Raw genomic sequence first — 57,671 nt, 5'->3', positions numbered from 1 at the left:
TCTCGCTCTTCGTCGGCATCTTCATCATCGCCAACACCTTCACCATGCTGATCGCCCAGCGCACCAAGGAGCTGGCCCTGCTGCGCGCCATCGGCGCGGCCCGCGGCCAGATCACCCGCTCGGTGCTGGCCGAGGCGCTGCTGATCGGTCTGACCGCCTCGGTGGCCGGTCTGGTCACCGGCATCGGGATCGGCGCCGCGATGCAGGCCGGGATGGCGAAGCTGGCCGAGGGCATGCCCACCGGCCCGCTGGTGATCGCCCCGGCCACCGTGATCACCGCGCTGGTGACCGGCGTCGTGGTCACCGTGGTCTCCGCCCTGCTGCCGGCCGTCCGGGCCTCCCGGATCGCCCCGGTCGCCGCGATGGCCAGCGGCGACGCCCCGGCCACCCAGAAGAGCCTGATCGTCCGCAACGTGATCGGCTCGCTGCTCGCCGCGGCCGGCTTCGCGATGATCCTCGGCGGTGCCGCCAAGGGCGGCGAGACCGGTCGCTACGTCATCATGGGCGGCGCCCCGGTCGCGATGATCGGCATCTTCGTCCTGCTGCCGCTGCTCTCCCGCCCGGTGATCGCGCTGACCGGCCCGCTGCTGGCCGCCGTGGCCGGCACCCCCGGCAAGCTGGCCCGCCGCAACGCGGTGCGCAACCCGCGCCGCACCGCCACCACCGCCGCCGCGCTCACCATCGGCCTGACCCTGGTGACCGCCATGACGGTGATGGGCGCCTCGGTCGGCGGAGCGGTCGACCGGATCGTCTCCAAGGGCGTGGTGGCCGACTACAAGGTCTCCAGCGCCAACCGGATGAGCCTCTCCCCCGAGCTGGCCGAGAAGGTCGCCAAGGCGCCCGGCGTGACCGCCTCCAGCGCCCTGACCAACGCGTACTGGGACCTGGAGGGCAAGGACTCCGCGGTCTCCGGCGTGAACCCGGCGACGCTGCCCAAGCTGCTCGACCTCACCATGGACGCCGGCTCGGCGGACGCCCTGGCGAAGGGTCAGGTGCTGGTCGAGGCCGAGACCGCCAAGAAGCGCGGCCTGACGGTCGGTTCGACCGTCAAGGCGGACTTCATGGACGGCAAGACCGGGACCCTGACGGTCGGCGGCGTCTACCAGTCGCTCGACATGCTCTCCCCCTTCGTGGTCGCCGACTCGGTGATGGCCCCGCACGCCAAGGACGCCGACATCCGGGACATCCTGGTGAAGGGCACCGACGGCGCCACCACCGCGCTCGCCACGTCGGTCAAGGAGGCCACCGGCAACAACCCGGTGATCGAGGTCAAGACCCTGGAGCAGATGAAGGAGGAGTTCAACCAGATCATCTCCTTCGCGCTCAACATGATGTACGGCCTGCTGGCCATGTCGGTGCTGGTCGCCGTCCTCGGCGTGGTGAACACGCTGGCGATGTCGGTGTTCGAGCGGAAGCGGGAGATCGGAATGCTGCGGGCGATCGGCCTGGACCGGCGGGGCATCAAGCGGATGGTGAAGCTGGAGTCGGTGGTGATCTCGCTGTTCGGCGCCGTCACCGGTGTGCTGCTCGGCTCCTTCCTGGCCTGGGCGGTCAACTCCACCCTGGACTCCAGCATCCCGGGCCTGGTCACCGAGCTGCCCTACGGCCAGCTGCTGCTCTTCCTGCTGATGGCCGGTCTGGTCGGCCTGGTGGCCGCCCTGTGGCCCGCCCGCCGGGCGTCCAAGCTGGACATCCTGACCAGCATCAAGACCGACTGACGACCCCTCAGCGGCACGAGGAAGGCCCCCACCGGATCTCCCGGTGGGGGCCTTCGTCGGTCTCAACTGCTGTACTCCGCCCGGTCGTGGAACCGGCTGAGCACCACGGAGGTCGTGGTCCGGCGACACTGCCGGGCGGAGAGCCTCCGACTCATACCCCGGGTGCGGTCAACGCCCGGGGCCAGTCGCTCACTTGCTGGCCAGCTCCTTGGCGGGCTCGGCGGGGGCCGGGACGGCCGCCTTCGGCGCGGGGCCGGTGGCCTCCTGGAACGCCTCGAACGGCTTCTCCATCTGCGCCAGGCCGACGGTCTCGCGCTTGAGGAACATCGCCAGCGTCCAGTCGGTGAAGACCCGGATCTTGCGGTTCATGGTCGGGACCATCGCGCCGTGGTAGCCGCGGTGGAACCACCAGGCCAGCCGGCCCTTGAGCTTGACCTTGCCGAAGAGGATGGCCACGCCCTTGTGCAGGCCGAGACCGGCCACCGCACCGAGGTTCTTGTGCTTGTACTCGGCCTGCGGGAAGCCGCGCATGCCCGAGATGACGTTGTCGCCGAGGACGGCGGCCTGACGGACGGCGTGCTGCGCGTTCGGCGGGCACCAGGCGCCCTCGCCGGCGGCGAGGTCCGGCACCTGGGCGTTGTCGCCGGCGGCCCAGACGTAGTCGAAGCCGGTGACCTGGAGGGTCGGCGCGGCGTCCACGTGGCCGCGCGGGCCGAGCGGGAGGCCGAACTGCGACAGCACCGGGTTCGGCTTGACGCCCGCGGTCCACACGATGGTCGAGGCGTCCATCTCCATGCCGTTCTTCAGCACCACGTGCTGGTCGACGCAGGAGTCCATCGAGGTCTCGATGTAGACCTCGATGTTGCGCTCCTCGAGCTTCTCCTTGGTCCACAGACCGAGGTCCGGGCCCATCTCGGGGAGGATGCGGTTGGCCGCCTCGACGACGATGAAGCGCATGTCGTCGCGGCTGACGGTGCGGTAGATCTTGGCGGCGTCGCGCGCCATGTCCTCGATCTCCGCGATGGTCTCGATGCCGGCGAAGCCGCCGCCGATGACCACGAAGGTGAGGGCCTTGCGGCGGATCGCCTCGTCCGTGGTGGACTCGGCGCGGTCCAGCTGCGCCATCACGTGGTTGCGGAGGCTGATGGCCTCCTCCACGGTCTTCATGCCGATGCCGTGCTCGGCCAGACCGGGGATCGGGAAGGTGCGGGAGACCGAGCCGGTGGCGACGACCAGGTAGTCGAAGGACAGCTCGTAGGAGTCGCCCGCTGCGGGCTGGATGGTGGCGACCTTGCGGGCGTGGTCCACACCGGTGACCGCACCGGTGAGCACCTCCGCCTTCTTGAGGGCGCTGCGCAGCGGCGCGACGAGGTTGCGAGGCGCGACGTTGCCGCCGGCCGCCTCGGGAAGGAAGGGCAGGTACGTCATGTACGACCGCGGGTCGACGACCGTGACGGTCGCTTCGCCGTAGCGCATCTTCTTGAGAATGCGCATCGCGGCATACAGGCCGACGTAACCACCGCCGACGATCAGGATGCGAGGACGCTCCGTGGTGCTCATATCCGAAAGTATCCACCCCCGTTCGGGGGCACCTTCGTGAGGCCCGTCACAAGCCTCTGGACACCGTCTGCTACACTGCGCGGCCACACTCCGGGCCCCACCGTGTCACCTCACCCCGGCCCGACGGCGTTCCCGGTCCGCTCGAACGGTACCCGTGCGAAACCCCGTCGCTGAGCAGCAACGATCCCGATCCGGTCCCGGTTCCCGGCCCGCTGTTTCGATTCCACTACCCAGCCCGATGCCCACCTTCGAACCATCGAGCGCGGCCCACCAGAGGCCTTCGGTCCCGCATATCGGACAGACCGGACCGCCGAGTGCGACGAAAGGCTGGTTCGCCATGTGAAGAAATTCACGAAGGTTCTTGCGACACCCGGTGCAGCGGGCGGCCCCGGGTGCCATCCAGGCACTCCGGGGCCGCTCGCAGGGGCGCCGGAAGGGCTCCCGACGGGGCGTCAGGAGACCAGGCTCCAGGCGACGCCGTCCAGGATGTCGTGCTCGCTGACCACCAGCTCGGCGGCCCCGGTGCGCTCCATGATCTCCAGCAGCACCAGCGCCCCGGCGCCGATCACGTCCACCCGGCCCGGGTGCATGACCGGGATCGCGGCCCGCTCGGCGTGGTCCATGGCCAGCAGCCGGTGGGCGGTCTCGCGGACCTGCCCGACCGTCAGCCGGGCGTGGTGGATCCGGGCCGAGTCGTACTCCGGCAGCTCCAGCGCGATGCCCGCCACGGTGGTGACGGTGCCCGCCAGGCCGACCAGGGTGGCCGCGCTGGTCAGCGGGACCACCTCGGCGGCCCGGTCCAGCGCGGCCTCCACGTCGGCCCTGGCCCGGGCGGTCTGCTCCTCGGTCGGCACGCCGGCGCCGCCCTCGAAGTGCCGCTCGGTCAGCCGGACGCAGCCGATGTCCACCGACCGGGCCGCCTCCACGGACTCCCCGCCGAGCACGAACTCGGTGGAGCCGCCGCCGAGGTCGAAGACCAGGTAGGGGGAGGGGAACTGACCACCGGTCAGCTCCTTGGTGGCGCCGGTGAAGGAGAGCCGGGCCTCCTCCTCGCCGCTCACCACGGTCGGCTCCACGCCCAGGATCTCCTTGACCCCGGCCACGTACTCGGCGCTGTTCTCGGCGTCCCGGGAGGCGCTGGTGGCCACGAACCGCAGCCGGTCCGGGCCGACCCCGTGCTCGGCCAGCACCGCGGCGTACTCGCGGCAGGCGGCGAAGGTGCGCTCCAGCGCCTCGGGGGCCAGGCGGCCGGTGCGGTCCACGCCCTGGCCCAGCCGGTTGATCACCATCCGGCGGTCCAGGTCGGTGATCTCCCCGGTCTCCGGGTCCAGGTCGGCCACCAGCAGCCGGATCGAGTTGGTGCCGCAGTCGATGGCCCCCACCCTGGTCACGCTCACTCGGACTCCCCCTGCTCGGCCTCGGCGGCGGCCTTCTTGGCGGCGCGCTCGGCGGTCAGCTGCTCCTTGGCGGCGATCACGGCCGCGTGGTCCTGGTCCTTGGCGCGGTTCCTCAGCACCCGGGCACCGGCCTCCTCGACCTCGGCCGGGGAGACGCAGGGGCCCTTGGCCCACCAGTCCTCCAGCATCGCGATCGCCTCGTCGCCGAGCGGGTTGACGCCCTCCCCGGCGGCCAGCGAGTGGCCGACCAGCACGTGCAGGCACTTCACCCGGTCCGGCATGCCGCCTGCGCTCGGGAAGCCCTCCAGCACCTCGATGGCGTCCCGGCGCGCGATGTAGTCCTCGTGCGCCTTCTGGTAGGCCGCCGCCAGCTCCGGGTCCTCGGCCAGCCGGGCGGTCTGCTCCTTCATCACGCCGTCCGCCTCCAGGGTGCCGATCAGCGAGGCGGCCTTGGGGCAGGTCAGGTAGTAGAGGGTCGGGAACGGCGTGCCGTCGGGCAGCCGGGGCGCGGTCTCCACCACGTCCGGGTTGCCGCACGGGCAGCGGTGGGCCACGCCGCGCAGGCCGCGCGGCACCCGGCCGAGCTGGGCCGCGATGGCGGCGACGTCCTGGTCGTCGACCAGGGGGGTGTCGGTCGAGGGGGTGTCAGTCATGGGATTGCTACTGCCTCTGGGGGTGTGCTGCTGCGCCTAGCGCGGGACGGGGGTGGTGTCGGCCTGGTCGACCGAGTCCCAGACGCTGGCGTACCAGGGCTGGGCGGCCTTGGCCTGTGGAGCTGACGCACCGTCGGCCGAGGAGGACTTGGTGGCCGGCGGCGCCGGGTCCACCGAGATGAACGGGGTCTCGCCGGGCATCGCGTAGTGCAGCCGTTGGCGGGCCTGGGCCTTCACGAACTCCGGGTCCTGCCAGCGCGCCTTCTCCCGGCTGAGCTTCTCCACCTGGGCCCTGGCGTGCTCGGCCTTGGCCCGCTGGGCGTTGATCTCCGAGCGCTGCGCGATGTACTGCCGGGTGGGGTAGGCGAGGATCGCCACCAGCGAGCAGAGGACCAGCACCAGCACGGTGGCGCGGCTGGTGAAGCGCGGTCGCGCCGCCAAGCCCGGAATCTTCCACATCGCCGGTACCCCTCCATCCACACGCCGGTGCCCCGGCCCACCACCCTACGGGGTGGGAGCCGGGGCACCGGGCACAGCTGGCTGAGTGTCAGCCCCGGGTCGCTCAGGCCTCGGCCTTGAACCGGGGGAAGGCCCCGCGGCCCGCGTACTCGGCGGCGTCGTCGAGGATCTCCTCGATGCGCAGCAGCTGGTTGTACTTGGCGACGCGCTCGGAGCGGGCCGGGGCACCGGTCTTGATCTGGCCGCAGTTGGTGGCGACGGCCAGGTCGGCGATGGTGACGTCCTCGGTCTCGCCGGAGCGGTGCGACATCATGCAGCGGTAGCCGTTGCGCTGGGCCAGCTCGACGGCGTCCAGGGTCTCGGTCAGCGAACCGATCTGGTTGACCTTCACCAGCAGCGCGTTGGCGGTGCCGGTCTCGATGCCGCGGGCCAGGCGGGCCGGGTTGGTGACGAACAGGTCGTCACCGACCAGCTGGACCTTGTCGCCCAGCTTGTCGGTCATGGCCTTCCAGCCGTCCCAGTCGGACTCGTCCAGCGGGTCCTCGATGGAGACCAGCGGGTACGCGGCGACCAGCTCGGCGTAGTAGTCGATGAGCTCGGCGGAGGAGATCGCCTTGCCCTCGAACTGGTAGGCGCCGTCCTTGTAGAACTCGGAGGCGGCCACGTCGAGCGCCAGCGCGACGTCCTTGCCCGGGGTGTAGCCGGCCTTCTTGATGGCCTCGGTGATGAGGTCCAGGGCCTCGCGGTTGGAGTCCAGGTTCGGCGCGAAGCCGCCCTCGTCGCCCAGGCCGGTGGAGAGGCCGCGCTCCTTCAGGACGCCCTTGAGCGTGTGGTAGACCTCGACGCCCCAGCGGACGGCCTCGGAGAAGGACTCCGCGCCGATCGGGGCGATCATGAACTCCTGGATGTCGACGTTGGAGTCGGCGTGCGACCCACCGTTCAGGATGTTCATCATCGGGACGGGCAGGACGTGCGCGTTCGGGCCGCCCAGGTAGCGGAACAGCGGCAGGTCGCTGGCCTCGGAGGCGGCGTGCGCCACGGCGAGCGAGACGCCCAGGATGGCGTTGGCGCCGAGCGAGGACTTGTCCGGGGTGGCGTCCAGGTCGAGCATGGCCTGGTCGATCAGGCGCTGCTCGGTGGCGTCGTAGCCGACGAGCTCCGGGCCGATCTGCTCGATGACGGCCAGGACGGCCTTCTCGACGCCCTTGCCGAAGTAGCGGTTCTTGTCACCGTCGCGGAGCTCAAGCGCCTCGAAGGCGCCGGTGGAGGCACCCGACGGGACGGCGGCACGGCCGGTGCTGCCGTCGTCCAGACCGACCTCGACCTCGACCGTGGGGTTGCCACGGGAGTCGAGGATCTCGCGGGCTACGACGACATCGATGGACGGCACGAGGCATCTCCTTGCGGAAGCGGGATGTGTAGTCGTTACGACCAGAGCCTAACCGCACCGGGCCCCGGGACCACGCTGACCTTGGTCCCGTCTCACCTCGTGGCCTTCCTACCCACCGGTAGTTCACCTGGGACGGGCACGGAGGGGCCGCACCGTCGAACGGTGCGGCCCCTCCGTGATGACGGTGCGTCGGATCAGCCCAGCTGGAGGACCTGGCCGGGGTAGATCAGGTCGGGGTTGCCACCCACGACCGACTTGTTGGCCTGGTAGACCTGGTGCCAGTCCTGGCCCTTGGCGGCGGCGATGCCGGACAGGGTGTCACCGGACTTGACGGTGTAGTTGCCGGTGGCCGGGGCCTTCGGCGCGGCGTGCTTCGGGGCGTTCACCGTCGGCGCGGCGGCCTTCGGGGTCTCGACCTTGGGCGCCGGCTTGGTGGTCTCGGCGGCCTTGGGCGCGGCCTTCTTGGTCTCCGTCCTGGGCGCGGCGGCCTTCGGGGTCTCCGCCTTCGGCGCGGCCGTGCGGGTCTCCGAACGGGAGGCCTTGGCCTCGGAGTTGGTGTCGACCTGGGCGGCGGCGCCGCCCTTGGTCAGACCCGCCTTCACGGAGCAGACCGGCCAGGCGCCGGGGCCCTGGGAGGCGAGCACCTTCTCGGCGACCGCGATCTGCTGGCCCTTGGTGGCCTGGTTGGCCTGCGGCGCGTAGGCCTTGCCGCCGAAGCCGGCCCAGGTGCTGGAGGTGAACTGCAGGCCGCCGTAGAAGCCGTTGCCGGTGTTGATCGACCAGTTGCCGCCGCTCTCGCACTGGGCGACCTTGTCCCAGGTCGAGACGGGCGCGGCCTGGGCGCCGGTGGCGGCCATCAGCGGAAGGGCGAGGCCGACGCCCGCGACGCCCGCGACGGCGATCGCCTTCTCGGCCTGGGTACGACGACGGTGACGGCCCGAACCAGAAAACAGCATGAAGAAGTCCCTCTCCGCACGCCTGCGAGGTGAGCTGTCGGGTTCGGACCGGGAGGTGGCCCGGCCGCCGTGAGGCGGCTTCACCCCAAGCCGTGGGGGGACGGCGACGTACGTGTGGGTCCCCCGCCCCTGCCCAAGGGTCTGGTCGGTGTCCCGGTAGCGCGGCGGGCAGGATTCGGCGTTCCGCGCGCGGGGTCCGCAGCTGCGGACTCCAGGGAGGGTAAGCAGATCAGCTGATCGATCACAAGCTCATGTCGAACACATCACACCGAAATCACGCTGCGCGGTGGGTCGTCCACAAACCGTACTCCTGTGGCCGGATTGATGTGTATTCAGATCACGGTCGATCAGATATGACCGACACGCCGTCAGATAACGGGTGTTCAGCCTTCCGGGGTGAAGCGGACCGGCAACTCCCGCAGCCCGCGCATGATCAGGCCGCCGCGCCAGCGCAGGTCAGCGGGCTCGGCGGCGAGTTGCAGGTCGGGCAGCCGGGTCAGCAGGGCGGCGAGCGCGAGCTGACCCTCCATCCGGGCCAGCGGGGCGCCGATGCAGTAGTGGATGCCGTGGCCGAAACCCAGGTGCGGATTGTCCTTGCGCGCGAGGTCGAGGGTGTTCTCCGCCGCGAACCGGGCCGGGTCGCGGTCGGCCGCCGCCAGTACCACCAGCACCGGGTCGCCGACCGGGATGTCCACCCCGCCGATGGTCAGCGGGCTGGTGGCGAACCGCCAGGTGGCCAGCTCCACCGGGCCGTCGTAGCGCAGCAGTTCCTCCACCGCCGTCTCCAGCAGCGCGCTCTCGCCCCGGCGCAGCGACGCCTGCAGCAGCTCCCGCTGCTCCGGGTCGCGCAGCAGGGCGTAGGTGCCGTTGCCGATCAGGTTGATGGTGGTCTCGAAGCCGGCGAACAGCAGGATGAAGGCCATCGCGGCGGCCTCGTTCTCCGTCAGGTGCTCACCGTGGTCACTGGCGCGGATCAGGCCGGAGATCAGGTCGTCGCCGAGGTCGGCCCGCTTGCGGTGGATCAGCTCCAGCAGGTAGGCGCGGATCCTCTTCACCGCCCGCCCCACTCCGCCGCGTTGGCCGCCGTGGTGACGGATCATCGCCCCGGCCCAGTCCCGCAGGTCGTCCTGGTCCTCCGGCGGCACGCCGAGCAGGTCGCAGATCGCGTAGATGGGCAGCGGGAAGGCGAACTCGTGGATCAGGTCGGCCTCGCCGCGGGCCGCGAAGCCGTCCACCAGGCGGTCGGTCAGCTCCTGCACCCGGGGCTGGAACTCGGCCACCCGGCGCGGGGTGAAGGCCTTGGAGACCAGCCGGCGCAGCCGGGTGTGGTCCGGCGGGTCGATGTTCAGCAGATGGGTCATCAGGTCGGCCTGGCGCTCCCCCGGGATGCCGACCCGGCCGGTGCGGTGGGCCTGCTCGCTGTGGTGCGCCGGGTTCTTGGAGAGCCGGGCGTCGGCCAGCGCCTGCCGGGCGTCCGCGTACCGGGTGACCAGCCAGGCGTCCACCCCGCTGGGCAGGGTGGTGCGGTGCACCGGGGCGTGCTCGCGCAGCCAGGCGTACGCGGGGTACGGATCGGCGGCGAACTCCCAGGTGAAGAGGGCGGGCTGGGTCGGGGCGGGGCTGTCCGGCATGGAGTGAACGGTAACCCGCCGAAGTATGAGTGAGCCTGGTCACCTGGGGGGTAATTGCTCTTGCGGAGGATCGGAGCGTGCTTACGATCCTCCGATACGGACTTGGAGGGACGCCGGTGCGGCGCGTCCCGCCGGGCGCGGCTCAAGGAGGAGCAGTCCCATGCGAGTAACCGGGGCAGTGGTGGTCATCGCGGTACTGGACGGCGGTTCGGGTGCCGGGCTGGCCCGGCGGTTCGCCGCCGCCGGCGCGGCCGGGATGCTGATCGCCGATCAGCGGGCCGGCGTGGCGGAGGACCTGGCCACCGAACTGGACCGTCCGGGCTGCCCGGTGGTCGGGGTGGGCGCCGACGTCCGGCAGCCCTCCGACGTGGCCGCCCTGGTCTCCACCGCGGTCAAGCACCTGGGCCCGATCGACCTGTTCTGCGTCTGCGGACCCGACGCCGAGCGCATCCTCCCGATCGCCGAACTCCCCGCCACCCTCGGCCCGCTGGCCGAGCTGATGGCCCAGGTCGGCGAGGCGATCGGCGAGGTCCTCGCCCCCGCCGTCGCCGCCTGAGCCCTTCCGCTCACTCCGCCGCCCGGACCTCGTCCCGGTAGGCGCGGGTGGTGGCGCGCAGTGCCTGGTCGATGTCCAGGTCCTCGTCGTAGGCCCGCTGGGCGAGGGCCAGCAGCACCCTGCCCAGGCTCTCCTGGTCGAGCGCGGCGGGGAGTTCGTACGGGGCGTCCGGAACGGCGGTGAAGCCGGCCCGGCGGACCCGGGAGACCAGCTTGGCGGCGTACGCCAGCGCGGGCAGCCCGGCCGGGACGCCGTCCAGGATCGAGTCGCGCTGCTTCTCGGCGGCCTTGAGCTGCTCCCAGTTGGCCTCCACCTCGGCGGCGCCGGCGGCCTCCACGTCGCCGAAGACGTGCGGGTGACGGTACATCAGCTTCTCGACGATGTCCCCGGCCACGTCGTCGACGGTGAACGGGTCCTCCGGGTGCTCCTCGGCGATCCGGGAGTGGAACATCACCTGGAGCAGGACGTCACCCAGCTCCTCGCGCAGGGTGGTGCGGTCGCCCTCCTCGATCGCCTCGACCAGCTCGAAGGCCTCCTCGACCAGGTACTTCACCAGCGAGGCGTGGGTCTGCTCGGCGTCCCAGGGGCAGCCGCCCGGGGAGCGGAGCCGGTCCATCACCGCGACCAGGTCCAGCAGCCGGGCCCCCGGAAGGTCGTAGGAGCCGGGCAGCAGCTCGATCTCGGGCGCCTCCCCGGCCTGCTCGACCGCGATCCGGGCCAGCGCGTCGGTGAGCCCCGGGTCCCCGTCCGGGCTGCCGAGCCAGAGCGTCACGCCCTCCCGCTCCCCGGTCAGCAGCCGGGCCAGTGCGGGCGCGGTGGAGCGCTCGACCAGCTCCACCGTGACGCCCGCCTGGCGGACGGCCGGGAGCTGCGGGTGGGCCGGGTCCCCGGCCAGCACCCGGGCCGCCCCGCGCAGCGCCTCCCAGGCGGGCCAGGAGAGCAGGCCGGGGGCGACCCGGTGAGTGGTGGTGAGCAGGATCAGCTTCGGAGTGTCCACACTCCGAACCTACCCGGTCAGGCGGTGGCGGCGGGCTGCTTGATCCAGTCCGCGGGGGCCGTCACCAGGCCGATCTGCTGGACGTCCCAGCGGCCGTAGCGCGGGTTGACCTCGATCTTCAGCTTGGCCCCGGCCTCGGTCAGCGCGGAGCGGATCGCGGCGTCGCCCTCAGGGGTGCGGGCGTCCTTGCCGGCGGCCAGCTTCTGGATGCCCAGCTGCTGCCGGTAGAAGGAGTCCACCGCGTCGGCCGGGACGTTCTGCCGCACCAGCAGTTCGCGCGCCAGCTCGGCCTCGCCGCCCATCATCTTGGCCTGGCCCGCCTTGGCCTCGGCGATCTCCCCGTCGGTGACGGTGAGCCGACGGTCCGCCAAGGCCTGGGCGACCACCCGGTCCAGCACCAGGTCGACCACCGTCCGGCGGACCAGCCCGGCCCGCTCGGCCTGCTGCCCGCCGGTCTCGGCCGCCACGCCCTGGCGGACCTCGCCGACCCGGGCCTCCACGGCCGCGATGCTGATCTTCTCCCCGCCGACCACGGCAGCCGATCCCTGGTGGGGCGGCTGACTCCCGCAGGCCGCCAGTGCGGCTCCGGCGAGCAGGACTCCGGCGGTGGTGCGGAGGTGGCGGATCACGTGGGGCCTCCCGGGAGTTGTGGGGCGCGCGTGGTTCTGCTGACGGTGCACCAGTCTCGTGGCCCGGGGGCGTTTGGCCAAGGGTGCCGACGTCCCCGGAAGGCTGGTGTCGCGACGGGGCGCACCGGCCGGAAACCGGTTTGATCACCCACCTATGATTCGCACTCGCGTTCACTGCACGTTCTTTGCACCGGTGGGGGAATCCCGTACATGAAGCTGTCCCGCGTCTCCGCTGTCCTCACGGCCGCCGCGCTCGCCCCGGCGATCCTGTTCCCGTCCGCCGCCTCGGCCACCGGGAACCCGCCCGCCACCCCGGGCGTCTCGGCCGCCGACAGCCAGACCGACGAGCAGAACAAGGACCTGATCAAGGCCATGCTCGCGGACCCGAAGGAGGGGCCGGGCATCCGGGAGGCCGCCCAGGCCGCCCTCGACGGGACCCCGGAGGACCGGGTCGCGTTCCTGACGGTCAAGCAGCACGCGGTGCGCGAGAGCGACGAGCGGGTGAAGCTGACCCAGCTCATGAGCACCGGCGGTCCGGCCGTCCGGGCGGCCGCCGGCGCCGCCATGAGCGGTGACCGCAAGGCGGTACAGGCCTTCCTCGCGACGGGCTACGAGGAGGCCAAGGGCGACGACATGGTGGAGGCGGCCCGGATCGCCGAGATCGCCGGGCCGCTGGTGCGGAAGGCCGCGGACGAGGCCCTGCGGAGCGGCTACGCCAAGGTCGCCGTCTTCCTCAACTCCGGCCGCGCCAAGGCCGAGAGCGCCGAGCGGGTCCAGGTCTCGCAGATCGCCGAGACCGGCGGCCCCGCCGTCCGCAAGGCCGCCCTCGCCGCCCTCGACGGCAACTACGCGGGCATCGCCGCCTTCCTCAACACCGGCCGCGCGAAGGCCGAGAGCGCCGACCGGATCCGGGTCTCGCAGATCGCCGAGACCGGCGGCCCCGCCGTCCGCAAGGCCGCCCTCGCCGCCCTCGACGGCAACTACGCGGGCATCGCCGCCTTCCTCAACAGCGGCCACGCCAAGGCCCTGGAGACGGACGCGGCGGCGGAGAAGAAGGCCGCCGAGGACAAGGCCGCGGCCGAGAAGGCCGAGCGGGAGAAGCCGGCCACGGTCACCCCGGCGAACGTGACCACCACTCCGGCACCGGCCACCACGGGCACCACCCCGGTGACCACCGACAGCACCGATCGCCTGGCCTACACCGGCGGCGGCGAGGACCTGCCGTGGCAGGTCGGCGGTGCCGCGGCCGCGCTGGCCGCCGGTGCGGCGCTGGTCGCCGCCTCGCGCCGCCGTCAGGGCGCCGAGGGCTGAACCACCGTGCAGGGGCCCGTCCTTCCGGCAGCGGAGGGGCGGGCCCTTCGCCGTGCCCCGACGGGCCGTCAGCCGGAGGCGTACGGGTTGCCGCGGACCGGGGCGGGCGGCGGGGTCGCCGGGCCGATCGCGGCCAGGTGGGAGCGCAGCCGGAGCACGTCGGGGTGGTGCGGGCCGTGGCTGCGCTCGCGCTCCAGCAGGAGCTCGGTGAACTGCTGCCAGGCGGCCCGGCGTTCCCCCTGGCGGATCAGCAACAGGCCGATCTGCTCCCGGAGTTCGAAGGCGCGCCCGGGCTCCCCCGCCGCCCCGGCCAGCAGCTGCCGGAACTCGGCGAGCGCCTCCGGGTAGCGGCGCTGGGTCTGCAGGGCCCGGGCGTGGATGGTGCGGACGGTGCGCACCAGCGGCGCCGCCTCGCCGAGTTCGGCGCGGGCCCGGGGCAGCAGGCGGCCCGCCAGCTCGGTGACCTCGGCGTAGCGGCGGGCGGCGACCAGGTCGGAGAGCTGGTCGAAGGCGGCCGTCAGGTCCTCGGCGGCGGGCGGCGGCACCGCGACCGAGGGCAGGATGGCGGGGCCACCGGCCGACCGGCCCTCGCCCGTCGGGTCCGCGGCCGGCGCCGGGACCGGGGCGGGAGCGGGCGGCAGCGGCTGGTGCGGGTACCGGTAGGGCGCGGTCGGATCGGGCAGCACCCCTGCGGCGGGCCGGAGTTCGGCCCGGGCCTGCGGAAGCAGCGGCAGCAGCCGGGCGTACACCGCGCGGGTGCCCGGCGGGCGGTCCTCGGGGCGCTTGGCCAGCAGGTCCAGCACCAGGGCCTCCAGCACCACCGGCACCTCGGGCCGCAACTCCCGCAGCGGAGTGGGTGGTTCGTCCACCTGCCGGCGCAGCACCCCGAGCGCGCTGGGCGCCTCGAACGGCGCCCGGCCGGCCAGCATCTCGTGCAGCAGGCAGCCCAGCGCGTAGAGGTCGCTGCGCCGGTCGGCACCGGTCGCGAGGGCCTGCTCCGGTGCCATGTACGCGGGGCTGCCGATCGGCACGCCGGTCAGGGTGAGTCTGGTCGCCGACGGGTCCAGTGCGGTCGCGATGCCGAGGTCCAGCAGCACCACCCGGCCGTCCTCACGGACCATCACATTGCTCGGCTTGAGGTCCCGGTGCACCAGCCCGGCGGTGTGCACCGCCTCCAGCGCACCGCAGAGCTGGGCCGCCACGGCGACCGCCCGCTCCAGCGGGCAGGGGTCCTGAGCGGCGATCAGGTCCGCCAGGCTCAGGCCCGCCACCCGCTGCATCACCAGGTAGAGCTCGCCGTCGTCCTCCCCCGCGTCGAAGACCGTCACCAGGCCCGGGTGGTCGAGCCCGGCGGTCACCCGGCACTCGCGCAGGAACCTGCGGCGCAGCGACGCGTCCGGGTCCGGGCCGTGGCCGAAGCGGGCGGCGCGGAGCAGCTTCACCGCGACCGGCCGCCCCAGGCGTTCGTCCGTCCCGGCCCAGACCTGCCCCATCCCGCCCTGGCCGATCGGCTCCCCGAGCCGGTACCGGCCGCCGACCAGCCGGGCGTCCCTCACGGACGGCCCTCCTGCGCCTGACGGCGCAGCAGCTCACCCAGCTGCTGGAGGTCGTCCTGGGTGGCCGGGCCCGCCTGCGGCTGCGGCTGCGGCCGCGGCGGGTACGAGGGCTGCGGCTGCGGCTGGTACGGGACCACGGGCGGCGGGTACCAGGGTGCCGGGGCGGGTGCCTTCGAGCGCCACTGCTGTTGGGTGTCCATCACCAGGAAGTGCACCGGGCCGCCGAGCCAGAGCGCGAAGAGGGCGAGCCCGCCCGCCAGGTCCAGCCCGCTGGCGACGTCCGGGTCCGGGTCGGTCAGCCCGACCGCGACGTAGACCAGGAGTTGGAGCAGCCCGGCCACCACCGCACCGGCCACGTCCGCCGCCCGCTTGCGCCGCACCGCCAGCACCAAGGACGGCACCATGCCCAGCAGCCCGAGCGACAGCAGCGGCACCAGGGCGAGCAGCACCTTCCCGCCGACCCCGAGCGGGCCGGGGTTGCTGCCGTACTGCTGACCAGCCATGGGTACTCCCGTACGAGCGCCGCCAAAACTCCCGGCACACCGTACCGCCCCGGACCGCCACCCCGGGGGCGCGAGGAACTGCGCGAGGCGGAGGAGGCGCGCCGATCGCCGGGTACGGACACCCACGTGCAAGTGGATCTCCGTACCCGGCACACGGGTCAGCCTCTTCCGCCTCGCGCAGTTCCTCGCGCCCCCGGGGTGACCCGGTGAGTCAGTTCTTGGAGCCCGCGAGGTCGTCGAACATGGTGCTCAGGAACTCCCGGCACCAGGCCAGCAGTTCGCGCCCGACCAGGGGCTTGCCGCCGATCCGGCCGGTGGACGGCCGCGGCACCAGGAGCTGCTGCGCCGTCGCCTTGACCTGGCTGCGCGGGTAGAGCCGGTTCAACCGCAGCTGCTGCGACTCCCGCAGCTCGACCGGCCCGAACCGCACGAACTGGCCCTGGAGCGTGATGTCGCCGATGCCGCAGCGCCGCGCGTACAGCCGCAGGGCGGCGACCAGCAGCAGGTTCTCCACCGACTCCGGGAGCTTGCCGTAACGGTCCGTCAGCTCCTCCCGGACCTGGACGATGTCCTCCTCGGAGTTGACCGCCGCGATCGAGCGGTAGGCCTGCAGCCGCAGCCGCTCCCCCGGTGCGTAGTCGTGCGGCACGTGGGCGTCGACCGGCAGCTCGATCTTCACCTCCAGCGGCTCCTCCTCCGGCTCCGCCCCGCCGTTGGCCAGCGAGTCGCGGAACTCGGCCACCGCCTCGCCGACCATCCGCATGTAGAGGTCGAAGCCGACGCCGGCGATGTGGCCGGACTGCTCGCCGCCGAGCAGGTTGCCCGCGCCGCGGATCTCCAGGTCCTTCATGGCGACGTACATGCCGGCGCCCATCTCGGTGTGCTGGGCGATGGTGGCCAGGCGCTCGTGGGCGGTCTCGGTGAGCGGCTTCTCCGGCGGGTAGAGCATGTAGGCGTAGCCGCGCTCACGGCCGCGGCCGACCCGGCCGCGGAGCTGGTGCAGCTGGGAGAGGCCGAAGGTGTCGCCGCGCTCGACGATCAGGGTGTTGGCGTTGGAGATGTCGATGCCGGACTCCACGATGGTGGTGGAGACCAGGACGTCGAACTCCTTCTCCCAGAAGTCGACCACCACCTTCTCCAGCTGGGTCTCGCCCATCTGCCCGTGCGCGGTGGCGACCCGGGCCTCCGGCACCAGCTCCTTGATCCGGGCGGCCGCCTTGTCGATCGACTCGACCCGGTTGTGGATGTAGAACACCTGGCCCTCGCGCAGGAGTTCACGCCGGATGGCGGCCGAGATCTGCTTCTCGTCGTACGGGCCGACGAAGGTCAGCACCGGGTGGCGCTCCTCCGGCGGGGTGGTGATGGTGGACATCTCCCGGATGCCGGTGACGGCCATCTCCAGGGTGCGCGGGATCGGGGTCGCGGACATGGTGAGCACGTCCACGTTGGCCCGCAGCTTCTTCAGCTGCTCCTTGTGCTCGACGCCGAAGCGCTGCTCCTCGTCGACGATGACCAGCCCGAGGTCCTTGAACTTCGTCTCGTTGGAGAAGAGGCGGTGGGTACCGATCACCACGTCCACCGAGCCCTCGAACAGGCCCTCCAGCACGGCCTTGGCCTCGGAGTCGGTCTGGAAGCGGGAGAGCGCCTTCACGTTCACCGGGAAGTTGGCGTAGCGCTCGGCGAAGGTGGAGAAGTGCTGCTGCACCAGCAGCGTGGTCGGCACCAGCACCGCGACCTGCTTGCCGTCCTGGACGGCCTTGAAGGCGGCCCGCACCGCGATCTCGGTCTTGCCGTAGCCGACGTCGCCGCAGATCAGACGGTCCATCGGGACCGACTTCTCCATGTCCGACTTCACCTCGGCGATGGTGGTGAGCTGGTCCGGGGTCTCCGCGTACGGGAAGGCGTCCTCCAGCTCGCGCTGCCACGGGGTGTCCGGGCCGAAGGTGTGGCCGGGCGCGGCCATCCGGGCCGAGTAGAGCTTGATCAGGTCGGCGGCGATCTCCTTGACCGCCTTCTTGGCCCGCTGCTTGGTCTTGGCCCAGTCCGCGCCGCCAAGCCGGTGCAGGGTGGGCGCCTCGCCACCGACGTACTTGGTGACCTGGTCGAGCTGGTCGGTCGGCACGAACAGCCGGTCGCCGGGGTGGCCCCGCTTCGCGGGGGCGTACTCCAGTACCAGGTACTCGCGGGTGGCGCCCTGGACGGTGCGCTGCACCATCTCCACGTACCGGCCGACGCCGTGCGCCTCGTGCACCACGTAGTCGCCGGCCGCCAGGGCCAGCGGGTCGATCGCGTTGCGGCGGCGGGACGGCATCCGGCGCATGTCCTTGGTGGAGGACTTCTGACCGGACAGGTCGGTCTCGGTGACGACGGTGAGCTTGAGGGCCTCGTCCACGAAGCCGTGCTCGATCGAGCCGCAGGAGACGTACACCACGTCCCGGGTCGGTGCCCCGTCCAGGTCGGCCACCAGCCGGGCCGGGATGCCCTCGCCGCTCAGCACCTCGGCCAGGCGGGAGGCCGGGCCGTGGCCCTCGGTCACCATGACGACCCGCCAGTCGGCGTTCAGCCGCTCCTTGGCGTCGGCGATCGCCCGGGCGGTGTCGCCCCGGTAGGCCTCGACGGCGTGCATGCCGAGGGTCAGCGTGTTGGCGTCGAACTCCAGGATCTCGGTGACGGACGAGTCGCTGGTGGCGAACGGGCTGACGGACCACCAGGGCAGCCCGATCTCCGCCGCGTGCTCGCGGACGTCGGCCAGCGACCAGAGCGAGGCGGCCGACACGTCGATCATCTCGATGTCGATCGGCCGGTCCCCGCCGCTCGCCGCCGCCACCCAGGAGGCGTGCAGGAACTCCTGACTGGTCGCCACCAGATCGGCCGCCCGGGTACGGACCCGCTCCGGGTCGCAGACCACCGTGACCGAGCCCTGCGGCAGCACGTCCAGCAGCAGCTCCATGTCGTCCACCAGCACCGGGGCCAGCGACTCCATGCCCTCGACCGCGATGCCCTGGGCGATCTTGTCCAGGATCTCGGCCAACTCCGGGTGCTGCTCCGCCAGTTCGGCCGCGCGGAGCTTGACCTCCTCGGTCAGCAGCAGCTCACGGCAGGGCGGCGCCCAGAGGCCGTGCTCGGCGATCTCCAGCGAGCGCTGGTCGGCGATCTTGAAGAAGCGGATCTCCTCGACCTCGTCGCCCCAGAACTCGATCCGGAGCGGATGCTCCTCGGTCGGCGGGAAGACGTCCAGGATGCCGCCGCGGACGGCGAACTCGCCGCGCTTCTCGACCAGTTCGACCCGGGAGTAGGCGGCGGCCGCGAGCTTGCGGGACACCTCGCCGAGGTCGTGCTGCTCGCCCCGCTGCAGGGCCACCGGCTCCAGCTCGGCCAGCCCCTTCACCTGCGGCTGGAGCACCGAACGGACCGGCGCCACCACCACCTGGACCGGACCGGCCGCCGGGTCGTCGCCGCGCGGGTGGACGATCCGGCGCAGCACGGCGAGCCGGCGGCCCACCGTGTCCGAACGCGGCGAGAGCCGCTCGTGCGGCAGGGTCTCCCAGGCCGGGAACTCGGCCACCGCGTCCGGCGGCAGCAGCGAGCGCAGGCTGGCCGCCAGGTCCTCGGCCTCCCGGCCGGTCGCGGTCACCGCCAGCACCGGACGCCCCCGCTCCCCGGCCGCCCCGGCCAGCGAGCGGGCCAGTGCGGCGATCGCGAACGGGCGGGCGGCGGGCGGCCCCACCAGGTCGAGGTGCTGCCGCTGTCCGGCAGCGGCCGCCTCGATCGCCTCGGCGAGGGCGGCGTCGCGGACGACGACGTCGAGCAGTCCGGACAGACTCATGCTTCTCGGCTCCACGGCTGGAGTGCCCGGGCGCCGGAGGACCCCGGCCGGGCAACGCGAACGACCCGGAACGCGGAGCGCCCCGGGGGTCTCCAGACTACGCCGCCACCCGCCCCGCCGCCGTGATCATCGGGCCGGTCGGTCCGTCCGGGCGGACACCCGAACCCGCCCACAGATCACGAACTCGACATATTGCCGACACTGCACGTCCATGGTGGTCGCGCAGCATGGTGTTCGTGCCCGCCGCACCCAACCGTGGGGGATGGCTGTGGCGGCACGGACGCACCTCCGATGGGGGTCGGGAGTGCGTGGCCGGGCGGCCCTGGGTGGGGGCGCCCGTGCCCAATCGCGGGAGCCGTGGTGCCTCTTCCTGGGGGGCGCCGCGGCCCCTGGCGTTTCCGGACCCGTCCCACCCGGTCCCCTCCGTACCACTCTCCGACCACTTTGCCCGAACCCCGGCGCGGCCGGTCGGGGCTCCGTACCCTCTCGTGTGAAGACGGTGTGGGGACACCGTGCGAACCGCAACGGAGGGGGTACTTCGTCATGCGCGTGGTCATCGCGGGCCAGGGCTACGTAGGGCTGCCACTGGCCGTCCGCGCGGCGGAGGTCGGGCACCAGGTGGTCGGGTACGACGTGGACGAGCGGCGGATCAAGCGCCTGGCGCTCGGCGAGTCCTACGTCGAGGACATCCCGGCCGAGCGCCTCCGTCCGCTGCTGGACGACGGGAGCTACCAGCCGACCGCCGACCCGGCCGAGGTCGCGGGGTTCGACGTCGCGGTGATCACCGTGCCGACACCGCTGCGGGACGGCGTCCCGGACCTCTCCTACATCGAGTCCTCGGCCCGGCTGCTGGCGCAGCACCTGCGCCCCGGCGCCACCGTGGTGCTGGAGTCCACCACCTACCCCGGCACCACCGAGGAGCTGCTCGCCCCGATCCTGGAGGAGGGCTCCGGCCTGACGGCCGGTCAGGACTTCCACCTGGGCTACAGCCCGGAGCGGATCGACCCGGGCAACCCGACCTGGAAGCTGGAGAACACCCCCAAGGTGGTCTCCGGCACCTCGCCCGAGGGCCTGGCCGCCGTGGACGCCTTCTACTCGGAGCTGATCGAGCGCACCGTTCCGGTCTCCTCCTGCAAGGAGGCCGAGCTCACCAAGCTGCTGGAGAACACCTTCCGGCACGTCAACATCGCGCTGGTGAACGAGCTCGCGATGTTCGCCCACGACCTCGGCATCGACGTCTGGGAGGCGATCGACGCCGCCTCCACCAAGCCCTTCGGCTACCTGCGCTTCACCCCGGGCCCGGGCGTCGGCGGCCACTGCCTGCCGATCGACCCCTCCTACCTGTCCTGGCGGGTCGAGCGCGCGCTGGGCCAGTCCTTCCGCTTCGTCGAGCTGGCCAACGACGTCAACAGCCACATGCCCGACTACGTGGTCCGCCGCCTCGGCGAGGCGCTGAACGACCGTCACCGCTCGGTTCGCGGCTCCCGGGTGCTGCTGCTCGGCCTGGCGTACAAGAAGAACACCGGCGACGCCCGCGAGACCCCGGCCGCCCGGGTGGCCGAACTGCTGCTGCGGATGGGCGCCGAGGTCCGGGCCGCCGACCCGCACGTGGTCACGGGCGTCCACGTGGCCGAGCCGGTCATCCCCGGCCAGCGGGCCACCGAACCGGAGACCCCGTTCAGCGCGGTCGTCCGGGTCGAGGCCACCCCCGAGGAGCTGGCCGCCGCCGACGCGGTGGTGCTGCTCGCCGACCACGACGACTTCGACTACGAGGCCGTCACCACCCACGCCACGTACGTGCTGGACTGCCGCCGCCGCCTCAGCGGCCCGGCCGTCGAGGTGCTCTGATCCAGCCGGAACGCCGCGGGCCCCGTCCACAGGGTGTGGACGGGGCCCGCGGCGTTCGGGCCGACGGGGCGTCAGCCGCGGCGGATGACCTCGCTCGGGTACTCGTGGCCGTCGTCCACGATCACGATCTTGGGGATGATCCGGGTCTCCGGCTCGGGCGCCGTGGCGGCCTTGGCGGCCGGGGCCTCCGGGGCGGGGACCGGGGCCGGGGCGGCGGCGGCCGGCGGGGCCGGGGGCTTGGGCGGGAGCGGCGCGGCCGGCGGGATGCTCGGCAGCGGGGCGGTCGGGGCCTCCTCGGCCGCTCGGAGCACCTTGGGGGCCGGAGTCGCCGGGGCGGCGGCGGCCGACGGGGCCGGCTGAGCGTCGGCTGCGGCTGCGGCGTCGGCTGCGACTGCGACGGCGGCTGCGGCTGCGGCTGCGGGCTCAGCGGCCGGTGCGGCCGCCTCGATCTGGCCGACGGCGGCACCGGTGAGGGCGGCCAGGGTCTGCTTGATGTGGTCCAGGTGCTGCTGCACCTGCTCGTACTTGGCGGTGAACTCGCGGTGCTCGCGCTCGCTCGCGGCCCGGATCCGCTCGGCCTCCCGGCGGGCCGCCTCGACCAGCGCGTCCGCCTCGGAACGGGCCTTGGCCTCGGCCTGCTTGATCGTGGCCAGCACCGACTCCCGGTGCTGCTCGGCCTCGCTCACCTTGCGCTCGGCGGTGGAGGAGATCTTCGCGTCCTCCGCGTCCGCCTTGGCCTCGACGGCGGCGAAGGTCTCGTCCGCCCGGCGGCGCAGCTCGGCCAGCTTGACCTCCGCGCGCTCCTGCGCCTCGGCGGCAGCCACCCGGACCTTGGCCGCGTCCGCGGTCGCCGAGTCCCGGATCGCCCGCGACTCCCGGTCCGCCGCCGCCCGCAGCTGCTCGGCCTCGGCCCGGGTCCGCTCGTCGGTGCGGCGGGCGGCCGCATCGGCCTCGTTCCGGGTCGACAGGGCGTGGTCGCGGGCGGCGTTGGCGGCCTTCTGACCGTTCTCGTACGCCTCGTCGCGGGCGTCCTCGGCGGCCTGCTGGGCGGCCTCCCGGACGGCGGTCGCCTCGGAGTCCGCGATGCCCATCAGCTTCACGGCCTGCTCGCTCAGCACCGAGTAGTCCGGCTCCGGGGCGTCCTCGGCGGCCTGCCGGATCTCGGCCAGCCGGCGCTCCATCTCCCGGACGCCGGAGCCCAGCACGCTGAGCTGCTCCCACGCGCTGTCGCGCTCGGCGGTCAGCACGACCATCGCGTGGTCGACCTGCTCGGGGGCGTAGCCCCGGCGGGTGACGATGAAGCCGTGCTGGGAGACTGCGTCGCTCATGGTCTCTTCCCCTGTCGGTGCCGGTGGAGGCAGGCGCGGATAGGACCGTCCTCTTGACCTATTTTGCGCAAGTGGGATCGAAACCCAAACAAGGCCGTGCCGGGGCAGGTGGGTGAGGGGCCCCTGCCGGGGGCTCGGGGGCGGGGCCCGCCCGGGCAAGCCGCAGTAGGGCCGACGGGGTCTGCGGGACGGGACGGACGAGGGGCGCGTCAGCCTGTGACGCGCCCCTCATTGGTGAGCGTCGTTACATCAGGCCGTCCCAGAACTGCTCCAGCAGCACGGACCACCAGGTCTCCGGTCCGGCCAGGGCGGCGGGGTCGACGGCCTGGAGCTGGGCCTGGAAGTCCACCGTCCAACGGCCCGCCTGATCGGGCGTCAGCCCGTAGCGCAGGCGCCACATCCGCCCGAGCAGCGCGAGCGAGCGGACGAACTCCGGGACGCCGCTGTTGACGAACCGCGGAGCCTCCGCGCCCGGCCGCTCCAGGTCGACGGCGACCACCGCCGCCGTGCCGTACTGCACGCACAGCTGACGCCCGTAGTCGTTGCCCAGCACCAGGTAGCCGCCGAAGTCCGGGGCGCCCGGCAGGCCGCGTTCGGCGGCCAGCTCGGCGAGGGTCGGGATCGGCCTGCCCTCCTGGGCCTGGGCCCAGAAGAACGGCGCGAAGTCGCGCGGCAGCCCGGCCCACATCAGCATCTGGGCGACCTGCTCGGGCACGCCCTGGCGGGACACCGCGCGCTGCTCGAAGCGGAACACCGCAGGCCCGAAGACCTGGGCCAACTCGCCGCCCAGCTGTTGCGGATCGGTGGGCGGCAGCGGCACCGCCCCGGCCGGCGGCGAGCCCGCCGGGGGCAGCGGGACGCGGACGGTGCGCGGGCGCTGCGGGCCCGCGGCCAGCTGGTGGAGCTGGTCGAGGTGGTCCAGCAGCACGGCCATGCCGGCCTGGCGGGCCTGGTGGTCGCGGCCGTACGCGGCGGTGTGGCTGATCCGGACGTTCGGCCAGCCCCTGGGCACCGCCCTTCCGGGCGGCGCTCCAGTGTGTATGGATCGGGGTCGGGTAGACGTTCTCGTGGGTGGTTGGGCCGAGTTCCGGTCCGGGGGAGGTTCGGCCGCCTAGGATTCGGAACGGTGCACCAGGCGGACGGGGCACACGGCTCACGCCCGCGGCTGGCGCCCACGAGGAGGTCCGCGGCAGTGACCCAGTCAGGTCGATCAGGCAGAGGCAGTGACGGCTCGGACGACGACGGCCGGTCGGGCCCGGCCTCGCCGCCGGGCGCCCGGCAGCGGCCGGCGAAGCCGGTCCGGCGTCTGGACCGGGTGATCATCCGCTTCGCCGGCGACTCCGGCGACGGCATGCAGCTCACCGGAGACCGCTTCACCTCGGAGACGGCCTCGTTCGGCAACGACCTCTCCACCCTGCCCGACTTCCCGGCCGAGATCCGGGCTCCCGCCGGCACCCTTCCCGGCGTGTCGTCCTTCCAACTGCACTTCGCGGACCACGACATCCTGACCCCCGGGCGACGCGCCCAACGTGCTGGTGGCGATGAACCCCGCCGCCCTGAGGCCAACCTCGCGGACACTGCCGCGCGGTGCCGAGATCATCGCCAACACCGACGAGTTCACCAAGCGGGCGCTGGCCAAGGTCGGCTACGCGGTCGGACCCGCTGACGGACGGCTCGCTGGAGGCGTACCACCTGCACCGGGTGCCGCTCACCACGCTGACCCTGGAGGCGCTGAAGGACTCGGGGCTGGCCCGCAAGGACGCCGAGCGGGCGAAGAACATGTTCGCGCTCGGGCTGCTGTCCTGGATGTACCACCGGCCGACCCACGGCACCGAGTCGTTCCTGCGGCAGAAGTTCGCCAAGAAGCCCGACATCGCCGAGGCCAACATCCTGGCCTTCAGGGCGGGTTGGAACTTCGGCGAGACCACCGAGGACTTCGCGGTCTCCTACGAGGTCTCCCCGGCCCGGCTGCCCGAGGGCACCTATCGGAACATCTCCGGCAACCTCGCGCTGTCCTACGGCCTGATCGCGGCGGGGGGAGCGCTCGGGCCTGCCGGTCTTCCTCGGCTCGTACCCGATCACCCCGGCCTCGGACATCCTGCACGAGCTGTCCCGGCACAAGAACTTCGACGTGCGGACCTTCCAGGCGGAGGACGAGATCGCCGGGATCGGGGCCGCGCTGGGCGCGGCCTTCGGCGGGGCGCTGGGCGTGACCACCACCTCGGGGCCCGGGGTGGCGCTGAAGTCGGAGACCATCGGGCTGGCCGTCTCGCTCGAACTCCCGTTGCTGGTGGTGGACATCCAGCGCGGCGGGCCGTCCACCGGGCTGCCGACCAAGACCGAGCAGGCCGACCTGCTGCAGGCGATGTTCGGCCGCAACGGCGAGGCGCCGGTGCCGATCGTGGCCCCGGCCACGCCGGCCGACTGCTTCGACGCGGCACTGGAGGCGGCCCGGATCGCGGTCACCTACCGGACCCCGGTGTTCCTGCTGAGCGACGGCTACCTGGCCAACGGCTCGGAGCCGTGGCGGATCCCGGCGGCGGACGAACTCCCGGAGATCGCACCGGACTTCGCCACCGGGCCGAACCGCGAGGACGGCGCTTTCTGGCCCTACCAGCGCGACCCGCAGACGCTGGCCCGCCCGTGGGCGGTGCCGGGGACGGCGGGGCTGGAGCACCGGATCGGCGGCATCGAGAAGCAGGACGGCACCGGGAACATCTCCTACGACCCGGCCAACCACGACTTCATGGTCCGCACCCGGCAGGCCAAGGTCGACGGGATCGCGGTGCCCGACCTGGTGGTGGACGACCCCTCGGGCGAGGCCCGGGTGCTGGTGCTCGGCTGGGGCTCGACCTACGGGCCGATCACCGCCGCCGTCCGCCGGGTGCGGGCCGACGGCGGTCAGGTGGCGCAGGTGCACCTGCGCCACCTGAACCCCTTCCCGGCCAACCTCGGGGCGATCCTCAAGGGCTACGACCGGGTGATCGTGCCGGAGATGAACCTCGGCCAGCTGGCCCTGCTGCTGCGCGCCAAGTACCTGGTGGACGCCCAGTCCTACAACCAGGTGCGCGGACTCCCGTTCAAGGCGGCCCAGTTGGCCGACGTGCTGACCGCCGCCCTCGGCACCCTGGAGGAGAAGTGATGGAGAGCCTTCGACTGGTGCCCAAGGCCGACGGGCCGCAGAGCGCCAAGGAGTTCAAGACCGACCAGGAGGTGCGCTGGTGCCCCGGCTGGCGGGGACTACGCCATCCTGGCCGCCGTGCAGGCCTTCATGCCGGAGCTCGGCATCCGCCGGGAGAACACCGTGTTCGTCTCCGGGATCGGCTGCTCCTCGCGCTTCCCGTACTACATGAACACCTACGGGATGCACTCGATCCACGGGCGCGCCCCGGCCATCGCCACCGGCCTGTCGGCCTCCCGGCCGGACCTGAGCGTCTGGGTGGTGACGGGTGACGGGGACGCGCTGTCGATCGGCGGCAACCACCTGATCCACGCGCTGCGGCGCAACGTCAACCTGAAGATCCTGCTCTTCAACAACCGGATCTACGGCCTGACCAAGGGTCAGTACTCGCCCACCAGCGAGGTCGGGAAGATCACCAAGTCCACCCCGATGGGCTCGCTGGACCACCCCTTCAACCCGCTCTCGCTGGCCATCGGCGCGGAGGCCACCTTCGTCGCCCGGACCATCGACTCGGACCGCCAGCACCTCACCTCGGTGCTCCGGGCGGCCGCCGAGCACCGGGGCACCGCGCTGGTGGAGATCTACCAGAACTGCAACATCTTCAACGACAACGCCTTCGAGGTGCTCAAGGACCCGGGCACCCGGGACGAGGCGCTGATCCGGCTGGAGCACGGGCAGCCGGTCACCTTCGCCGGCCGGGGCGTCTTCCGCGGCCCGGGCGGCGAGCTGTACGTGGACGAGGTGACGGAGGCCAACCGGGGCGAGGTGCTGGTGCACGACGCCCACCACGCCAACCCGGCGCACGCCTTCGCGCTCTCCCGGATCGCCGACGCCGACACCCTCCACCACACCCCGATCGGGGGTGCTGCGCAGCGTCGAGCGGCCCGTCTACGACGAGCTGATGGGCGGTCAGCTGGAGCGCGCGGTGGAGCAGCGCGGCCGGGGGCGACCTGGGCGCGCTGCTCACCGGGAGCGACACCTGGACGGTGGTCTGACCGCCGGGGCGGGCCGTCAGCGCGCGTCGTACGCCTGACGGTTCGCCAGCACCCCGGGCGTCTGCCGCTCGACCCAGTGCGCGAGGCCGCCGACCAGCTCGGCGGCCTCGTGGCCGAGCGGGGTCAGCCGGTAGTCCACCCGGGGCGGGATGACCGGGTGCGCCTCGCGCTCGACGAAGCCGTCCCGCTCCAGGGTCTGCAGGGTCTGGGCGAGCATCTTCTCGCTGACCCCGGCCACCCGGCGGCGCAGCTCGCTGAACCGGTACTCGCGCTCGGCCAGCGCGATCAGCACCAGCACGCCCCAGCGGCTGGTGACGTGCTCCAGCACGCCGCGCGAGGGGCACATCCGGTCGTTGACGTCCGGGGCGTGGAGCAGTGCGTCGACACTTACCTTCATGTCAGTACCCTACTTCAAAGTGCGTACTTCCGATTGGTAAGTGCAGTACATACGGTGAGTGTGGAAAGCGCAAGACCCCACCGACCAGGGAGTACCTCATGATCGTCGTCACCGGAGCCACCGGACAGCTCGGCCGCCTCGTGGTGGAGGGCCTGCTCGCCGAGGTGCCGGCGGGCGAGCTCGCCGTCGCCGTCCGCTCCGCCGACAAGGCCGCCGACTGGGCCGCGAAGGGCGTGACCGTCCGCGAGGTCGACTACAACCGGCCCGAGACCCTGGCCGCCGCCTTCGGCGCGGGTGACAAGGTGCTGCTGATCTCCGGCAGCGAGGTCGGCGCCCGGGTGCCGCAGCACACCGCCGTGGTCGAGGCCGCGAAGGCCGCCGGGGTGGCGCTGCTGGCCTACACCTCGATCCTCGGCGGCGACGAGGCCACCTTCCGGCTGGCCGAGGAGCACCAGGCGACCGAGGCCGTGATCCGCGCCTCCGGCCTGCCGTACGTGCTGCTGCGCAACGGCTGGTACACCGAGAACTACACCGCCAACGCGGCCGTCGCCGTCGAGCACGGCGCGGTGGTCGGCAGCAACGGCGACGCCCGGATCGCCACCGCCTCCCGGCAGGACTACGCGGACGCGGCCGTCGCGGTGCTCACCGGCGAGGGCCACGAGAAACGCGGTCTACGAGCTCAGCGGGGACGAGGCCTGGAGCTTCTCCGAGTACGCCGCCGCGCTGGCCGCGCACACCGGCAAGCCGGTCTCCTACGCGGACGTCCCGGCCGAGAAGCACCACGAGATCCTGGTCGGCGCCGGCCTGCCGGAGGGCTTCGCCGGGATCCTGGTGGACGTGGACGCGGCCATCGCCCGGGGCGAGCTGGCCCGCGACCGCGGGGTGCTGTCGAAGCTGATCGGCCGCCCCACCACCCCGCTGGCCGCGACGGTGGCCGCCGCGCTCTGAGCTGTCCGAAACGCGTGTCATGACCAAAACGCCGATTCAGGGATGACACCCTGCCCTCCCGCCCGCTACCTTCGTCCGGAGGACAGCGCGCGCGGAGGGCAGGCCGGTCGATGGCACAGCAGCAGAAGGCCGGCAGCGGTGCCGGGCTCGGGTACGGATTCGCCGCCTACGGGATCTGGGGTCTCTTCCCGCTCTACTGGCCGCTGCTGGAGCCCAGCGGCGCGGTCGACATCCTGGCCAACCGGATGGCCTGGTCCCTGGTGGCCGTCGCCCTGATGCTGGCCGTGATGCGCAAGTGGGCGTGGATACGCCCGCTGCTCGCCCAGCCCCGTCGGCTGGCGCTCTCCGCACTCGGCGCCGTGGTGGTCTCGGTCAACTGGGGCGTCTACATCTGGGGAGTGAACTCGGGGCACGTGGTGGAGACCAGCCTCGGCTACTTCATCAACCCCCTGGTGACCATCGCCTTCGGCGTCCTGCTGCTGGGGTCGAACGGCTGCGCCCGGCCCAGTGGGCGGCGGTCGGGATCGGCGTGCTGGCGGTCGCGGTGCTCACCGTCGGGTACGGGCGGCTGCCCTGGATCGCCCTGGTGCTGGCCCTCTCCTTCGGCACCTACGGCCTGCTCAAGAAGAAGGTCGCGCTCGGCGGCACCGAGAGCCTCGCGCTGGAGACCGCCGCCATGTTCCCGTTCGCGGTCGGCCTGCTGGTCTGGCTGGGCGTCACCGGCCGGGGCACCTTCGGCACCGAGGGCTGGGCGCACTCCGGCCTGCTGATGCTCAGCGGCCTGATCACCGCCGTGCCGCTGCTCTGCTTCGGGGCGGCCGCCGTCCGGGTGCCGCTGAGCACCCTCGGCCTGCTGCAGTACCTGGCGCCGGTGCTGCAGTTCCTGCTCGGCATCACCGTCTTCCACGAGCGGATGCCGCCCGCCCGCTGGGCCGGCTTCGCCCTGGTCTGGGCCGCGCTCGCGGTGCTCACCTTCGACGCGCTGCGGCGCCTGCGACAGAGCCGGTCCGAGCTCCCGGCGGCGCCGCCGAGCACTCGGCCGGAGGATGCGCCGGCTGACGCTCCGTCAGCTTCGTCCGCCCGGTGAACAACTCGTTTCGGGATCTCCTCAAGCCCCCCGCAACCCTGCTAACGTCCGGGGTGCCCGCAGCCGAAGGCTGTCGGAAGGCACCCCCATGCCGGCCACGGGAGGAGTCGCGATGGTCCAGCTCAAGGCACCGCTGGTCCGGCCGTTCCGCCGGTCGGCGGCGGCCGACGGGGCCGCCGTGCTGGCCTCCGGCGGGGCCCTGCGAGTGCCCGCCGTGCGCCGCGAGATGGACGCCGCCGAGACCGGCGAACTGCTGCTGAGCGCCGACCGCCCCGGCGGCCCGGTGACCATCCGCTGGCAGCGCCCCGGCCGCCCGCCGGTCACCCTGCAGGCCCCCAGCCGGCTCGACCGGGTGGAGCTCAAGGGCTCGCACCGGGCCCGGCTGCACGGGCTGACCGCCGGGGTCCGGCTGGTCTGCCACGGCTGGTCCCCGCTGTTCCTGGTCGCGCCCGCGCAGCTGCCGGTGCTGGCCTGCGCGGCGGCCAGCTCACGAAGTGACGTCGCGGGCCGTGAAGCGGGGCCCAGGCCGCTGAGCCGAAGACCGCCACGTAGAGCGCCTGCAGCCCGAGGTTCTTCAGCACCTCGTCCCAGTACATCGGCTGCCGCAGCAGGTCCCCGAAGCTCAGCCAGTGGTGCGAGAGCAGGTACGGCTGGATCGCGTGCAACTGCGGGAAGGCGTCCAGGATCTGCACCGTGATCACCAGCACCACGGTGGTGGCCATCGCGGCGATCCCACTGCCCGTCAGGGTGGAGACGAACAGCCCGACCGCGACCAGCCCGGCCAGCGAGGCCGCCACCACCAGGGCCACCAGCACCGCCCGCAGCAGCGCCTCGCCCGGGCCCACCGTGTCCCCGGAGAGCAGCGTGACGTCCCCCAGCGGGAACAGCGCCGCACCGGTGGCGAGCGCGGAGGCCGCCACCGTCAGGGTCGCGCCCAGGCAGAACGCCGTCCCGGCCAGGAACTTGGCCACCAGCAGCCTGGTCCGGCCGGCCGGGGCGACCAGCAGGTAGCGCAGGGTGCCGGAGGCCGCCTCGCCCGCGATCGCGTCGCCCGCCACCACGCCCACCGTCATCGGCAGGAAGACCGGCAGGGTGACGGCCAGTGAAGTGAAGACCAGGAACACGCCGTTCTGGGTCACCTGGGCGATGAAGGCCGGGCCGCCGCCGCCCTCGCCGTCGGTCTGCCACTTGATCACCACGCCGATCAGCACCGGCAGGGCGGCCAGGATGGCCAGCAGGGTGACCGTCCGGGCCCGCCGGAAGGTCAGCGCCAGCTCGCTGCGCAGCAGTGAGGTCGAGAGCGCGGCCGGAAGCCGCGCCGGTGCGTCGGTGAGTGCCTCAGCCCGCGACATCGAATCCCTCCCCGGTCAGTGCCACGAAGGCGTCCTCCAGCGTGCCGCGCTCCACTCCGAAGCCCTGCACCCGCACTCCCGCCGCGACCAGCGCCGCGCAGAGCCCGGCGAGCTCCTCCTCGGCGGGGGCGGCGGCGGAGAGCGAGCCCTCGCCGCCCCGGACGTCGGGGACCTGACGCGCGGTCAGCACCTCGGCGGCCGCCGCCACGTCCGGCGTACGAACCACCAGGCGGCCCTGCGCCCTGGCCGCCAGCTCGGGCACCGTGCCCTGCACCAGCAGCCGGCCCTTGGACATCACGGCGGCGTGGGTGCAGACCTGCTCGATCTCGTCCAGCAGGTGCGAGGAGAGGAAGACGGTGGAGCCCTCGGTCGCCAACTCCCGTACCAGTGCCCGGATCTCCCGCATGCCCTGCGGGTCCAGGCCGTTGGTCGGCTCGTCCAGCACCAGCAGGTCGCGCGGGCGCAGCAGGGCCGAGGCCAGGCCCAGGCGCTGCTTCATGCCCAGCGAGTACGCCCGGGCCTTCTTGCCGGCGGCGGCCGTCAGGCCGACCCGGTCCAGCGCCTCGGAGACCCGGCGGGCCCGGGTGCGCGGGTCGGTGGTCGGATCGGCCGCGTCGAACCGGGCCAGGTTGTCACGGCCCGTCAGGAAGCCGTACAGGGCCGGGCCCTCGATCAGGGCGCCGACCCGGGGGAGCACGGTGGCCGCGCCGCGCGGCATCGGCTCGCCGAGCACCACCGCCTCGCCGGAGCTGGGGGTGATCAGGCCCATCAGCATCCGGATGGTGGTGGTCTTGCCGGAGCCGTTCGGCCCCAGGAAGCCGAACACGCTGCCCCGGGGCACCGTCAGGTCCAGCCCGTCCACGGCCAGTTGGCCGCCCGGGAAGCGCTTGGTCAGCCCCCGGGTGCGGATCACCTCGGCCGGAGCGGCGGGGCGGCCCGCAGCCGCCCGGCCGTCCGGCCGCTCCAACAGGTCGGTCACTTCGCCCCGGCCGCGCTCTGCAGCACCTGTGGGGTGACGGCGCCGGCGAACACCCGGCCGTCGTCGGTGATCAGCACGTTGACCACCTTGGTGGAGATCAGGCTGCCGCCGCCGACCGGCTTGCCGAGCGCTTTGGCGAAGCCGCCGGCCTCGCCGCCCGCCGCCTCGGCGGGGAGCCTGGCGCTGAGCACGGTGGTCCAGCCCTCGCCGGTGACCTTGAAGTCCGCGTCCTGCCCGGCCTTCCCGAGCGCCTCCTCGGCCGCCTTGGCGTCGGGTGAGTCGTTCTGCAGCCACTTCTCGTGGCCCACGCCCTCCTCGGCCTTCTGCTCCGTCACCTTGGCGCCCTTGGGGGCGGTGAAGCGGAAGGTGTCGGCCGACGGGGTGGCGAAGGAGACCTCGCTGAAGCGGGCGTCCAGCACCTTGGTGGAGCCGGAGCGGACCTGCACCGCGAGCGGCACGCCGTTCTCCGCCGCGACGGCGATCCGCACCTCGGAGATGGTCGAGCCGCCCTGCTTGGGCTTCACCCGCAGCTCGTAGGCGTCCTGCCCGGCCACGGTGGTGGTGCCCTCCACGGTGACCTGGGTGGTGTCAGCACCCAGCTCCAGGAACTTCTTCGCGGCCTCCTGCGGGGTGACCGGCAGCGGCAGCTCGGGCTTCGCCCGCTCGGCGGCCTGAGCACCCGTCAGGTGCACCGCTTCGTTGCTCCTGCTGTCCCAGGCCCAGAGCTCGGAGCCGTTGTGGACCAGCTCGTAGCCGGACAGGCCGCCGATCAGGCCGAGCCGCTGGCGGTCCGGGCCGTCCACCGCGATCCGCAGGGTGTGCTCGCCGCCCAGCAGTTGGAGCAGCTTGGCCCCGGGGTCGGCCTCCGAGCCCTCGCCGCCGCCCCGGCCGCCGCCGTGCCCGCCGGGGGCCCCGCCGCCCGGCAGCGCCCCGCCCAGCAGCTGGGTCGGCAGGCCCAGGTCGGCCTTGAGCTTGACGGTGCCGGAGAGCGCCCGGGCGTCGGATCCCAGCGCCTTGGCCACCACCTGCTCCGCCGTCAGCTCGGGCAGCTTGGGCCCGGACTCCCCGGCCATCGCGGGCACGAGGCCGATCCCGGCGGCGGTCAGCGCCACCACACCGGCGGGCACCAGCACCCGGACGGCCTTGCGTCGCGTGGTCCGTTCCATGACTTCCTACCCCTCGTCAGACGTCAGAACTGCCGTGCTTCCCCTCCATTGGAACCCACGGGACCCCCGTCCGGTATCGCTCCAGAGGGCCGGATCCGCCTACTCCCAGCGGTGCACGTGACCCTGAGCACGTCTCAGGGTCGGCTACCGCCGAAGGACGAACACCGCCTCCGGCTCTGGGTATCGTCGCCCCATGGACGACGCTACCGACCCCCGCCCCACCAGCAGTTCGATGCGCCGCGCCCTGCGCCGGGCACGGGACGGGGTGGCGCTGGACGTCACCGAGGCGGCCGTGCTGCTCCACGCCCGCGGCGAGGACCTGCGCGACCTGTGCGCGAGCGCCGCCCGGGTCCGCGACCAGGGGCTGCTGGCGGCCGGCCGCCCCGGGGTGATCACCTACTCGAAGAAGGTCTTCATCCCGCTCACCCGGCTCTGCCGGGACCGCTGCCACTACTGCACCTTCGTCACCGTGCCCGGCAAGCTCCGCAAGGACGGCCACGGCCTCTACCTGTCGCCCGACGAGGTGCTGGAGACCGCCCGGCAGGGCGCCGCGCTCGGCTGCAAGGAGGCGCTCTTCACCCTCGGGGACCGCCCCGAGGACCGCTGGCCCGAGGCCCGCGAGTGGCTGGACGCGCACGGCTACGACGACACCCTGGCCTACGTGCGGGCGATGGCCGTGCGGGTGCTGGAGGAGACCGGGCTGCTGCCGCACCTCAACCCCGGGGTGCTGTCCTGGACCGACTTCCAGCGGCTCAAGCCGGTGGCCCCCTCGATGGGCATGATGCTGGAGACCACCGCCACCCGGCTCTGGTCCGAGCCCGGCGGCCCGCACCACGGCTCTCCCGACAAGGAGCCGGCCGTCCGGCTGCGGGTGCTGGAGGACGCGGGCCGCAGCGCCGTGCCGTTCACCACCGGCGTGCTGATCGGCATCGGCGAGACCCACGAGGAGCGGGCCGACGCGCTGTTCGCGATCCGCCGCACCGCCCGGCGCTACCAGGGCCTCCAGGAAGTCATCGTGCAGAACTTCCGGGCCAAGCCCGACACCGCGATGCGGGCCATGCCCGACGCCGAGCTGGAGGAGCTGGCCGCCTGCATCGCGGTGGCCCGGCTGGTGCTCGGCCCGGGTGCGCGGATCCAGGCGCCGCCGAACCTGGTGGACGAGGAGTACCCGCTGATCATCGGCGCGGGCATCGACGACTGGGGCGGCGTCTCGCCCCTGACGCCCGATCACGTCAACCCGGAGCGGCCCTGGCCGCACATCGAGGAGCTGGCCGCCCGCACCGCGGCCGAGGGCTTCGCGCTGCGCGAGCGGCTGACGGTGTACCCGGAGTACCTGCTGCGCGGCGAGCCGTGGATCGACCCCCGGGTCCTGCCGCACGTGCGGGCGCTGGCCGACCCGGAGACCGGCCTGGCCCGGGAGGACGCACTGCCGGTCGGACTGCCCTGGCAGGAGCCGGACGAGCCGCTCACCGCACGCGGGCGCACCGAGCTGCACCGCGAGATCGACGGGGCCGGGCGGACCGGGGACCGGCGCGGGGACTTCGAGGAGGTCTACGGCGACTGGGCCGAACTGCGCGAGCAGGCCGCCGGGTTGACCGCCCCCGAGCGGCTGCCGGGTGACCTGCGGGCGGCACTGGCGCAGGCGGCCGACGACCCCGAGAAGCTGACCGACGCCCAGGCGCTGGCGCTCTTCCAGGCGGACGGCCCGGCACTGGACGCGCTCTGCTCGATCGCCGACGCGGTCCGGCGGGACGCGGTGGGCGACGAGGTCACCTACTGCGTCACCCGGAACATCAACTTCACCAACGTCTGCTACACCGGCTGCCGGTTCTGCGCCTTCGCCCAGCGGCGCACCGACGCCGACGCCTACACCCTGTCACTGGAGCAGGTCGCCGACCGGGCCCAGCAGGCGTGGGAGGTGGGGGCGACGGAGGTCTGCATGCAGGGCGGGATCCACCCCGACCTCCCGGGCACCGCGTACTTCGACATCGCCCGGGCGGTGAAGGCCCGGGTGCCCGGCATCCACGTGCACGCCTTCTCCCCGATGGAGGTCGTCAACGGGGCGACCAGGACCGGGCTCTCGATCCGGGAGTGGCTGGCGGCCGCCAAGGAGGCCGGGCTGGACTCCATCCCGGGGACGGCGGCGGAGATCCTCGACGACGAGGTCCGGTGGGTGCTGACCAAGGGGAAGCTGCCCGCCGCGACCTGGGTCGAGGTGGTGAGCACGGCCCCACGAGCTGGGGATCCCCTCGTCCTCCACGATGATGTACGGGCACGTGGACAACCCCTCGCACTGGCTGGCGCACCTGCGGCTGCTGGCGGAGATCCAGCAACGGACGGGCGGGTTCACGGAGTTCGTGACGCTGCCGTTCGTGCACACCAACGCCCCCGTGTACCTGGCGGGGATCGCGCGGCCCGGGCCGACGGCGCGGGACAACCGGGCGGTGATGGCGATGGCGCGGCTGCTGCTGCACCCGCACATCCGCAACGTGCAGACCAGCTGGGTCAAGCTCGGGGCGGAGGGGGCGGCGGAGATGCTGCGCTCCGGGGCCAACGACCTGGGCGGCACCCTGATGGAGGAGACCATCTCGCGGATGGCCGGGTCCTCGTACGGGAGCTACATGTCGGTCCGTCAGCTGGAGGCGATCGCCGAGGCGGCCGGGCGTCCGCACCGGCAGCGCACCACCACCTACGGCGAGGTCCCGCCCGAACGGCGGGCGGCCGCCCTGGCCTCGGACGGGCACCTGCCGGCGCTGCTTCCGGTCGTCGGCTAGTACTTTCGCGGGCGCGGGTCCATGCAGCGACCCAGGGGCGCGAGGAACTGCGCGGGTCGGGAGGCGGCCCACCGGCAACTGAAGCTCCGTCAGCCAGTTGCAGGTGCTGCCGTTCCCCTGCGCGCAGTTCCCCGCGCCCCTGGGGCCTCCGGCCCCGGGCCGAAGCCTCAGCCGACGAGGAGCCGGTCCTGGAGGTGGCGGAGCTCGGTGCGGTCGAGGCCGAGGCCGTTCTTGAGGTAGCGGTCGAAGGTGCCGTACTTGGCGGTGACCTCGTCGTAGCCGGAGTTGAGGTACTCGGGGCGGACGTCGAGGAGCGGCTTGTAGATCGCCTGGTACGACGCCGGGAGGTGGGAGAGGACCGCGGCGTTGGCGGCGGCGCGGTAGTCGTTGCTGGCCAGGTAGTCCGCCTCGACGGTGGCCTTCGGGACGCCGAGCGCGGTGAGCAGGGAGGCGCCCGCCCAGCCGGTGCGGTCCTTGCCGGCGGTGCAGTGGAAGAGCACCGCGCCGCGGTCGTCCGCGGCCCGCAGGACGCCGCGGTAGGCGGACTTGGCGCTGGCCGCCGAGACCATGACCTTCTCGGCGTCGATCATCGCCTGCACCGCGGCCTGCGGGGAGGTGACGTTGAAGGCGCCGGTGTCCTCGACGCCGAGCACGTTGGCGGAGGTGACGGTGGCGCCGGCCGGGACGCGGTCGGGGGCGGCCTTCTGCTCGGCCGGGGTGCGCAGGTCGAAGACCTGACGGATGCCCAGGCGCTGGAGCTTGGCCAGGTCGGCGTCGGTGAGCTTGGAGAGGTCGTCCGAGCGGTAGACCTCGCCCATCTTCACCCAGCGGCCGTCGGCGGTGCGGTAGCCGCCCGCGTCGCGGAAGTTGGGGGCGGAGGCGAGGTGCAGGGAGCGGTCGGCGACGGTCAGGGACTCGCCGCGGTCCGGGACGAGCTCGAAGTACCAGCGGTCGGCGGCGGCCAGGCCGGAGACGGTCACGGTGGCCGAGCCGGCGCCGCGGGCGACGGCGGTGCGGTGGCGGATCGCGTCGCGGTCGGTGCCCGCGTAGACGGTGACCCTGCGGGCGGTGGGGGCGGCCCAGGTCAGGGTGAAGGTGCCGTCGGCCCGCTGGGTGACGGTGGCGGCGGTGAACGGGATGCGGTGCGCGGACTGCTGGGCGTGGTGGCCGGCGGAGTCGGCCAGGGCGGGGGAGGTGGCCAGCGCGGTGGTGCCGAGGGTGAGGGCGCCGGTCAGGGCGACGGCGACGGCGAACCGGGTGCGGGTGGTGGTCATGGAGCGGACGGTAGGAAGCCGGGATGTGGCCCGGTGGCCCGCGGATGGCGCGGTGGCAACAGTCTGTGAAGGGCTGGTGTTCCGGACCGCGGCGCCCCGTGGTGAGGTATTCGAATACAGTGCGAGGGCGCGCTCCGGGGGGGCGGTGCGCGGCGTGTCGAGAAGAGGTGCCGTACCCGTGATGGCCTTGTGGTCCCGTGCCCAGCAGCAGGACTTCCGCAGCCGGGTCCGCGGCTGCCTGCTCGGCGGTGCGATCGGAGACGCGCTCGGGGCCGGGATCGAGGGCGATTCGCTGGAGAAGATCCTGGCGGCCCACGGACCTGACGGAGTGACGGGCTACGTGGCCGCGTACGGCCGCCCGGGGACCGTCACCGACGACACCCAGCTGACCCTGTTCACGGTGGAGGGCCTGATACGGGCGCACGCCCAGCGGGACGGCGGCAGTTGGCACCCGCCGACCGACGTTCACCGGGCGTACCTGCGCTGGGCCGCGACCCAACACGACTGGGGCCCGGACGAGCGCCGGGCGGACCTCGGCTGGCTGGGGCGGCAGGAGTGGCTGTACGCGCAGCGCTCGCCGGAGCCGGCCGCGCTGGCCGCGCTCTCGGGGCCGGAGGCCGCCGTGCCGGGCAGCCTGGGCGAGCCGCGCAACCCGGACGCCCGGGGGAGCGGGGCGGTGGTCCGGTCGGCTCCGTTCGGCCTGCTGACGGCCTGGGACCCGGCGCTGGTGTTCCAGTTGGCGGTGGAGTGCTCGGTGCTGACGCACGGTCATCCGGCGGCCTACCTGTCGGCGGGCGCCTTCGCGGTGATCGTGCACGCGGCCGCCCGGGGCGGGACGCTGGAGGAGGGGGTGCACCAGGCGCTGGCCACGCTCTCCGACCACCCGGGGCACGAGGAGACGACGGCGGCGCTGCGCCGGGCGCTGGACGCCGTCCGGGCCGGGGAGCCGGGGGCGGCGCGGGTCGAGGAGCTGGGGGAGGGCTGGGCGGCCGAGGAGGCCCTGTCGATCGGGGTCTACTGCGCGCTGGTGGCGCACGACGTGAAGTCCGGCCTGCTGCTCGCGGTCAACCACTCGGGGGACAGCGACTCGACCGGGGCGCTCTGCGGCGGCCTGCTGGGCGTGGTGCACGGGGAGACGGCGCTGCCGCCGGAGCTGGTGGCCGAGTTGGAGGGCCGGGGGACGCTGCTGGAGCTGGCCGACGACTTCGTGCTGGAGCTGCTGCACGGCGGCGAACTGCGGGGCCGTGCCTGGACGGAGCGGTACCCGGTCTGACCGGGCACCGCGTCCGTCGGGGGCGCTGCTGAGGGCGGGTCAGATCCGGCCGAAGTCGCCGGCCGCGGTGGCGGTGGCGAAGGCGGCCCAGGCCGCGTTCGAGAAGTGCAGCTGCGGGCCCTCGGGGTCCTTGGAGTCCCGGACGGCGATGGTGGAGCCGTTCGGCACGGCGATCTCGACGCAGGCCCCGTTGCCGCCGCTGTGGCTGCTCTTGCGCCAGGTGAGACTGCCTTGCGTGGACGTGGTGCTCATCTCTTGAACCCCTCTGCATAGGATCTGATCAGTGTGCGGCTCTCCGCCACGCTGAGCGCTGCGGCCCGCAGGTGGTCGTACAGATTGGTATAGCGGCGGACGTCGGCGTCCTTCTCCAGGTAGAGGTCGGCCGTCACTCCTTCGAAGTAGACGACCGTCGAATCCGCCGACTCCGGGAACTCCATCAGGGAGAATGTCCCGGTCATGCCGGGATGGGCCCCGTGGCGGAACGGGATGACCTGAAGGTTGATGTTCGGACGCTCGCTCAGTTCGATCAGCTGGTGCAGCTGATCGGCCATCACCATCGGGCTGCCGACCTCGCGGGCCAGCACCGCCTCGTCCACCACGACCCAGAGGCTGCCCAGCGGGTTCTCACCGTTTATCCGGCTCTGCCGCTTCATCCGCACCTCGACGCGCCGCTGCACCGCTCCGGCGTCGGTGTCCGGCTGGGTGCCCTCGACGACGGCCGCCGCGTACTCCCGGGTCTGCAACAGCCCCGGGACGAAGGAGGACTCGTAGGCGCGGATCGAACTGGCCTCGGCCTCCAGGCCGATGTAGACCGAGTACGGGATGTCCCCGAACTCGTGCCACCAGCCGCGCTGGCGCGACTCCCTGGCCATCTCCATCAGCCCCGCCCGGATCCGCTCGTCGGTGACCTCGTAGACGTCGCACAGGTCGCGGACGTCGCGCTGGCTGATCGAGCGGCGGCCGTTCTCCAGGCGGCTGATCTTCGACTGGGAGACCATCAGGCGGCCGGCCACCTCCTCGGCCGTCATGCCCTTCTGCTCGCGCAGGCGCCGCAGTTCGGCGCCCAGTCGGCGGCGCCGGACCGTCGGATTGATGTTGGCGGACACGTCGACCTCCGGCCGTACCTCTGGCGCACCCGGATGAGGTGCGCCTCGGAAGAGTGTGGAAATTGGTACCAACCCCCCTGACGTGGAGCAGCATGTCATCTCGACCCGCCCTGGCGTGGGGGAATGACCTCCGCTCACAAGAACAGACCATCGTAAAAGCACTCAAACGGGATCGTGGCCCTTGCGTCCACGGTCACCCGTACGGTAATGGCGATCCGGCTCCGGAGACGCCAACGGGGCGGCCGCTCCAGACAGTTGACCAACTGTCTGGAGCGGCCGCCCCGAGAGCTCGTGCGAGGTGGTGCCGCGGTGCCGCACCCGGCCGGCCGCGCGCTGGGGTCAGCGCGCCACCGCCCGGCCCGCCAGGCCCCGGCCGTTGCCGCCCGCGGTCGGACGGCTCGGCACGGGATGGCCGGTGACCGCGGGACGGGCCGGAGCCGCACCCCGGGCCTGCCCCGGCAGGCCGTTCTGAACGTCCATCACCGCGTGGGCGACCATGCCGCCGAGCGGGTCGTACCGGATCAGGTCGCGCAGCCGTGACCGCGACGACCGGCCCTCGTTGCCCGGGTAGAGGTGCTTGCCCAGGCCGACGGCGTGCGCCAGCGCGGCCAGCGCGGCCGTCCTGGGGTCCGGTGGGACCCCGGTCCGGATCGCGGTGTCCAGCCGCTGCTTGATGGCGGCGTTGGTGCAGTCGTCCGACGCCTGGTACCGCGTCGTCGGCAGCACGCCGCACACCTGGCCCGGCACGGCAGTCACCATGCCGCACCGCTCCAGGTGCGCCAGGTAGGTCTGCCGTAGCCCCAGCCGGGGCCCGCCGATCCAGTGTGCAGCCCGCACCGCACTGCCACGACGGCGCAGCAGTTCCAGTGCGTGGTCCAAGGTCGGATCACCGGTCGGCCGTGCCATCACCACGGCGATCCGGTCCCCGTCAGGGACGATCCTTCCGGCCAGGGACAGCTCGACGAGCTGTGCCCCGGCGAGTCCGAGGTCGAGGGTCTGCGGCTGCGCCGTGGTACCCGTGGTCGGGTCCAGGGCGAGCAACAGGAGTTCCTCGGGAATAGTTCTGCGGCTCTTGCCCATCCAAGCCTCCCCGCGTGGATGAATGACAGAGTGACGCCTCTCACAGCGGCTTGTCGAGTACGCCTCCGAATTGTGACCTGGCGGTGGGGGCGGGAACCGGGCCCGCCGGGGCCGGCGTCTGAGGCAGGGAATGCCCCCGGACGGGCCGGTCCGAGCGAATAACGGCCGGTCGGGCGGGGTGTGACGGTCGTTACGGTCCCGGTAGCGGAGACTGGAGAGCTAACCGGCGGGCGGAAATCTGCCCCGGCCGGTCCGGCGGACGAGGAGGATGGGTTACGTGGGCGAGTCCCCCGACAAGGTGCGGCGCGACGGGGAAACGGTGGAGGGGGAGGCGGCCGCCGAGGCGGCTCCGAACGGCTCCACCGTCCAGCTGAGGGTCCGTGATGTGGACAGTCGGACCACCATGCTGAGACTGCCGGTGGACAACGCGACCACGCACCTGCGGGTGCCGGACGAGGACACCGAGCCCGCGGAGCCTGCGGAGCGGGTCGAACCGGCCGCCGCGAAGGCTGCCGACAAGGGCACCGGGGAGGCCGCCGAGCCGGCTGCCGAGCCGACCGCGGAGGAGCCCGCGGAGGAGCCCGCTGCCGAGGCCGTCGCCGAGCCGGTGGCGAAGAATCCCGTGGCCGCCGCCGTGGGGGAGGCGGAGCCTGCGGAGCAGGTGGAGGCCGCTGACGTGCGGGAATCCGCCGAGCCGGTCGCGCCCGCCGAGCCGGCCGCCGTACCCGTCGCGTCGCCGGCCGTACCCGTCGAGCCGTCGGCCACGCCTGTCGCGCCGCCCGCGGTGGCCGAGAAGTTCGAGAAGCCCGCCCCGGTGAAGCCGCCGGTGCAGGCCTGGACCGTCCCCGAGCCGAGCGCGCCCCCGGTGGTCGAGCCGGAGCCCGCTCCGGTGCCGGAGACCACCTCCGAGGCGATGGAGGTGCTGGCCGCGCTCTCCGCCCGTCCGGTCTCGCCGTTCCGAAGGGCGGTCAAGCGGATCACCATCTGGACGGTCTTCCTGGCCGTGGTGATCGGCGCGGTGGTGGTGGCCCAGCTGCTGCGCCCGCTGCCGGACCCGAGGACCAAGCTCTCGCTGGCCGGCTCCTACACCTTCTCCGGCGACCAGCTGACGGTGCCGTGGCCCGCCAAGGGCCAGGCCGCCGCCGAGGTGGTCGGGGTCGGCAGCCTGGGCAGCTCCGGCCCGGAGACCCCCGCGCCGATCGCCAGCGTCACCAAGGTGATGAACGCCCACCTGATCCTCAAGGCCCACCCGCTGAAGAAGGGCGAGCCCGGCCCGGTCATCACGGTGGACAAGCAGGCCGCGGCCGAGTCGGCCAACACCGACGAGTCCCGCGCCCAGCTGACCGAGGGTCAGAAGCTGACCGAGTACGAGGCGCTCGAACTGCTGATGCTGCCCTCGGCCAACAACGTGGCCCGCCTGCTGGCCCGCTGGGACTCCGGCTCCGAGGCCGCGTTCGTGGAGAAGATGAACGCCGAGGCCAAGGCGCTCGGCATGACCAACACCACCTACGCCGACCCGGCCGGCTACGACAACAACACCAAGAGCACCGCGAAGGACCAGCTCAAGCTGGCCCGCGAGGTGATGGACGACGACGTGTTCCGCCAGGTGGTCGCCACCCCGGACATGACCTTCAACAACCAGCGGATCTACAACACCAACGGGCTGCTCTCCGCCCGCAACGGCGTGATCGGCGTCAAGACCGGCTCCAGCACCCCCGCCGGCTCCTGCCTGATGTGGGCCGCCACCAAGGACATCGGCGGCACCAAGCGGCTGATCCTCGGCGTCACCCTGGGCCAGCCCGCGACCGCCACCGACAACCTGCTGAAGGCCGCCCAGACGGCCAGTCAGAAGATCATCACCAGCGCGCAGAACGGCCTCACCGGCCAGACCCTGGCCAAGCAGGGCGAGGTGGTCGGCCGCGTGGACGACGGCCTCGGCGGCACCGTCCCGGTGGTCGCCGCCAAGGACCTGACGGTGGCCGGCTGGTCCGGCGTGAAGGCCGAGCTCACCATGCGGACCGAGGGCCTCGGCCACTCCGCCAAGGCCGGCACCCAGGTCGGCACCATCGCGGCCGGCGAGGGCGAGGACCGGGTCGAGGTGCCCGTCACGCTCCAGTCGGACCTGGCGCCGCCGTCGATCGCGTCCCGGCTGCTGCGCCTGCTCTGACGCTCCTTCCGTACCCCCTCAGCGAGCCCGGCCGCCCCAGCGGCCGGGCTCGTCCGGTGTTCCGAGCAGGCGCTCCAGGGCGGGCTCCTCGGCGATCACCCGGCCGAGCGAGATGGCGAGGGTGATGGCGGTGAACAGCACGATCAACCAGCTCAGGGACGTGAACACCACGCCGTACGGGCCGAACCGGTCCACGCTCTGGGTCACCGCCCGGGCAGGTAGACCTTGGCGGCCAGGCCCAGGCCGAGGGCGGCCACCCCGCAGAGCAGCGCCCCGGGCAGCAGCGGGTACCAGCGCACCCGGTTGCCCAGCAGCAGGTGCTGGGTCCACCACCAGAGGACGGTGGCCAGCACCAGGTAGAGCGGCAGTCCCAGCCAGGCCCCGGCCCCGAAGCCCTCCCGGACCGGCGACTGGAAGACCAGGAAGGCCAGGAAGGCCGCCAACCAGGCCAGCCAGCGCCAGGCGGCCAGCCGAACCCCCGACTTGGGCAGGTCCCAGCAGCGCTCGCAGACCCGCTGCATGGCCCGGCTCAGCGCGGTGGCCGAGAGCAGGGTGACCAGCGCGCCGATCACCCGAAGCTCTGGGTCACGTCGTCGTTGCCGGCCGAGAGCAGCTGCCGCACCTGCTGCTGCGCCTCGCCCTGGAGGCCCAGCTGGTCCCGGAGCGAGCCGACCACGCCGTCCCGGACCGAGGCGGGGGCGAAGACCGCCACCACGAAGAGCGCGGGCAGCGCACTGAGGAAGGCCTGGGCGGCCAGCCGGGTGGCGTTGTCCAGCAGGTTGACCCGGATCAGCTGGCCGACGGCCCGGCCGACGATCGGCACCCGGTCCGGCAGTCCCTTGGCGGTGGTGGCCAGCACGGCCAGCCGGGCCTTGAACCGGGCCGACCGGCCCGGCCGCGGAGGTGAGGGCTGCTGCGGTGGGGGTTGCTGCGGTGAGGGCTCCTCACCCGCGCTGGGCAGCGAACCGGTCACCCGTACCTCCCACTCCCACTGGCTCGGCCGTCCCCCACGGCCATCCTCACCCGGGCGAGGGCGGGCCGCGACCGGGGCCTGACGTTCCGTCACCCGAGGGGGTGTGGCGGGGCGGTCGAGCCTTCGGGGCGTCGGGTCGCGGGGCCGGGGCGGGTGGACGGGGCGGGTGGACGGCAGCGTGGGCGACGGCCGGTGCGCGCGTCCGGACGGGCCGTCACCCGGCGGGTGTGCCACGGGACGGTCGGGGGTGGGTTCAGGCGCTGCCGCCGAGCCGTCGGTGGCGGGCGGCGCGGGCCGCCAGCCGCTCCTCGTCCGGACGGGCCGTCAGGTCGGCGAGGCCCGTACCGATGGCGTGGGCGACCCGGTTGGCGAAGCCGGGGCCGGGGCCCTCGTCGTCGCCCTCCGGCAGTACCCGGTCCACCAGGCCCGCCGCGACCAGGTCGGCCGCCCCGATGCCCTGGGCGCGGGCCAGCTCCGCGGCGTGCCCGCCGTCCCGGTGCACGATCGCCGAGGCGCCCTCCGGCGGCAACGGGGCCAGCCAGCCGCTGGCCGCCGCCAGCACGGTGTCGGCCGGCAGCAGGGCCAGGGCCCCGCCGCCCGAACCCTGGCCGAGCAGCACCGCCAGGACGGGTGTGCGCAGTGCGACCAGCGTCTCCAGGGTCCGGGCGATCTCCAGCGCCAGGCCGTCCAGCTCGGCCTGCACGGAGAGTTCGGCCCCCGAGGTGTCCACCAGCGTCACCAGCGGCAGGCCCAGCTGCTCGGCCAGCCGGGCGGTCCGGCGCACGCTGCGCAGATCGGCGGCGGTGAACGGCCGCTCGGCGCCCGCCCGTTGCCCCACGACCACGGCCGGCTGCCCGCCGAACCGGGCCAGCGCCCGGACCAGCGCGGAGTCCGGCGCGGCCAGCTCCAGCAGGCCGAGGTCGGCGGCCGCGAGCACGGCCTCCGTCCCCGGGCGGTCCGGGGCGCGGCTGCGGAGCACGGCCTCCCAGGCGTCCACCGGCTCCGCCGGCCGTTCCGGGTCGGGCAGCCCGGCCGGTCCGGGCGGGTCGGCGAGCACCGCGAGGGCCCGGGCCACCGTCCGCGCCAGCCGCTCCGGCGGGACGACGCCGTCGACCAGACCGTGCGCCACCAGGGTCTCGGCCCGCTGCACCTCCTCCGGGAGCTCCACCCCGCGCAGCTCCCGGTACACCCGCGGCCCGAGGAAGCCCAGCCGGGCCCCCGGCTCGGCCAGCACCAGATGGCCGAGGGTGCCCCAGGAGGCGAACACCCCGCCCATGGTCGGGCTGCGCAGGTACGTCAGGTAGGGCAGACCGGCCGCCCGGTGGGCCTGGACGGCGGCGGTGATCCGCACCATGCAGAGGAACGCGGCGGTGCCCTCCTGCATCCTGGTCCCGCCCGAGACCGGCAGCGCCAGCAGCGGCAGCCGCGCGGCCGTGGCCCGCTCCACCGCCCGGGTGATCCGCTCGGCGGTGGCCACCCCGATCGAACCGCCCAGGAAGCCGAACTCCGACACCACCAGAGCCACCTGACGCCCCGCCACCCGTGCCACGCCGGTCGTCACGGCCTCGTCCATCCCGGTCCGCTCCCGGGCGCGCTCCAGCGCCTCCCGGTACGCCGGATCCGCCTCCGGCGGCCGCACCGGTTCGTCCCAGCACTCGAAGCTCCCGGCATCCGCCAGCAGCCCGATCATCCGCTCCGCCGTCAACTCGTCCTCCCGGTCCGGTCCTGACCGCACCATTCCCGGGCGGCAGGACGTCAGCCTGTGGCGGTGCTCACTCGCCTCCGGCGGGGGTGGGCGGGGCGCTGGGGGATGCCCGCCTCGTCCCGTCGTGGGGTGAGCTCGCCGTCTCCGTGGGGTGGTGCTCACTCGCCTCCGGCGGGGGCGGTGTGGGGTCGCCGGGCGTCTTCGGCGGGGCGGAGGGGTTGGTTCGGCCCGTGCGGCTGCTCGGTCCGCTCGGTCCGCTCGGCCTGTGGGCCGCCGGTGGCCCGGCAACCCCGGTGGTCCGGAGTTGCCGGCGGCGCTGTGGCCGTGCCTCAGGGCCGTCCGCCTCCGCCGTCGACGGGGTGTCAGCTGGTCCGGGGTGACGGGCCGAAGGTGCCCGTGCCCGCCAGGCGGACCGTCGTGGCCGCGGCGACGCCCAGCAGGGAGCCGGCCACCACGTCGCCCGGGTAGTGGACCCCGGTGTGGACCCGCGAGTATGCGACGGTGGCCGCCAGCAGGGCGAGCGGGACGGCCGCCGAGGGCAGTTCGGCGCCGACCGCCACCGCGAAGGCGAAGGCCGAGGCGGAGTGTCCGGAGGGGAAGGAGGCCGAGGACGGCATCGGGACGTGCCGGGCCTCGGGCACCAGCGCCCCTGCCCGGTCCGGCCGTTCGCGCCGCACCAGGTTCTTGCCCAGCAGGTTCGCGGTGGCCGAGGCCAGCCCGATCGCCGCCACCCCGAGCACCGCCGCCCGCCGCGCCGAACCGCCGCGCAGTGCCAGCAGCCCGGCCACCGCGAACGACAGCTTCGAGTGGTCGGCCGCCGCCGACAGCCGCCGCATCACCCCGTCCAGCGCGGGCGTCGGCGTCGCCGCCACCGCGCCGTACACCGAGCGGTCCAGCGCCGCCAGGTCCAGCACCACCGCTTGCGACAGCGGCCACCACCTACCGGTCGTCGGGCTACGCATCGACCGTCACCTCCCTCGTCTCCCCGCCATCCTCACGCACCATCAGCTCCGGCCCTCGCACCGGCACCCGTTCGGGCCCGTCTCCGGGCCGCCCCGGAGCCCGTGCTCCACGCCCGTGCCCGTGCCCGCGCCCCGCCATCAGGACGCCGCCTCGCCCGAGGCCAGCTGCCAGACCCGCCGCCAGTCGCGCAGCGGCGCCACCGGCTCCGCGCCCGGCCGGTCCCGCGGCACCCGGACCCGCAGCGCCCCCGCGCGGACGGTGCAGCGCACCGGCGTCGGCAGCGTCAGGGCCTCGCCGTCCACCGCCACCGGGATGGTGTCCGTCCCGGCCTCCGCCCGGACCGTCACCTCACGGGACGTCAGCACCGTGAGCCCCTGCGCCTGTTCCCCGCGCAGCGCCAGCTCGACCGCCTGCGCCGCACCCTCCACCTTCAGGCAGAGCACCCCCAGCCGGCCGGTGTCCAGCCGGGGGCGGCTGCCCGCGCCGAGCAGGTCGCCGGTCTCGTAGGGGTTGTTGCTCACCAGCAGGGCCTGGGGGTCCGTCAGCCGGGTGCCGTCGGCCTCGGCGGTGAGCCGGGCGCCGATCTTGTTGGCCAGCAGGTCGGGCAGCGCGCCGAGCGCGGTCACCGTCTTGTTGTCGCGGTAGTCCGGGCTCTGCACGATCTCGGCATAGGCGCCGAAGGAGACCGTGTTCACGAACGGGCGGTCCGCGACCGTCCCCAGATCGACCGTCAGCTCCACGCCGTCGGTCAGTGCGTCCAGACAGGTGGACGGGTCGTTGCGGTCCAGGCCGAGGTCCATCGCGAAGTGGTTGCGGGTGCCGGCCGAGATGACCAGGAACGGCAGGTCGTGCTCGGCCGCCACCTCCGCCACCAGCGCCTGCGTCCCGTCCCCGCCCGCGACCCCGAGCAGGTCCGCCCCCTCGGCCACCGCCCGCCGGGCCAGCGCGGAGACGTCCTGTCCGTCCAGCAGCAGCACCCTGGCCCCGAGCGCCTCCGCCCTCCGCACCAGGTCGAACTTCTCCACCTTCCCGCCGCCGGACTTCGGGTTCATGATCAACACGGGCTTCAGTGCCCGCGGCGCCGACGGCACCTGCGCGGCCCGCCGCGCCCGCTTGTCCAGCCGCAGCGCCTCGGTCGCGGCGGCCATCCCGCCCGCCCAGAGCGAGACCGTCAGCACCGCCTCCAACCCCAGCCCGCTCTGCACCAGGAAACCCAGCACCCAGACCGGCGCCGCCACCGCCAGCACCGCCCCGGCCACCCGGGCCGCCCCCCGGTGCGCCACCGCCCACCAGGCCCCGGCCGCCGCCACCCCCAGCCCGATCGCCCCGGCCAGCACCACCCCCAGCCCGCGCCAGCCCACCATCAGCACCAGCACCACCACCGCGGCCCCGGCACACCCCACCGCGACCTGCGCCAACCGCTGCACCCGCACCGCACCCTCCACACCCGCCACGCCCGCCCCCTCACGCACCGTCAGTCCTCGCATCCTCCCGCACCCGGGCCCGGTCGGTCGCCAGGCTCCCACCCCGCCGTGCCGCAGCACCCCCCACGGCCCAGCCCCCACAGCCCCGCCCAGCCCCGCCCACCGGCACGATCCGCTAGTCTGTCAGCGGTCGGCCCGCCGCCGACCACGCCACGTCCCCCGGGACCGGCCCCGCCTCATTGGCGGCTTGTGGACATTGGTGAATGCGCAGGCCCGGAGGGGCGTTCTCGGGTGCTTCGGAACGGAGCGCGTTCGTTCCGGGAACGGAACTGACCTCTATGCAGCTCACAGGGGCCTTCCCCCGAGTGCAGGGACGATGATGCTAGCTGGCTCCATGGGAGCGTTTCGTGCTTGCGGCGGAGGCTGAGGGCAGCGCGGCGACTCCCGGCCACAGGTCGGTGTGCAGGGCTGTTTCGAGTGTGGCGAGGGTGCCGATATCGCACAGCACCAAGCTGCGGAGGAGGCGGCTGACCGTCGTGTGGGAGACGCCCGAGAGTTCCCCGGGTCGTCGGACACTGAGAGTCCGGTTCCGCATTGCCTGTTCGAGGTTGCGGGCGAGGGCCTGCCCGTAGTGCGCGCTCGCCGGTGCGCGTCGAGGAGATCGGCGTTCGGCCACAACCCCGATGCCACGTAGGCAGACGGTAGTTGGGCGTTGTTGCTGCGCGGAATAACGGAATCATCCCATGTGGCGGCGTACTCCCCTCTGCTGCCGTCGGGCTTGGGAGGAGAGGGCACGTGGCCGGTTCGTGGTGAGGTTCTGCCCGATTACTCAGTGGTTCGTCCGGGCGGCCAGATTTCATCCGCACCTGACTCGAACGGGAAGTCGCCTGATGTCTACCCCCCCAGCGACACCCCCGCCTCCCGCCGCAGCCGCGCCAACGGGGACGGCACCGTCTACCAGCGCAAGGACGGCCGTTGGGAAGCCCACGGCTACGTCCTCGCCCCCCGCGACACTCGCAAGCGCGTCCGCGTCTACGGCAGCACCCGCAAGGACGCCCTGGCCAAGCTCACCGAGAAGATCGCCACCAGCAACCGCGGCGTCCCCCGCCCCCTCCGCACAGGGCAGCGTCGCAGCGTTCCTCACCTACTGGCTGGAGACCGTCGCCGTCCACCGGCTCCGCGAGAACACCCACACCCGCTACACCGCCTGCACCCGCCTCTACCTCATCCCCGGCCTGGGACGGAAGAAGCTCGCCAAGCTCACCGCCAAGGACGTCCGCACCTGGCTCGACCAACTCCGCACCACCTGCCAGTGCTGCGCACGCGGCCTCGACACCACCCGCGACCAGCCGCTGTGCTGCGCCGTCGGGAAGTGCTGCCACAAGCGCCTCTCCCCGCTGACGCTGGCCTACATGCACTCCGTGCTCAAGTCCGCCTTGGAGCACGCCGTCCGTGAGGAGGAGATCCCGCGCAACGTCGCCCGCAACGTCCGCATGGGCACCCCCCGGCCCCGCCGCTTCGAACCCCTCACCACGGAGGAGGCGCGCGTGTTCCTGGCCGCCACCCACGGCCATCGGCTGCACGCGTTGTTCGAGCTCGCGCTTCGCACCGGGCTCCGCAAGGGCGAACTCCTCGGCCTGCGCTGGGAAGACCTCGACCTGGCCGGCGGCACCGCCAGCATCCGCCGCACCCTCCAACGCACCAACTCCGGCGGCCTGACCGCCCTGCCGACCAAGACCCAGAGCTCCGAGCGGCGCATCGCGCTGCCCACACCGTGTCTGCGTTCCCTCGACCGGCATCGCGACCAGCAGCGCCAGGAACGCGAAGCGGTGGGCGCGGGCTGGAAGAACAGCGGCTACGTCTTCACCCGGCCCGACGGAGCCCCGATCGAGGGAGCCACCCTCACCCGGCACTTCACCGCCCTGCTCCGCCGGGCCAGGCTCCGACGCATCCGGTTCCACGACCTCCGCCACTCGGCGGCGACCCTCCTCCTGGAACAGGGCGTCGAACTCGTCGTCATCAAGGAACTGTTGGGTCATGCCCACATCGGGGTGACCGCGACGGTGTACGCCCACGTCCGTCTACGCCTCCAGCGTAACGCCATCGATCTCCTCGGCAACGCCCTCCGCGACCCCACCAAGCCCGCCGCCGGGCCCGACGATGGTGACGAACCGCCGCTTTGTACAATCCCCGTCCGTTGACGTTGCCGTCAACTACTGCCGTCAAGACGGCAAGAAGCCCCGCCAAGACCTCCACGGTCTTGGCGGGGCTTCCTTCCGCTCAAATCACGGAATTATATTCCCTGATGCCATCTAATGCCGGGCATAGCTTTTTCTCGCACGGGCTAGGACGTCGACAGCCTGTGCAGATCCAACGCGCACTCGGACGGCTGGAGACGACGTTTCGATAAGCGAATCCCCGAGTCCGACAGCCAGGGCCCGCAATGCGGCCTCTCGCACAAGACCGAACTCACTATCGTCGTCGGCGATACTCATCAATTTTTTCGCCAAGTCGGCCGGTCCACCCACCTTTCGAAGGTGCCGGCCTGTGATGGAAATGGCAATATCTCGAACATCGCCATCAACATCCCAATCGACTCCAGTCAGGAACCCACGAAGCTCGGGAAGAAGCTCAGACGACAGCCCCCAGTAGTCGCCAAGAATCTGCAAAGCGAGGCGCGACAGCATTGGGTCCGCGGGCATGAGGAGATACTGCCTGACGGCCTCCGCTTGGGCAGGGGAGCTCGCCAGCCCAACCACGTGCAACGCCGTATACAGGTCCCCCTGACTTGTCCGACCCTCAGAAATTGCCTGCACGGCAACGCCGAGTTCTCGAGCGCTCAGCGTCCCGGATTTAGCCCTATCGAGCATGTCTCTAAATTCTGTCATCAGTGCCTCGGGACATATTTCTCTGAGTAGTCGAGCAACTTGCTGGCCTGGCTGAGTTCGTCCTGGAGCGACGGGAAGCTCGGATCATCAACCCCCACCTTTGACATCTTCACCTTGATCTGATGCATGCGATTCAGGAGGCCCGTCTGAGCATATCGAACCTCGCCAACATGGTCCCACGGAGTTCCATCAGCCTTTCGCGCAACAACCTCACCGCCGAGTTCGCGCTTAGCGGCATCCAGATCCCTGAAAGTGAGATGCTCGGCAATCCTGTCCGTCTTTGTCGGAATGCCGCAGCTCGAATTGTGCACAAGCACTGGCGTGGTACCAGCGAGTACATAGTGCGTGTGCTACGCGACCCCTCTCTACCTGCGTTTTCGCAGGTCAACCGGTGTTCGGCGGCTCCGCTGGGGTGCGGGTTCGGCCGAGGTTGTTCGTGGTTGTTGCCGTCACCGCTGCCGTCAAGGGTCTAGACCAATCTGGCGGATCGGGGGCTCTCGGCCGCCGAGGGTGGCCTCGGGCAGGCTCGGGGCCGGGCTCCTGCGTCGGCCAGTCTCGCAGCGCGAGGACCGGGACGGGAAGGGGTTGGTCGGCGGCGAGGCTCCGGGAGCTTCGCTCCCCGCCGGGGGCGAACGCCAGTCACCCGCCGATAGCCAGCTCGGCGACGGGCCTTGATGGTCGGACCCCTGGCCGGCCATCTCGAACGACCGGCCGTAGGACGGTCGTGGGCGACAACTTGCTCCGCGTCGCGGGCAAGGAGTCCATAGCCCACAACTTGCTCCGGCTGGCCGGGCTCGGGGTAAGCAGCGCTTACCCCACAACTTGCTCCCTGCGGGCTCCCGGCCGGGCAGTGTTCCGGACGTCGGCGTGCTCGCTCCGCCGGCACTCCATGCGGGCGTCGGCTGGACACCCGACAACGGGTCGGTCGGCGGCGTTCGGCCAGCTCAGACGGGCGGGGCACCGCCTTGAACCTCGTAGAGAAAATCTGGACGCACAGCTCCAGCCCCTGCCGTCCAGCGGCCGACGGGTCAGCGGCCTCGCTCGGTGCCGCCCGCTTCCAGGGCTTCGACGCGGGCACGCAAGGCGGTGAGCTGATCAAGCGTCTCGGCCAGTGCCAGCTCCAGCGCCTCAACGCGCGCCGCCGTCCCGCCGACGGGCGTGGGCCCGGCCTCCCCGTCACCTGAGTCACCGTCGGCGTCGGGGCGGGCGACGAAGGCTCCCTTGCCGGGGCGGGAGATCGCGTAGCCGTCCTGCTTCAGCAAGGTCATGGCCTTCTGCACGGACAGGCTGGAGGCCCCGTACTCCGCCATCAAAACGGCCTGCGTCGGCAACGCGTCCCCGGGCTTCAGCCCGCCGGAGCGGATCCGTTCCCGCAGGGCCTCGGCGATGACCTCGAACGTCAGCAGCACCGTGCCGCCCGCCGGTCTACGTCCCCGCCGCCCCACCGTCACCGCAGGTCACCCCGCTCTCTCTGCGCCTCTACCACTGAAATCCGGCCCGTCCAAAACGGAAGACCGGGGCCACAGTACTCGCGTCGCCACCGGCCACCGAAATAGATGAGGAGGGATGCACTTGAATGCGCGCTTGAAGCGATGCTACCTTCACGCACCGCTGGTGAACACCACCGCCGACCAGGCCAGACGTCCCCGGCCCACCATCCGCGCCCGCCGTCACACGCACCGTGCCCACGTGCGCCGATCACCCGGGTCGCCCCTCAATCGCCTCTCCTCTTCTCCCGACTCCTGCCGGAGGTCTGTCCCCATGCCCGCGCAGCTCCAACTCCCCACCCCCGCAACCACCTCCACTCCCGCCAGCGCGGCGTTCGCCGCATCGACGCGCGTCGAGAGGGCCGACACGTCCGCGAACAGGGACTCGGCGCTGGAACGCCGGGCGCGGCTGACCGCCAGGCTGGCCAAGCTCGCCGCCGCCGGATACCTCTCACCCCTGGCCCGCCAGGTCGGCGGGCTCGGTGGCTGCGCCCGTCCGATCCGCCTGACCGGGCACCGCACCCGTGTCGACACCGCGACGGGCCAGGTCCTCGACCACCTCGACGCACGACACCTCCCGGCGGGCGAGCTGCTGGTCCGCTGCGGCAACCGCCGCGCGACCCGCTGCCCGGCCTGCTCGACCGTCTACCGCTACGACACCTACCAGCTCATCGCAGCCGGACTGCGCGGCGGCAAGACCGTCCCGGCCGGCGTCGCCGCGCACCCGCGCGTCTTCGCCACCCTCACCGCGCCCGGCTTCGGCCCCGTCCACAACCAGCCCGACACCAGCCGCTGCCACTGCGGCGTCCGGCACGTCGACGACGACCCGTTGCTCGGTACCCCGCTCGACCCCGCGCGTTACGACTACGCGGGTGCGGTGCTGTGGAACGCGCACGCCCCCGCCCTGTGGGCGCGCTTCACCACCCACCTGCGCCGCGAGATCGCCAAGGCCGCCGGACTCACCCAGCGCACCCTGCGGCACCACGCCACCCTGTCCTACGCCAAGGTCGCCGAGTACCAAAAGCGCGGCCAGGTCCACTTCCACGCCGTCATCCGCCTCGATGGACCCACCGGCCCCACAAGCGAACCGCCCACCTGGGCCACCACCGAGCTCCTCAACCACGCCGTCCACGCCGCCGCCAGGCGCACCCGCGTCCACCACGAAGGCCAGCCGCAGCAGCCCGCCGGGGACGCGCCCTGCTCCCGCGAGGCCGATCGGGAACGGCAGTTGGTGTTCCGGTTCGGGCGGCAGATCGACGTCCGCCCGATCCGCAGCAGCGACTTCACCGGTGATAGTCCAGTGACCGACCGGCACGTGGCAGCGTACATCGCCAAGTACGCCACCAAGGGTGCCGAGACCACTACCGGGACCCTCGACCGCCGCCTCCGCCTCCTCGCCGAGCTCGCCCAGTTCGACATCACCGACCACGCCCGCCGCATGATCCACACCGCCTGGCATCTCGGCACCCGTCCCGAGCACGCCCACCTCCGCCTGCGGCAATGGGCCCACATGCTCGGCTTCCGAGGCTACTTCTCCACCCGCACCCGCCACTACTCCACCACCCTCACGCACCTCCGAGCCGAACGCACCGCCTGGCGAACCCGCCAACCCGACGCCGCCGCTCCGGCACCGGTCGGCCCGCACACCGAGCAGACGACCGTCGGCAGCAACGTGTCCACCGGCCGACAGCCGGTCACTGACCGGGGCGGTGACCGCGCTGACCACGGTGACCTGACCGCCGGTCGCTGTGCCGGTCACCACGACGACGCCGGTCAGCGCGGGAGCGCGGACACGACCCTGGTCGTCTCGCACTGGCAGTACGCCGGGACCGGTCTCCTGCCCGAACTCGCCCACCTCGCCGACCTCCTGGAAGCCCGGCCGCCCACCCGGCCCGACGGACGCCGACCGCATGACCCCGACCACCACGCCGGTCACCGACCCGGTCGCCCAGGTCACCGGCCGACCCGCGCCTCCCAGACGGGGGTGACCGCATGACCGCCGGCGCTGAGCTCCTCACCGTGCCCGAGGTCACGGCCCGGCTCAAGATCAGCCGCTCCGCCGTCTACGACCTCATCCGGACCCGGCAACTCCCCTCCCTCACCCTCGGCCGCGCCCGCCGCATCCCCGCCCACGCGCTCGACCACCTCATCACCACCCGACTCGAACAGGAAGCCGCCTGATGACCACACCCCGTAAGAGCCGCGCCAACGGCGAAGGCACCATCTACCAGCGCCGCGACGGGCGCTGGGAAGCCGCCGGCTACGTGCTCGCCACCGACGGCAGCCGCAAACGCGTCCGTGTATACGGCACCACCCGCAAGGAAGCCGCCGTCAAACTCACCGAGCGCATCGCCGCCAGCAACCAGGGCCGACCTGTCGCCGCAGCCGACAGCACCGTGGCCGCCTACCTCACCTATTGGCTCGACAGCGTCGCCATCCACCGCCTCCGAGAGAACACCCACACCCGCTACCGCACCTGCACCCGGCTCTACGTCATACCCGGCCTCGGCCGAAAGAAGGTCGCCCACCTCACCGCCAAGGACATCCGCACCTGGCTCGACCGGCTCCGCACCACCTGCCAGTGCTGCTCCCGCGGCCTCGACAAGCAACAGCGATGCTGCGCGGTCGGCCAGTGCTGCGGCAAGCGCCTGTCCCCGCTCACCGTCACCTACGTGCACTCCGTCCTCAAGTCCGCACTGGAGCACGCCGTCCGCGAAGACGAGCTCCCGCGCAATGTCGCCCGCAACATCAAGACCGGAACACCCCGGCCCCGCCGCTTCGAGCCACTCACCGTCGCCGAGGCCCGCCGGTTCCTCGCCTCCGTCGAAGGGCACCGGCTGCGGGCCCTGTTCGACCTCGCACTTCGCACCGGCCTGCGCAAGGGCGAGCTCCTCGGCCTGCGCTGGGAAGACCTCGACCTCGACAACGGCACTGCCAGCATCCGCCGAACCCTCCAGCGCACCCCCACCGGAGGCCTGACCACCCTGCCCACCAAGACCGTCAGCTCCGAACGCCGGATCGCCCTCCCCACCGAGTGCGTCCACTCGCTCAAGCATCACCGCGAACGCCAGGACCGAGAGCGCTGGGGGGCTGGTGACGCTTGGAAGAGCAGCGACTTCGTCTTCGCCGCTCCCGACGGCTCACCCACCGACCCGTCCACCCTGACGCGACACTTCACCGCGCTGTGCCGGGCGGCCAGGCTCCGCCGCATCCGGTTTCACGATCTCAGGCACACCGCCGCGACCCTGCTCCTCGAACAGGGCGTCGAGCTCGTGGTGATCAAGGAGCTGCTCGGCCACGCCCACATCGGCGTCACCGCCTCGGTGTACGCCCACGTCCGGCTCCGCCTCCAGCGCCAGGCCATCGATACCCTCGGCAGCGCGCTCCGAGCATCCGAGACCCCTGACGACCCGCCAAGTGCAGCACCCGTCCGCTGACGTTGCCGTCAGCGTTGCCGTCAAACGTCGAGAGCCCCCGCTGATGCGGGGGATCTCGCGTCCTTTTCAATACCTCTACCTGAATCCTGTACCGGCCGCCACAGTCCCTTCCGAGACGGCAGAAAATAGCCCTTTCTCCCAAGTTGTTTCCACTCGAAAGCAAGCGTGGCGGCCAGGATTAGGTTAGCGCCACAGGGTAAATCTCGAATCGCCCAGAGATGGCTCTAGAGTCCGAATGCAAGCTCGCCCGGAGAGAGCCTTGAGAACTTCCCGGCGAAGCGATCCGTCAGATCTCGAAAATTTCGCCTGGACTCAGACGCGAGGTCTTCGGCCGAATTTCGGATAACCTCGATCATCGACCCGCTCGTCTCTTCGATCGCCATCTCATCCTTATATTCTTCGATGACCTCTTCGGGGATCACCTCTGCTGCCCGGTAAATCTCCCTTTCGAGGGCTGGCCACGTATCGCTTCCGGCCTGCTTGGCCACCACAAGCTGATCACACATCCAACGAATCATAAGTAGAGACCGAGAGGGTTCCAGCGCCTCGCCAGTCAGACGCATTTTGACCGCCCAATCCGACCGGGTCATGTATCGCGTATCTCCTACTGCATCGGGAACCCGAAGGCCGGGCAGAAGGAGCAGTTCGTCGGCACCCCTGCCAGCGCCGCACTGTCGCTCAGCAGTCAAGATTGCCGAGAACTGGTCCTCCGAGATGGACAGCGAGTACCTAGCCGCCAGGAGGGCGTCAAGCTCGGCCCACATGATGGGGGTAAGAACCTCATCAAGGAGGTCAATGATTGCCGAGCGCAAAGGCGAATCGATCACGCCTCGAATTCCTATCACTTGGAGTTCCCATAGCCGCCTGCGGCCCAACTGAGGCCGAGCCGCAGGCGGCAGCTAGATTCCTTACCCGAGGACTCGTCCAGCTCGGATCTGGTTGAGTACATCAACCAGACCCCCCGTCGGCGTCACAGTACCCGCATGCGGTTCGTCATTCCAGGGGCCCGGCCACCTCTTGGTCAAGTACCGCTCGTTCGCAAGAGCATCAGCCCTACTGTCATAATTCCTAATGATCTGCATGTATGACCCGTCACCAAATGCGCCATACTGCTTCATGCTGTACCGCGAAATCGGATCGCCGGTGATACCCCACTTCTCAACCGAAAGCCCATCCTTAGACATGATCGCGTAGAGCGATGTCTGATTGGCGTCGGGCATCGCGCCGACAATGGGCTTTGTCGTGTCGCACCAGGGGCCACCTGCATTATGAACCAGCACTGGCGTATTTCCAGCCAGCACATAGTACGTGTGGAGGTCGGCAACGGTGAGGTTGTAGGCAACGCTGAGGCTGGTGTAGCTGCGAACGCTGGTGATCGTCGCCGGGGTGCCGTCTGGCATGCGTAGATGGTTGCCTGTGCGGAGTTTTGCGGCGTCCGTCCACTGCTGAGTAGTTTCGTTCCAGAAGGGATGTTTCTGAGTAGAGGTGAGGTGTTCGACCCCGGCGCTTGTCTGGATCGTGAGGTCGGTGAAGTCTTTATCGTCCGGGGTGACGATGACGGCCAAGATTTCTTCGGGCCTGGTCTCGTCGGTAAGCGGGTCAGTCGCGACAACCGTATCGCCGACGCGGACCTCGTTGATGTCCCTGGTGGTTCCGTCGGCGAGGAGGACCTTGGTGCCGGCGGGGAAGGAGTTGTCGCCGTCGCACGAGGTGGCCAGCCTCTGCCTTCGTGCCTCGATCATCTTCTTGACTGACCGTTGGGCTCGATCCTTGATCGCCTTCGAGATACCCGCGATGGACCGGCCGCCTGGCATCGACAGTCCGGCAACGACCGAGGACAACAGTGCCGCCTTCAGGGTGCCCACTTCGTTGGGGCATCCTCCGATGTCGCTGCACGTGGCCATGTACAGTGCGGTGGCCGATTGGAGGTCGGCTTCTTCGGAGCGTCCGCAGTAGGGCTTGCAGTCGCGTGCGATCCGGTGGATGTAGGCGTTCGCGAACTGGTCGCGCTTGTCCCAGTTGGCCGGGACGTATACGCCGGGGTAGACCGGCATGATGCCTGCGGCTTCTGCTTGGTCTGCGTCGATGCCTGTCAGGTGGTCGGTGGTGTAGGCCGAGTCAAGGTCACCGGCTCCCTGCCCACCGGCCTTGTTGTCTGTCGGGCAGCTTGGCGAGTCGCCGCCGCCGCACTGCAGCTTCAACCCGTTGGCGTCGCTGTAGTTGACGGGGTTGTTGTTGCTGTAGGCGTAGGGGTTCCACTGCTGTGGGTCGGCCGGGTCGATGATGGGGTCGGGGCTGAGGAAGCGTCCGGTGGTGGGTTGGTATTGGCGGGCGCCGAGGTTGGTGAGGCCGGTGGTGGTGTCTTTGGTACCGCCGACGAAGCCCTTGGTGCCGGCGAGGCCGTTGGTTGCGGTGTTGGTGGTGCGCGGGTTGCCGAACGGGTCGACGGGGTTGCGGGTCTCCGACAGGCTAGTGGCGTCGAGGGCGAGGGTTTCGGTGCCGTGGTGGTCGGAGACGCGGTAGTTGAGTGAGTTGGCGGTGCGGACCGCGCTCAGGCCGCCGGGCATGCTGTAGTAGCGGGTGCCGGTGAGGGTCTTGGCATTCTTGTCGTAGACCAGGTCGTCGTTGTTTGAGCCCAGGACGATGGTGTTCTGGGTCGGGGTGGATCGTTCGATCAGACTGCCGTCGGCGTCGTAG

General features: G+C 72.2%; 39 protein-coding genes, 8 pseudogenes and 1 riboswitch (1 of these 48 running past the window's edge). Of the genes and pseudogenes, 15 read left to right on the top strand and 32 right to left on the bottom strand.

The window, feature by feature from the left end; all coding sequences use genetic code 11:
* A protein-coding gene (locus ABD946_RS09670) for an ABC transporter permease (protein WP_345281982.1) crosses the window boundary here: on the top strand, positions 1-1,718 show its 3' portion. It extends 838 nt beyond the left edge of the window; 1,718 of the gene's 2,556 nt are visible here — the last part of the coding sequence; its start codon lies beyond the left edge, outside the window; the stop codon is at positions 1,716-1,718.
* 189 nt (positions 1,719-1,907) lie between these two features.
* Here the strand turns inward: ABD946_RS09670 and ABD946_RS09665 are convergent, their stop codons facing one another.
* From ABD946_RS09665 to ABD946_RS09635, 7 genes are all read right to left on the bottom strand, one after another.
* Entirely contained in the window at positions 1,908-3,278 is a 1,371-nt protein-coding gene (locus ABD946_RS09665) for an NAD(P)/FAD-dependent oxidoreductase (RefSeq protein WP_345281980.1), read from the bottom strand.
* Positions 3,279-3,730: 452 nt separating this feature from the next.
* The gene (locus ABD946_RS09660) at positions 3,731-4,669 is read right to left on the bottom strand and encodes a Ppx/GppA phosphatase family protein (protein WP_345282206.1); all 939 of its coding nucleotides are present in this window, start codon (positions 4,667-4,669) and stop codon (positions 3,731-3,733) included.
* Positions 4,670-4,671: 2 nt separating this feature from the next.
* Positions 4,672-5,328 (bottom strand): DUF501 domain-containing protein, encoded by a 657-nt coding sequence (locus ABD946_RS09655; RefSeq protein ID WP_345281978.1) that lies wholly within the window; start codon positions 5,326-5,328, stop codon positions 4,672-4,674.
* A gap of 36 nt (positions 5,329-5,364) precedes the next feature.
* Positions 5,365-5,769 (bottom strand): FtsB family cell division protein, encoded by a 405-nt coding sequence (locus ABD946_RS09650; protein ID WP_345281976.1) that lies wholly within the window; start codon positions 5,767-5,769, stop codon positions 5,365-5,367.
* A 121-nt stretch (positions 5,770-5,890) separates the two neighbouring features.
* Positions 5,891-7,177 carry a phosphopyruvate hydratase gene (gene eno / locus ABD946_RS09645; protein WP_345281974.1) on the bottom strand — a complete coding sequence of 429 codons (1,287 nt, stop codon included), beginning with the start codon at positions 7,175-7,177 and terminating at the stop codon, positions 5,891-5,893.
* Positions 7,178-7,371: 194 nt separating this feature from the next.
* On the bottom strand, positions 7,372-8,133 hold the full coding sequence (locus ABD946_RS09640; RefSeq protein ID WP_345281972.1) for a transglycosylase family protein: 762 nt from the start codon (positions 8,131-8,133) through the stop codon (positions 7,372-7,374).
* Between the two features lie 5 nt (positions 8,134-8,138).
* Positions 8,139-8,291: riboswitch (cyclic di-AMP (ydaO/yuaA leader) on the bottom strand.
* Positions 8,292-8,516: 225 nt separating this feature from the next.
* Entirely contained in the window at positions 8,517-9,764 is a 1,248-nt protein-coding gene (locus tag ABD946_RS09635; RefSeq protein ID WP_345281970.1) for a cytochrome P450 family protein, read from the bottom strand.
* A gap of 160 nt (positions 9,765-9,924) precedes the next feature.
* Here ABD946_RS09635 and ABD946_RS09630 point away from each other — a divergent pair, with 160 nt between their 5' ends.
* Positions 9,925-10,320 carry an SDR family NAD(P)-dependent oxidoreductase gene (locus tag ABD946_RS09630; protein WP_345281969.1) on the top strand — a complete coding sequence of 132 codons (396 nt, stop codon included), beginning with the start codon at positions 9,925-9,927 and terminating at the stop codon, positions 10,318-10,320.
* 10 nt (positions 10,321-10,330) lie between these two features.
* Here ABD946_RS09630 and ABD946_RS09625 read toward each other — a convergent pair whose 3' ends face one another.
* A complete protein-coding gene (locus ABD946_RS09625) occupies positions 10,331-11,317 on the bottom strand; it encodes a nucleoside triphosphate pyrophosphohydrolase (RefSeq protein ID WP_345281968.1) in 987 nt (328 codons plus the stop codon).
* 17 nt (positions 11,318-11,334) lie between these two features.
* On the bottom strand, positions 11,335-11,946 hold the full coding sequence (locus ABD946_RS09620) for a SurA N-terminal domain-containing protein (protein ID WP_345281967.1): 612 nt from the start codon (positions 11,944-11,946) through the stop codon (positions 11,335-11,337).
* Between the two features lie 210 nt (positions 11,947-12,156).
* On the opposite strand from ABD946_RS09620, the gene ABD946_RS09615 reads away from it, so the two are divergent.
* Complete coding sequence (locus ABD946_RS09615; protein ID WP_345281966.1) at positions 12,157-13,257, top strand: ALF repeat-containing protein; 1,101 nt, start codon at positions 12,157-12,159, stop codon at positions 13,255-13,257.
* Between the two features lie 68 nt (positions 13,258-13,325).
* Here the strand turns inward: ABD946_RS09615 and ABD946_RS09610 are convergent, their stop codons facing one another.
* From ABD946_RS09610 to mfd, 3 genes are all read right to left on the bottom strand, one after another.
* The gene (locus ABD946_RS09610) at positions 13,326-14,813 is read right to left on the bottom strand and encodes a protein kinase domain-containing protein (RefSeq protein ID WP_345281965.1); all 1,488 of its coding nucleotides are present in this window, start codon (positions 14,811-14,813) and stop codon (positions 13,326-13,328) included.
* The gene (locus ABD946_RS09605) at positions 14,810-15,316 is read right to left on the bottom strand and encodes a hypothetical protein (protein ID WP_345281963.1); all 507 of its coding nucleotides are present in this window, start codon (positions 15,314-15,316) and stop codon (positions 14,810-14,812) included. The genes ABD946_RS09610 and ABD946_RS09605 overlap by 4 nt, the downstream gene beginning before the upstream one ends.
* A 211-nt stretch (positions 15,317-15,527) precedes the next feature.
* On the bottom strand, positions 15,528-19,142 hold the full coding sequence (gene mfd, locus ABD946_RS09600; RefSeq protein WP_345281961.1) for a transcription-repair coupling factor: 3,615 nt from the start codon (positions 19,140-19,142) through the stop codon (positions 15,528-15,530).
* A 543-nt stretch (positions 19,143-19,685) separates the two neighbouring features.
* Here mfd and ABD946_RS09595 point away from each other — a divergent pair.
* The gene (locus ABD946_RS09595; RefSeq protein ID WP_345281959.1) at positions 19,686-20,990 is read left to right on the top strand and encodes a nucleotide sugar dehydrogenase; all 1,305 of its coding nucleotides are present in this window, start codon (positions 19,686-19,688) and stop codon (positions 20,988-20,990) included.
* A gap of 71 nt (positions 20,991-21,061) precedes the next feature.
* Here ABD946_RS09595 and ABD946_RS09590 read toward each other — a convergent pair whose 3' ends face one another.
* Positions 21,062-22,318 (bottom strand): hypothetical protein, encoded by a 1,257-nt coding sequence (locus ABD946_RS09590; protein WP_345281957.1) that lies wholly within the window; start codon positions 22,316-22,318, stop codon positions 21,062-21,064.
* Positions 22,319-22,562: 244 nt separating this feature from the next.
* Positions 22,563-23,336, bottom strand: a pseudogene (locus ABD946_RS09585) (SUKH-4 family immunity protein); the annotation flags it as partial.
* Positions 23,337-23,624: 288 nt separating this feature from the next.
* On the opposite strand from ABD946_RS09585, the pseudogene ABD946_RS09580 reads away from it, so the two are divergent.
* Both ABD946_RS09580 and ABD946_RS09575 read left to right on the top strand, forming a co-directional pair.
* A pseudogene (locus ABD946_RS09580) lies at positions 23,625-25,460 on the top strand (2-oxoacid:acceptor oxidoreductase subunit alpha).
* Positions 25,460-26,494 (top strand): annotated as a pseudogene (locus tag ABD946_RS09575) (2-oxoacid:ferredoxin oxidoreductase subunit beta). Before ABD946_RS09580 ends, ABD946_RS09575 begins: the two co-directional pseudogenes overlap by 1 nt.
* Positions 26,495-26,510: 16 nt before the next feature.
* Here the strand turns inward: ABD946_RS09575 and ABD946_RS09570 are convergent.
* A complete protein-coding gene (locus ABD946_RS09570) occupies positions 26,511-26,891 on the bottom strand; it encodes a winged helix-turn-helix transcriptional regulator (RefSeq protein ID WP_345281953.1) in 381 nt (126 codons plus the stop codon).
* Between the two features lie 98 nt (positions 26,892-26,989).
* Here ABD946_RS09570 and ABD946_RS09565 point away from each other — a divergent pair.
* Positions 26,990-27,839, top strand: a pseudogene (locus ABD946_RS09565) (SDR family oxidoreductase).
* Positions 27,840-27,949: 110 nt separating this feature from the next.
* Positions 27,950-28,926, top strand: a pseudogene (rarD, locus tag ABD946_RS09560) (EamA family transporter RarD).
* A gap of 487 nt (positions 28,927-29,413) precedes the next feature.
* Here rarD and ABD946_RS09555 read toward each other — a convergent pair.
* The 3 genes and pseudogenes from ABD946_RS09555 to ABD946_RS09545 all read right to left on the bottom strand — a co-directional run bounded on the left by ABD946_RS09555 (position 29,414) and on the right by ABD946_RS09545 (position 32,423).
* Positions 29,414-30,278 (bottom strand): annotated as a pseudogene (locus ABD946_RS09555) (ABC transporter permease).
* Positions 30,265-31,248 carry an ABC transporter ATP-binding protein gene (locus ABD946_RS09550; protein ID WP_345282204.1) on the bottom strand — a complete coding sequence of 328 codons (984 nt, stop codon included), beginning with the start codon at positions 31,246-31,248 and terminating at the stop codon, positions 30,265-30,267. The pseudogene ABD946_RS09555 and the gene ABD946_RS09550 overlap by 14 nt, the downstream one beginning before the upstream one ends.
* Before the next feature lie 5 nt (positions 31,249-31,253).
* Positions 31,254-32,423 carry a LolA family protein gene (locus tag ABD946_RS09545; protein WP_345281951.1) on the bottom strand — a complete coding sequence of 390 codons (1,170 nt, stop codon included), beginning with the start codon at positions 32,421-32,423 and terminating at the stop codon, positions 31,254-31,256.
* Positions 32,424-32,616: 193 nt separating this feature from the next.
* On the opposite strand from ABD946_RS09545, the pseudogene ABD946_RS09540 reads away from it, so the two are divergent.
* Positions 32,617-35,197, top strand: a pseudogene (locus ABD946_RS09540) (bifunctional FO biosynthesis protein CofGH).
* A gap of 167 nt (positions 35,198-35,364) precedes the next feature.
* Here the strand turns inward: ABD946_RS09540 and ABD946_RS09535 are convergent.
* Positions 35,365-36,471: a tyrosine-protein phosphatase gene (locus ABD946_RS09535; protein WP_345281949.1), complete on the bottom strand. Its 1,107-nt coding sequence runs from the start codon at positions 36,469-36,471 to the stop codon at positions 35,365-35,367.
* Between the two features lie 181 nt (positions 36,472-36,652).
* Here ABD946_RS09535 and ABD946_RS09530 point away from each other — a divergent pair, with 181 nt between their 5' ends.
* On the top strand, positions 36,653-37,744 hold the full coding sequence (locus ABD946_RS09530) for an ADP-ribosylglycohydrolase family protein (RefSeq protein WP_345281946.1): 1,092 nt from the start codon (positions 36,653-36,655) through the stop codon (positions 37,742-37,744).
* Positions 37,745-37,783: 39 nt separating this feature from the next.
* Here ABD946_RS09530 and ABD946_RS09525 read toward each other — a convergent pair whose 3' ends face one another.
* The 3 genes from ABD946_RS09525 to ABD946_RS09515 form a co-directional block, all read right to left on the bottom strand.
* A complete protein-coding gene (locus ABD946_RS09525) occupies positions 37,784-37,996 on the bottom strand; it encodes a DUF397 domain-containing protein (protein ID WP_345281945.1) in 213 nt (70 codons plus the stop codon).
* Complete coding sequence (locus ABD946_RS09520; RefSeq protein WP_345281944.1) at positions 37,993-38,850, bottom strand: helix-turn-helix domain-containing protein; 858 nt, start codon at positions 38,848-38,850, stop codon at positions 37,993-37,995. The genes ABD946_RS09525 and ABD946_RS09520 overlap by 4 nt, the downstream gene beginning before the upstream one ends.
* Before the next feature lie 339 nt (positions 38,851-39,189).
* Positions 39,190-39,930, bottom strand: coding sequence for a GOLPH3/VPS74 family protein (locus ABD946_RS09515; RefSeq protein ID WP_345281942.1), 741 nt, complete (start codon positions 39,928-39,930; stop codon positions 39,190-39,192).
* A gap of 277 nt (positions 39,931-40,207) precedes the next feature.
* On the opposite strand from ABD946_RS09515, the gene ABD946_RS09510 reads away from it, so the two are divergent.
* On the top strand, positions 40,208-42,097 hold the full coding sequence (locus ABD946_RS09510; RefSeq protein ID WP_345281940.1) for a D-alanyl-D-alanine carboxypeptidase: 1,890 nt from the start codon (positions 40,208-40,210) through the stop codon (positions 42,095-42,097).
* 18 nt (positions 42,098-42,115) lie between these two features.
* Here ABD946_RS09510 and ABD946_RS09505 read toward each other — a convergent pair whose 3' ends face one another.
* The 6 genes from ABD946_RS09505 to ABD946_RS09480 form a co-directional block, all read right to left on the bottom strand.
* A complete protein-coding gene (locus ABD946_RS09505; protein ID WP_345281938.1) occupies positions 42,116-42,304 on the bottom strand; it encodes a hypothetical protein in 189 nt (62 codons plus the stop codon).
* Positions 42,301-42,669 (bottom strand): hypothetical protein, encoded by a 369-nt coding sequence (locus tag ABD946_RS09500; RefSeq protein ID WP_345281936.1) that lies wholly within the window; start codon positions 42,667-42,669, stop codon positions 42,301-42,303. Before ABD946_RS09500 ends, ABD946_RS09505 begins: the two co-directional genes overlap by 4 nt.
* Positions 42,666-43,163, bottom strand: a complete 498-nt coding sequence (locus tag ABD946_RS09495; protein ID WP_345281934.1) for a hypothetical protein — start codon at positions 43,161-43,163, stop codon at positions 42,666-42,668. The genes ABD946_RS09500 and ABD946_RS09495 overlap by 4 nt, the downstream gene beginning before the upstream one ends.
* Positions 43,164-43,323: 160 nt before the next feature.
* The gene (locus ABD946_RS09490; RefSeq protein WP_345281932.1) at positions 43,324-44,808 is read right to left on the bottom strand and encodes a carboxyl transferase domain-containing protein; all 1,485 of its coding nucleotides are present in this window, start codon (positions 44,806-44,808) and stop codon (positions 43,324-43,326) included.
* A gap of 329 nt (positions 44,809-45,137) precedes the next feature.
* On the bottom strand, positions 45,138-45,737 hold the full coding sequence (locus ABD946_RS09485) for a phosphatase PAP2 family protein (RefSeq protein WP_345281931.1): 600 nt from the start codon (positions 45,735-45,737) through the stop codon (positions 45,138-45,140).
* A gap of 138 nt (positions 45,738-45,875) precedes the next feature.
* Complete coding sequence (locus ABD946_RS09480) at positions 45,876-47,192, bottom strand: diacylglycerol/lipid kinase family protein (protein ID WP_380149437.1); 1,317 nt, start codon at positions 47,190-47,192, stop codon at positions 45,876-45,878.
* Positions 47,193-48,015: 823 nt separating this feature from the next.
* Between ABD946_RS09480 and ABD946_RS09475 the strand changes: the two are divergent.
* Positions 48,016-49,363: pseudogene (locus ABD946_RS09475) on the top strand (tyrosine-type recombinase/integrase).
* Between the two features lie 686 nt (positions 49,364-50,049).
* Here ABD946_RS09475 and ABD946_RS09470 read toward each other — a convergent pair.
* Entirely contained in the window at positions 50,050-50,361 is a 312-nt protein-coding gene (locus ABD946_RS09470; protein ID WP_345281929.1) for a polymorphic toxin type 28 domain-containing protein, read from the bottom strand.
* 717 nt (positions 50,362-51,078) lie between these two features.
* Entirely contained in the window at positions 51,079-51,459 is a 381-nt protein-coding gene (locus ABD946_RS09465; RefSeq protein ID WP_345281927.1) for a winged helix-turn-helix domain-containing protein, read from the bottom strand.
* Positions 51,460-51,811: 352 nt separating this feature from the next.
* Here ABD946_RS09465 and ABD946_RS09460 point away from each other — a divergent pair, with 352 nt between their 5' ends.
* Genes ABD946_RS09460 through ABD946_RS09450 form a run of 3 tightly spaced genes read left to right on the top strand, consistent with a single transcriptional unit; the run spans position 51,812 to position 54,974 of the window.
* Positions 51,812-53,533: a replication initiator gene (locus tag ABD946_RS09460; protein WP_345281925.1), complete on the top strand. Its 1,722-nt coding sequence runs from the start codon at positions 51,812-51,814 to the stop codon at positions 53,531-53,533.
* Entirely contained in the window at positions 53,530-53,718 is a 189-nt protein-coding gene (locus tag ABD946_RS09455) for a helix-turn-helix domain-containing protein (protein WP_345281923.1), read from the top strand. Before ABD946_RS09460 ends, ABD946_RS09455 begins: the two co-directional genes overlap by 4 nt.
* Positions 53,718-54,974 carry a tyrosine-type recombinase/integrase gene (locus ABD946_RS09450; RefSeq protein ID WP_345281921.1) on the top strand — a complete coding sequence of 419 codons (1,257 nt, stop codon included), beginning with the start codon at positions 53,718-53,720 and terminating at the stop codon, positions 54,972-54,974. Before ABD946_RS09455 ends, ABD946_RS09450 begins: the two co-directional genes overlap by 1 nt.
* A 224-nt stretch (positions 54,975-55,198) precedes the next feature.
* Here the strand turns inward: ABD946_RS09450 and ABD946_RS09445 are convergent, their stop codons facing one another.
* Complete coding sequence (locus tag ABD946_RS09445; protein WP_345281920.1) at positions 55,199-55,801, bottom strand: hypothetical protein; 603 nt, start codon at positions 55,799-55,801, stop codon at positions 55,199-55,201.
* Positions 55,802-55,882: 81 nt separating this feature from the next.
* Positions 55,883-57,671: RHS repeat-associated core domain-containing protein (locus ABD946_RS09440; protein ID WP_345281918.1), on the bottom strand; the 1,789-nt coding region annotated here is incomplete at its 5' end.

The sequence above is a fragment of the Kitasatospora albolonga genome (assembly GCF_039535905.1).
GTDB classification, from domain to species: domain Bacteria; phylum Actinomycetota; class Actinomycetes; order Streptomycetales; family Streptomycetaceae; genus Kitasatospora; species Kitasatospora albolonga.
This window is presented reverse-complemented; position numbering and strand designations above follow the sequence as displayed.

What these genes read in the sequence shown, in the direction of transcription:
- ABD946_RS09665 (WP_345281980.1), bottom strand. Translation starts at nt 3,278, where the DNA reads ATGAGCACCACGGAGCGTCCTCGCATCCTGATCGTCGGCGGTGGTTAC.
- ABD946_RS09655 (WP_345281978.1), bottom strand. Translation starts at nt 5,328, where the DNA reads ATGACTGACACCCCCTCGACCGACACCCCCCTGGTCGACGACCAGGAC.
- ABD946_RS09640 (WP_345281972.1), bottom strand. Translation starts at nt 8,133, where the DNA reads ATGCTGTTTTCTGGTTCGGGCCGTCACCGTCGTCGTACCCAGGCCGAG.
- ABD946_RS09635 (WP_345281970.1), bottom strand. Translation starts at nt 9,764, where the DNA reads ATGCCGGACAGCCCCGCCCCGACCCAGCCCGCCCTCTTCACCTGGGAG.
- ABD946_RS09630 (WP_345281969.1), top strand. Translation starts at nt 9,925, where the DNA reads ATGCGAGTAACCGGGGCAGTGGTGGTCATCGCGGTACTGGACGGCGGT.
- ABD946_RS09615 (WP_345281966.1), top strand. Translation starts at nt 12,157, where the DNA reads ATGAAGCTGTCCCGCGTCTCCGCTGTCCTCACGGCCGCCGCGCTCGCC.
- ABD946_RS09605 (WP_345281963.1), bottom strand. Translation starts at nt 15,316, where the DNA reads ATGGCTGGTCAGCAGTACGGCAGCAACCCCGGCCCGCTCGGGGTCGGC.
- mfd (WP_345281961.1), bottom strand. Translation starts at nt 19,142, where the DNA reads ATGAGTCTGTCCGGACTGCTCGACGTCGTCGTCCGCGACGCCGCCCTC.
- ABD946_RS09595 (WP_345281959.1), top strand. Translation starts at nt 19,686, where the DNA reads ATGCGCGTGGTCATCGCGGGCCAGGGCTACGTAGGGCTGCCACTGGCC.
- ABD946_RS09590 (WP_345281957.1), bottom strand. Translation starts at nt 22,318, where the DNA reads ATGAGCGACGCAGTCTCCCAGCACGGCTTCATCGTCACCCGCCGGGGC.
- ABD946_RS09570 (WP_345281953.1), bottom strand. Translation starts at nt 26,891, where the DNA reads ATGAAGGTAAGTGTCGACGCACTGCTCCACGCCCCGGACGTCAACGAC.
- ABD946_RS09545 (WP_345281951.1), bottom strand. Translation starts at nt 32,423, where the DNA reads ATGGAACGGACCACGCGACGCAAGGCCGTCCGGGTGCTGGTGCCCGCC.
- ABD946_RS09535 (WP_345281949.1), bottom strand. Translation starts at nt 36,471, where the DNA reads ATGACCACCACCCGCACCCGGTTCGCCGTCGCCGTCGCCCTGACCGGC.
- ABD946_RS09530 (WP_345281946.1), top strand. Translation starts at nt 36,653, where the DNA reads ATGGCCTTGTGGTCCCGTGCCCAGCAGCAGGACTTCCGCAGCCGGGTC.
- ABD946_RS09525 (WP_345281945.1), bottom strand. Translation starts at nt 37,996, where the DNA reads ATGAGCACCACGTCCACGCAAGGCAGTCTCACCTGGCGCAAGAGCAGC.
- ABD946_RS09515 (WP_345281942.1), bottom strand. Translation starts at nt 39,930, where the DNA reads ATGGGCAAGAGCCGCAGAACTATTCCCGAGGAACTCCTGTTGCTCGCC.
- ABD946_RS09490 (WP_345281932.1), bottom strand. Translation starts at nt 44,808, where the DNA reads ATGGTGCGGTCAGGACCGGACCGGGAGGACGAGTTGACGGCGGAGCGG.
- ABD946_RS09485 (WP_345281931.1), bottom strand. Translation starts at nt 45,737, where the DNA reads ATGCGTAGCCCGACGACCGGTAGGTGGTGGCCGCTGTCGCAAGCGGTG.
- ABD946_RS09460 (WP_345281925.1), top strand. Translation starts at nt 51,812, where the DNA reads ATGCCCGCGCAGCTCCAACTCCCCACCCCCGCAACCACCTCCACTCCC.
- ABD946_RS09455 (WP_345281923.1), top strand. Translation starts at nt 53,530, where the DNA reads ATGACCGCCGGCGCTGAGCTCCTCACCGTGCCCGAGGTCACGGCCCGG.
- ABD946_RS09450 (WP_345281921.1), top strand. Translation starts at nt 53,718, where the DNA reads ATGACCACACCCCGTAAGAGCCGCGCCAACGGCGAAGGCACCATCTAC.